Source organism: Bradyrhizobium sp. th-b2 (assembly GCF_000426785.1).
Taxonomy (GTDB): Bacteria; Pseudomonadota; Alphaproteobacteria; order Rhizobiales; family Xanthobacteraceae; genus Bradyrhizobium; species Bradyrhizobium septentrionale.
In genome coordinates, this window is the sequence record NZ_AUGA01000048.1 from 1 (window position 1) to 55321 (window position 55321).

Below are 55321 nucleotides of genomic sequence, written 5' to 3' on the forward strand. Positions count from 1 at the left end.
CGTGGTCCTGACGCCCTAGCGGCCGGTGTCCCCTTGTAAGACGCAATTGCGTCTTGCGAAGGCGGTGACAAACAAGCCCAGTCTCGCCGGGGAGAGCGCGAAGTAAGCCGTAACCCATCGCGCAGGGAAAGCCGGAGTTTCCGGTTACACCTGTGGTCCTACCCCCGAGCTTTCTACCCATTGCTCGGGGCCCATGGGTGCGATCGGCACCCGGCTTTCCCTGCGCCCTCTGCGAGAGAGGGGGCGAAACGAAGAGCAAAGCTCGGACAATTCATGTCGCGAGAATGCGAAGCCGCGTCCCCACCACATCTGTCATCGCCCGGCTCGACCGGGCGATCCAGTACGCCGCGGCCTCTCGGCTCATGCACTGGCGTCTCTGGAATACTGTCATCACCCGCATGCGCGGGTGATGACAGCGGTGGCGATGGCGAAAACAATCCATTGTTGTGCAGGCGGCGAAATGGATTGCTTCGCGTCGCTCGCAATGACGGCTACTATGACGATAGGCAACAAATGGAGAAACAACTCCAATGACCAACCAAGGCCGCCGTTCCCGGCGTACCTTCATCGGCGCCGCCACCGCAGGACTTCCCGCAGTGTTCTTCCTGCGGCCCGCCTCTGCGTCCGACAAGATGACCAAACCCCAAGCCGAGTATCAGGACACGCCGAACGGCATCTACTCCTGCGGCGCGTGCACGCTGTTCGTCGAACCCGACGGCTGCAAGGTGGTCGAGGGCGCCATCAGCAAGGACGGCTGGTGCAAGGCCTTTGCGGCAGTGGATTGAGCTCACAGTTCCCGCGCATTCGAGAATGCGAACGACGACACCCGCCGCGTCGTCTCGTCGAGGATCAAGGTGCGCGTGATCGGCGGCTCGGCGCGCTGGCTGCAATTCTCGCGCTCGCAGAGCCGGCAGTTGACGCCGATCGGGGTGCCCTCGACCTTCTCCAGATCCATGCCGGTCGCATAGACGAGCTTGGCCGCATGACGGATTTCGCAGCCGAGCCCGATCGCGAAGCGCGGCTGCGGCTGCGGATAGGGCGCCACCGGCCGGCGCACCGTCTGCGCGATCGAGAAATAGCGCGTGCCGTCGGGCAGCTCGATCACCTGGCTGAGCAGGCGGTCCGGCATGTCGAAGGTCGAATGCACGTTCCAGAGCGGGCAGGTGCCGCCGAATTTCGAGAACGGGAAGGTGCCGGAGGAAAACCGCTTCGACACGTTGCCGGCATTGTCGACGCGCAGCAGGAAGAACGGCACGCCGCGCGCATTCGGCCGCTGCAAGGTGGTGAGGCGGTGGCAGACCTGCTCGAAGCCGGCGTTGAAGCGCTGCGCCAGCACGTGGACGTCGTAGCTCAGGGCTTCGGCGGCGGAATGAAACGCCTGATAGGGCATCATCGCGGCCGCCGCGAAGTAATTGGCGAGTGTGATGCGGTAAAGCCTGCGCGCGGTGTCGTCGAGCGGGCCGGCGCGGCTGACGATCGCGTCGATCGCTGTGCCGCACTCGACAAAGCCGATCTGCAGCGCGAGCTGGAAGCTGCGCCCGGCACTGTCGACCAGCTCGGAGATCAGGAGCTGCCGGCGATGCCGGTCGAAGCGGCGCAGCGTCTCGCGCATCACGTCGACCGGCATCACGCGGGTGACGGTCGAATGCTTTTCGCGCAAGCGTGCGCTGAGCGCGGTGAACAGGCCTTCGGTCGGCACGTTGAGCTCGTCGCGCAGATTTTCCGCCGCGGTCTCGAGCTCCGGAAAATAGTTGCGGTTGGCCTCGATCAGGTCGCGCACCCGCTCGATCGGGTTGGCGTCGAACTGCGAGCCCTCGCGATCGGCCATCTGCGCCGCCACCAGCGTCTCGCCGCGGCGCGCCTCGGTATAGGCGGCGTAGAGCCGCTGCAGCGCATGGGTCACGCCGGGGCAGAGCTCGGCGAGGTCGCGCAGCTCCTGCTTCGGCAGGTCGATCTGGCGGAACAAGGGATCGGAGAAGATCTCGTTGAGCTCCGCGAAGAAGCGGTCCTCGTCGGCGGTGGCGAGGTCGCGCAGATCGAGATCGTAGGTCTCGGCCAGCCGCAGCAGGATCTGCGCTGTCACCGGGCGCTGGTTGCGCTCGATCAGATTGATGTAGGAGGGCGAGATGCCGAGCCCCTCGGCGATCTGGGTTTGCGACAGTCCCAGTTGCTGGCGGATCCGCCGGAACCGCGGGCCGACGAACAGTTTTTTTCCGGATTCGCCAGGCATGACAGCCTTCCTGACCTATTATGTGACAAAATTTACAAATTGACATTTATTACAAGTTCAGATGTTACATGACATCACCAATAAAAAACAAGGCACCTATACGAGCTTCCCGCTTTCGCGTTTAGCTCTTGGCAGGCGGTTCGCAGCACGCTGTCAAGAATGTCGATTGGAGGGAGAGCGGGCAGCACACTGGCCTGCCCACGATCGATCTCTCAGGCGGCAGGTTGCGGCGATCAAGGTTCCAGCGGCTCGGCAAAGGCAGGCCGATTTTTTAGAGGAGACTGACGATGAGCAAGGGCAGCAATTTCTGGGTGATCGGCGGCGAGTTCGGCTCGATGAACTTCCACAAGCTCGTCGAAGGCTCCGCCCAGGTGCAGGGTCCGTTCAAGACCCGCAAGGAAGCCGAGGATGCGTGGCGCGTGGTCTCGGAAGAGAACCGCCACAAGGCCGGCGTGCGCTTCTCCATCGTCGAGGAGCCGTCGCGGGTTTCGGCCTGACGGCTTCCCTTATCAACGAGCTAAGAAACGTCCAAGGACGGCAGCCCCATCCGGTTCATCCGGGTGGGGCTGTCCGCTTTCGGAACACTGCCGGGGTCTTTGATCTGGGGATAAGTGGCCACCTAAGTGCTTGGGAACCAACGTGCTTTGCGGACGGCATGGTTGCTGATAGGTTAATGGACAAGGCAACCCGTCGCTACGAGGCCGCAAGGCATGTCCGATCCGCACAACACCGGCAGCGAGGCGCGCGAGATGCGGCCGACGCTGCGAGAGGCGCTGCGGCGGGCGCGGATCGAGGCGGCCGATCGCACCGGCGTCGTCGTCGAGTTGCGCGACGCCGAGGTGGCACGGCTCGAGATCCTCAACGACGCGCTCGATCCCTTGTTCGCGCAGGTGCCGGAGAAGGTCGATCTGTTCGACCGCGGCATCAGCCAGGGCGAGACGCCGCGGCTGTGGATCGACGTCGTCGCTCATGTGCTGATGGGACGCGACAAGCGCATCTACCGCTTCGTGCAGGACACCCGCTTCGGCCGCATCGTGCTCGCCGAATCGCATGACGTGCCCGCGATCGTCGACGCCGTCACCGATTATGTGGCGCGCCGCATGATCGAGCGCGAGCATGCGATGGTGGCAACGCCGCTTCCGGCTGCCGAGCCGGCGGCGCCGCCGCCCGTGCCGGTGGTGGCGCCGAAGCGCCGCGGCGGGTTCGGCATGTTCGTGCTCGGCTTCATCATGGGCGCGCTCGCGCTGTTCGGCTACGCGCTGTTTGCGAGCTGGCAGAATTTCTAGCAGCTAAGGGGCGGGGGCATCGTGGTTGTGACACCCGCCTCGGCATTTTTCGGCGTGCTGGCGGCGGCCGCGGTGGTCGGCAGCGCCGTGCTGTTTGGCAAATGGCAGAGGTTGCGGCGCGCCGAATATATCCGCACCTTCAAATGGCCGGCGGGTCTGCTGGCGCGGCTCGAGAAGCGTCACCCGGGTTTCATGCGCAAGGACAGCGCGCTGGTTTCGCGCGGCCTGCGGCAGTTTTTCCTCGCCTATCTGATGAGCGGCAAGCGCTACGTCTCGATGCCGTCGCAGGCCGCCGACGACCTCTGGCACGAATTCATTCTCTACACCCGCGAATATGATGCGTTCTGCCGCCGCGCCTTCGGCGGCTTCCTGCATCACACGCCGGCCGTCGTGCTGGTGAAGGAGCGGCGCCGGAGCAACGAGGGGCTGCGGCGGGTATGGTGGTACTGCTGCAAATACGAGAACATCGATCCGGTCAGGCCGACGCGGCTGCCGCTGCTGTTCGCGCTCGACGCCAAGCTGAACATCGCCAACGGCTTCGTCTATCACACCGATTGCGAGGCGCTGCGCCGCAGCGGCATTGCCGGTGATAGCCCCTATTGCGGCGGCGATTTCTCCGACTCGTCGATCGACGGATCGTCGGCGGGCTTCGGCGATGCCGGCAGCGATGGCAGTGGCGGCGCGGATGGTGGCGACGCTGGCGGCCATGGCGGCGGCGATGGTGGAGGTGGTGGCGACAGCGGAGGCGGCTGCGGCGGTGGTTGTGGCGGCGGCGGGGGTGGGGATTAGGACAGCCGCCTTTGCTTCAACTCGCGAATGCCATCGTGCTTGCCGAAGCCGCGCACGGTCTGCTCGCAGCGCCAGGCGTTGCCGTCGCGCTCGATCGAGAACAGATTGTAGGCGGCCGCCGGATAGTGCTTGCGTGCCAGCGCCGATGCCGACGGCACGCCGATCGCGGGGATCTTGCGCTCGGGGCCGTCGAACCACATCGTCGAGTGGATGTGGTCGTGGCCATGCAGCACCAGCTCGACGCCGTGCCGCTTGAGCAGCGCCAGCAGCTGATGCGAATCGGTCAGCCGCTTGGCGCGTCCGTCGGAGTGCAGCGGGTGATGCACCAGCAGCACGCGGAAGGCGTCCTCGCGCGACAGCTGCGCAAGGATCGTCTCCAGCGCGCCGAGCTGGGCGTGGCCGAGCCAGCCGGTTGCCATCAGCGGTGGCGTCGGCACCGCCGAGGAGACGCCGATCAGCGCCACCGGCCCGCGGCGGCGCACGAACGGAAAATGCGTCGCTGCACCATCGGCGTCGCCGCGCAGATAGTCGCCGAAGTGACCAACGAAGCGATGCCGCGTCGCGCGCACATAGGCATCATGATTGCCGGGGACCACGGTCACACCGGAAGGATCGCCGACGCCCTCCAGCCATTGCCGCGCCGGATTGAACTCGGCATCCAGCGCCAGATTGACGAGATCGCCGGTCACGGCGACATGGTCGGGCTGCTGCGCCTGCATGTCCAATACCAGCGCGTCGAGCACGTCGCGGCGATGATATTTGTGACGGTTGCGCGTCCAGTTCAAATAGCCGAAGGCGCGCTTGCCGGCGAGATCGCGCAGCCGAGCCGCCGGCAGCGGCGGCAGATGCGGATCCGACAAATGCGCGAGGCGGAATGCCGCCATCATGCGATTCCCCTAAGGATTGCCCGTGAAAACTGGCCGGCAACCGGTCATGTCGTGCTATCCCGAACGTCCTGCCCTGTATTGGCAAGAGCTGCGCGGGGGCGCAAGGATCAAAGCAAGGATCAAAGCAAGGATCAATGCAAGGATCAAACACCATGATGTCGAGGGTTCAGTGACGATCCTTGAGGATTTACGCAAGCGCTACGAGCCGCAGATCAGGTGGGTGTTTCATTTCTACTGGCGGTTGGCCCGCAGCATGACGCTCGGCGTCCGTGCCGTCGTGCTCGACGCCGACAACAAGGTGTTCCTGGTCAAGCACAGCTACGTCCATGGCTGGTATCTGCCGGGCGGCGGGGTCGAGGTCGGCGAGAGCTTTCTCGAGGCGCTGCGGCGCGAGCTGGAGGAGGAGGGCCGGATCGAGCTCGCCGGCGAGCCGGTGCTGCACGGCATCTTCCACAACAGCCACGTCTCGCCGCGCGATCATGTTGCGGTCTATGTCGTCAGAAACTACCGGCAGGACCGGCTGCCGGAACCGAATCGCGAGATCGTCGCCTGCGGCTTCTTCGACCCGGCTGATCTGCCCGAGGAGGCCACCCCCGGGACGCGGCTGCGCATCGCGGAGGTGCTCGACGGCAAGCCGGCGACGGCCACATGGCGGTGATGGACCGCGCCCGCGCCAGATGGTATCCCGCGCTCCACAATGACTGAACTGTCCCTGACCATCCTGCCCGAGACCCCGAAAGACGCCCAGGCGATCGAGCGCCTGCACGAGCGCACCTTCGGGCCCGGCCGCTTCGTGCTCAGCGCCTACCGGCTGCGCGAGCATGTCGATCATCTGCTCGACGTCTCCTTCACGGCACGGATCGGCACGCTGCTGGTCGGCTCGGTGCGCCAGCTGCCGATCTGTATCGGCGATACGCCGGCCCTGATGCTCGGGCCGTTGACCGTCGAGCCGCCATTCCGCAGCCGCGGCGTCGGCCGCGCGCTGCTCGAGCGTGCGATCAACGACGCTCGCGCCAAGGGCCACCGGCTCATCGTGCTGGTCGGCGACGAACCGTACTATGCACGCGTCGGCTTCAAGCCGGTCCCGAAGGGTCGGATGACGATGCCCGGACCGGTCGACTACAGTCGCGTGCTTGTCATGGAACTGGTCGATGGCGCGTTCGAGGGCGTGTCGGGGCCGATCCAGCCGGATTGGAGCAAGGCGATCTGACATTCCCGCGAGCAACGCCGGAACGGTTGCACACCTTCGGAAACTGAAGCACAGTTGAGCCAAGCGCCGGGACAAGACCGGCGCATGTCATATCAACAGGGAGAGTGCGCGCCATGATCAAGGTCAGTGTGATGTATCCGAACAATCCAGGCGCACGCTTTGATCACGATTACTATCGCGACAAGCACATGCCGCTGGTGAAGGCGCGGCTGGGCGACGCCTGCAAATATTACACCGTCGACAAGGGCCTCGCCGGCGGCGCACCGGGGACGCCCGCAACCTATGTCGGGATGTGCCACATCTTCTGCGACTCGGTTGAGGCCTTCGCGGCCGGCATGGGGAAGCACGCTCAGGAGATCATGGGCGACATTCCGAATTACACCGATCTGCAACCGGTGATTCAGATCAGCGAAGTCGTCGTCGGCCACTGAGCGGCGCAGACTGAAGCTTTTCGTCCGGCAAACGATCGTCCCTGGCCTGGGACGATCGTTCAGTTGTGCTTTCAATTCAAATCGAGTTTTTGCAAACTGCTGATGCAACAAGAGCGATATTTTTCCGGAGAGATCACTGTCGTTCTCGCCGATGGATCGCGGCTTCCGGCAAATGTTGTTGCCGACGAGGTCATTGAGGCTGGCAGGGAGATTTATCGAATCTCGTTAGAGCTGGGCGCTGACGTAATGACTGTCGAGTCCAAACGAGACTTCTTTGAAGCGTTGAGGCAGCTTCGGCTGGATTTGGAAAAGAGTGGCGCGTTGCTCTGTTGCTTTGGCGCCAGCGAAAACGTTTACCCATCCGGGATGCAGAGAGACATGGGTCCAGCGGTCGGCGCGTACAAGATGACGTTGGGCGCCCAAGCCCTGCGGCGGGACATTGTCAATATCTTCGAAGCCGATGAAACCGTTATTCCATCAACCGTGGAACAACAGGAACGCTTTCGCGAGAGATGGTTCAACAGTTTGTCGGCCGGACTAAGCGACGGGAAATCCGGAAGCTGAGTCCCCCGGTACATTGGTCCCGGCTTGCGCTGCGCTTCATCCGGGCTACGCGACGAACAAATCCCTCTGCCGCAAGCGGCAGAGGGATACGCTTGTCTCAGAACTTGAGATTGGCGAAGGCCCGCACACCGATGCCGGGCATCAGCACCTCGTCCTTGGTGTAGGAGACCGAGTTGCGGATGTTCTGGTTGAGCAGATTGTTGCCGACCAGGCCAAGCGTCATCTCGCGCGCACCGATCCATGATTGCGTGAGCTTGGTGTTGTAGGTGATCTCTGCGTTCAAGAGATTGTAGCCCGCGGTCGGGGTCTCGCCGATCACCGCAATGTCGTTCTGCGCAAAGGCGTGCACCAGATTGATGCGGGTGAACCAGTTGCTGTCGCGCCAGTACACGCCGCCGCCAAGCCGCACCGGTGGAATCCGCGGCACGTTGGTGCCGTCGGTGAAGGTGGCGCGTACCACGTCGAACTGGTCCTCGATGCCCCAGATGCCGCCGTTGAGCGGGCCGATGTCGAGCTGGCTCTGGAACTCGGCGCCGCGGAAGATGGCATCGCGCTGTGCGTATCTCGCCTGGTTCAGCTCAAGCTGGTCCGGATTGGCTATGTCCACACAAGCCGCACTGTCGCACGTGTTGCCAGTCAATTGGCGGTAGATAAAGCCGTTGAACTTCGTGTAGTAGCCGGTGAGTTCGAATCGCAACGGCCCCGTCGCCCGCCGTAATCCCACCTCGATCGATTTTGCCGTCTCGATGCCGAGATTGGGATTGCCGATGTCGAAGGTGGCGGTCGCATCATGCGCGCCGCGCGAAAACAGCTCTGCCGGTTTCGGCGCGCGTTCGACGTATTGACCGGTAATGCTCGCGACCAGATCCCACGGCAGGTTCTGGATCAGGCCAATGCTCGCACTTTTCGGCGTGAAGTGCAGATTGCGCGGCGTGGCGGGACCAATACTGGCAGGGTCGATGTTGACGTCGAACACGTCAGGTATGAATGCCGGCGTTGTCCCGGAGAGGTTGATGTGTTCGATGCGTCCGGCGATCTGCGCCTTGGTGGTCTCGCTGAATTTCAGCTCGTTGAAGACGTAACCGGCGACCCTGTTGTTGTTGTTAGGGTCCCACAATCCGTTGAGCGGGCTGCCTGGATCGTCCGGACTTGGGGCCGTCAATTCCTGATGGCCAGCCTGCAGGCCGAACGCCGTCGTCACGGCCGCGAAGCGCGCGTTGAACGGCATCATTTGCACTTCGAGCCGGGCTTCTTGCTCCTTGTTGGTAAAAGTCTGCCGCACGCCGTCGCTTGAGAGATCAAGCGGATCGGCAAGACCGATTTCGTTGTGGCGATAGTCGGTCGCGCCGACCCAGAACCGCACCGCGTCGATCGCAGCAGCATCGGGCCGGTACTCGCCCTTGACGGCGATCTTGGTCTGGTGCGCGTCGATCCGGGTCTGGTGATCGGCGCCGTCGATGCCGGGGATGTGGTAGAGCGAATCGTTCTGGGTGATCGACGCGCCGATATAGCCGCCCTGAAAGAAATACGAGCCGCCGACCGACGCGCCGTCCGACTGCGTCGCGGAGTTCGGCTGGCGGCTGCCCACCGGCCGGGTCTGGTCGAACAGATATGGATAGCTCGGGATACTGTAGTCGCTGGTGGTGCGGCCATAGACGTCGGCATGCACGGCGACATTGTTGCCGCCGGCGTCCAGCAGCATGCCGCCCTCGACGCCGCGATTGACTGAGCTCACCGACGTGCGGGTCTCGACGTTGAGGCAGCCCGGCGAACCCGCGTCGGCCAGCGGCGCCTTCACCGGCAAACCGTAGGTCTGGAACGGCGCCGCCGCGCAGGTCGGCATCGCATCGGGAATTCGATTGTTGCTGGCGCTGACGACGCCGCCGATCGAGGTCGAGCCGTAACGCAGCGCGGCCGGTCCCCGCACCACCTCGATCTGGTTGGTCGAAAGCGGATCGATCGGCACGAAATGATCCTCGCCGAGATCCGACACGCCGCCGCCGCCGAGACCGTTCTCGACGATACCGACGCGGTTGACGTCGAGGCCGCGGATGATCGGCCGGCTCGATGCGCCGGGCGCGAAGCTCGAACCGGTGATGCCGGGTTTGGAGAACAAGAGATCGCCGAGGGTGGCGCCGCCGGAGCGCCGCAGCTCCTCGTTCGGTATCACGGTGACGGTCGCGAACTGGTCGGTCACGATGGGCAGCACGCCTTGCTGCGGTGCCGGCGCCGGTGCCGCGGGCACAGGTTGCACTGCTGCGGCGCGTTCGCGGTTGCGGCTCGGCGCAGCCCGGACAACATGTGTCGGGTTGCGCGTCGGCGCCGTGCGGTGCCGCTGGATCGGGCTTGGTGCCGTCACGGTGACGTCAGGGAGTTGCGTCGGCGTGTCGTCGGCCAGCGCGCCGCTATTCATTGCGCCGAGCAACAGCCAGCTCGCGCTCCCGATGTGGAATGCTCGTTTCTTCAGAAGTGTCATTGTCCCGATCCAGCCCGTCGAAATGACGGATCGATTCCGATTTGCCCCGCTGGCGCAGGCCGCAAATGTGGCGCGGCTGTTCGCTCAGGGCGTGCAGCAATCAGTCGATGTCAGGACAGGGGAGGTGCGCGGGAGTGGAACGCCGCAGGCGCCGACTTCAGATGGACGAATTCGGCATTGGCGGTGCGGAACAGGAGCTCGACGGCTTCCGGCAGCAAGAGCACCGGCGGCGCCGTGAACAGCATGCTGCTCGCGAGCGAGATGACGGCGCAGATCGCGCAATTGTCGGCCGGATGCCGGTCGTTGTCGTGCCTGGCGGGCGGCTCGGTCCCGGTCACCTGGACCGCGAGGTCCGGGGTGGCGGAGGTCCCGATATAGGCGAGATCGACCAGCGACAGGCCGGTCTGGACCGCGGGCGCGGCTTGCGCCGATGGAATCGGATGGAAGTGCCCGAACGACAGCACGAACTGGACGGCGAGCGCGAACAGCGCCAGCCGCGAGCCGGTCTTGATGTGTCTCCGGAACCACTTCATGCGATAACGCCCACCCCATCGGGAGCGCGCCATCACCCCAGCGGCCCGATGTTACATTATAACATCGGACGGCAATCGCGGTGTCAACCACAGTTGGGGCGAACTGTGTCGATCCGTTGCCGGTGTGTGTTTGAAGCAACGGAGCGCCGAGCCACCAGGCTCAGCGTCCCTCGCGCAGCCAGGTTGCCGCGAATGCGCCGAGCAGCAGCAGCAGGCCGACCAGGCCGGCGAACATCGGCAGCACGCCGACGCCCTTCACGACGCTGGCGTCGCGCATCTTGACGCCGAGCCAGCCGTCGCCGCGGAAGATCGAGGAGGCACGTATCGGCACGATGCGCGGCATGTCGAGGCTCGATCCGTCGACGATGCGCCGTGCGTCGCCGCCGGTCGCCTGCGCCAGCGGCTTCAGCGTGCCGGTGGTCGAGGTGACCTCCGAGAATTCCTTCGGATTGGTCGGGCCGACATTGATCAGCGCCTTCAGCGTGCCGTCGGTGGCCTGCCACAGGCCGAGTTCGCTCGCGGGCAGCGTCGCGCGCCACTCGCCGGGATCGCCGGCGGCGAGCGTCAGTTCGTGCGTGGTGCCGCTCGGCGACGTCACGGTAACAGGCGCGACGGTGTCGGCCATGGTCTGCCGCACCACGATCAGGTCCTTACCCTGCACCTGCATGCGCAGCGCCTCTTCGTCGAGGTCGGGCTGCTTCATCAGCCAGTGCGACACCCGCCGCAACAGATCGAGATGCGGGCCGCCGCCTTCATAGCCGCGCGCCCACAGCCAGATGTGGTCGGAGAGCAAGAGCGCGACGCGGCCCTCGCCGAAGCGCGACAGCAGCAGCAGCGGCTTGCCGTCGGCACCGGTCATGACCGGCGGGTTGATCGCGTTGCGGGTATCGACGGTGCGGAAGAACCGGCTCCAATGCGGCGGCTCGGCATTCGAGCCTTCCAGCCCGCGCGTCACCGGATGGCGTTTCCCGGCATCGCTGAGGTGCGCGTAGAACGGCTTCTCGGTGACGCCGACCGGCTCGGCCGGCAGCACCGAATCCAGCGGCGTGCGCCAGATGCTGGTGGTCGAGGCGTAGTCGGGACCGGCGGAGACCAGCACAGCGCCGCCGGAGCGGACATAGCGCGCGATGTTGTCGAAATAGGCGATCGGCAGCACGCCCTGGCGGGCGTAGCGATCGAAGATGATCAGCTGGAATTCGTTGATCTTCTGCTGGAACAGCTCGCGGGTCGGAAACGCGATCAGCGACAGCTCGTTGATCGGCGTGCCGTCCTGCTTCTCCGGCGGACGCAGGATGGTGAAGTGCACGAGATCGACGCTGGGATCTGACTTCAACAGGTTGCGCCAGGTGCGCTCGCCGGCATGCGGTTCGCCTGAGACCAGCAGCACGCGCAGCTTGTCGCGGACGCCGTCGATCGCGACCACGGCGCGGTTGTTGACCAGCGTGAGCTCGTTCTCGAGTGGCGAGGCCTCGATCTCGACGATGTTGGGCCCGGCATGCTTGATGTCGATGTCGACGCTGGAGGTCTGGCCGCTGCTCAGCATGCGCTCGTTGATGACCTCGCCGTCGCGGCGGATCGTGACCTTGGCGCGCTCGCCGGTGACGCCCTGGTCGTCGAGCCGGTAGGTGATGGTCTGGGTCTGGCCGACGATGCCGAAGCGCGGCGCGGCCGTGATCGCGATGCGGCGGTCGCGCTCGTCCTTGCGGCCGGTAATCAACGCATGCAGCGGTGCCTGGAAGCCGAGCGCCTGGGCGTTGGCGGGAATATCGTGTACGCGGCCGTCGGTGATCATGAACGCGCCGGCGACGCGTTCGACCGGAACGTCCGACAGTGCCGACGTCAGCGCGCCGAACAGCTTTGTGCCGTCGGTTTCGCCATCGGCCTGGCCGGCCTCGACGACGCGGACCTCGAGGCCCTTGATCTGCTTCAGGCTGTCGACCAGCGCCTGCCGCGCCTTGTCGGTCTCCTGGTTGCGCGTGCCAAAGTTCTGGCTCGGGCTCTTGTCGACCACGACCGCGGCGACCGACGACAACGGCTCGCGGTCCTCGCGGGTGAAGGACGGATTGGCCAGCGCCAGCAGGATCAGCGCCAGCGCGGCGACGCGCACTGCGGCGCCGCGCGCGCGGGACAGCAACAGCAGTGCCGCGATGACGACGATCGCGCCGAGCCCGATCCACAGCACGAGCGAAGGAACCAGCGGTGTGAACGCGATACCGTAGTTCATAGCTTGCTTCTATTCGTTAGGAGCATGATCTCTTCGGAAAACCGGTTCCCACTTTTCCGGATCATGCTCATTGTCCCAGCCGCTCGATCAAAGCAGGTGCGTGCACCTGGTCGGCCTTGTAGTTGCCGGTCAGCGTGTACATCACGATGTTGACGCCGGCGCGGAACGCGAATTCGCGCTGCCGCGGCTCGCCCGGGGTCAGCGGCAGCATCGGTTGGCCGTCGGGACGGATCGCCCAGGCGCCGGCGAGGTCGTTCGACGTGATGATGATCGGCGAGACGCCGTCGCCACCACGGGCCGGGCGCTGTGCGGCCTCCTCGTCGTCCTCGCGCGGCAGCGTCTCGACCCAGGTCTGGCCGGAGTTGAAGCGGCCGGGGAAGTCGCGCAGCAGATAGAACGTCTTGGTCAGCACGTGCTCGCGCGGCACCGGCTCGAGCTCGGGCACATCGAGGGTGGACAGCAGTTCGCGCAGCGTCTGCATGCCCGGCGTCTGCGAGGCGCCATTGTCGCCCGGCGGCGCCTCGACGGCGTCGCGCGTGTCGAAAATCACGGTGCCGCCCTGTTTCATGTAGGCGTCGATCTTGTTGATGGCGTCCTGCGGCGGCTTCGGCGCGCCCGGCACGATCGGCCAGTAGATCAGCGGGAAGAACGCCAACTCGTCGCGCGCGGGGTCGATGCCGACGGGATCGCCGGCTTCGAGCGCCGTGCGCTGCCCGAGGAATAGCGTCAGTCCGGACATCCCGGCCTTGACGATGGAATCGACGTCGGCGTTGCCGGTGACGACATAGGCCAGCCGCGTCTGCGATACCGACTTGATGGCGAAGTCGTCGTTGCTCTCGGCGCGTGTCGATGACGGCGCGAACGTCAGGAGGATGAAGGCGAAGGCGAGCACGGCCGGCGCGGCGCGGCGCCGGATCAGCGCGGCGAGGCCGCCGCCGAGCATCGCCACCACGATGGCATCGAGCAGGAACAGCGCCAGCGCCGTCGTCAGCATGATGCCGCGCAGGTCACGCGGTTCGGTGTTGGTGTAGCTCGCATGCTTCGCGCGCAGGCCGGACGTGTCGAGCGGTGCGATGCGGTCGGCGGAAGCAAGCGTGTTGACCGCGATCGGGCTCTCGGCGGTGCCGTAGAAGCCGGGCGGATGGTCCGCCGTGCCGTGGTCGCGATAGTCCGCCGACATCGGCTTGGCGGTCGCAGGCGGCGGGCCGAACGCGCCGAAGCCGTCGAGCGTACGCAGTGGCGCGACCGTCTCCACGTTGGGATCGCTGGCGACGCCGGGGCCGGGCTTCGAGGTGTAGCCGGACATGTCGATCAGCCGGCGCAGCATCTCGACGAAGGTGCCGGACATCGGCAGGTCCGACCAGCGCATGTCGGCGCCGACATGGAACAGGCTGACCACGCCCTTGCCGCGATGCTCGCCGGTGACGAGCGGGGTGCCGTCTTCGAGCGATGCCCAGCTCTTGGTCGCGAGCACGGCGTCGGGCTCGGCCAGTACCTGGCGGCTGACGGTGATGTCCTTCGGCACGGTGAGGCTTGCGAACGGGCCGTCGGCGGCGAACGAGGCCATGTGCTGCGGCTTCTCCCAGGTCAGGCTGCCGCCGAGCGTGCGGCCGCCGCGGCGCAGCTTGACCGGAACGAGGTCGTCGTCGGCCTGGGCGAGGCGCGGGCCGGCAAAGCGCACCAGGACGCCGCCTTGCTCGATCCAGGTGTTGAGCCGGTCGCGGATCTCCGGCGACAGCGTGCCGACATCGGCCATCACGATCATCGGCAGCCGCTGGTCGAGGAATTGCCCGATCACCTGCTGCGGCGCGCCGCGATCGCCGAGCCGGACGTCGGCGAACGGCGACAGCGCGCGGGACAGATAGAAGGTCGACGCCAGCAGCGGCTGCGCGGTGTCGTTGCTCGCACCCGAGACCACGCCGATGGCGCGGCGGCGCCAGCGCCGGTCGAGCAGTTGCACGGCGCCGGCCGAATGCTCGCCGGAGATTTCGAGCCGCGAGATGTCGTTGCGCAGTTCGACCGGAAGATCGAAGGCGGCTTCGGTCTCGCGCTCCTGCGGGCCGAACGTGTAGCGGGCCTCGCCGATCGGCGAGCCCTTGGCATCGACCGCGCGCACCGTGCCGGCCGCGAGGCCGCTTTCGGTGCGCAACACCTTCACGGTCATCTTGGCGGCGGCGTTCTCGGCCGCGACCAGCGCCTGCGCGGACTGCGCGCCGCCCGAATAGATCGTCAGATTGCGGCTCTCGATCACCTTGCCGAGACCTTCGGTGAATTCGCTGCCGCGGCCGGTGTCGACGCCGTCGGACAGCCAGGCGATGTCGCAGTCGCCGGTCGATTTGAGGAAACGTCCAAGCGAGGTCAGGGTTTCAACGCGATCGATCGAGTAGGGTTTTGGCGCGAGCTGGCGCAACGCGACGCGCGCGGTGCCGGCCGGCATCAGCGTGATGTCACGCGTAGGCGCCGACAGCGGCACCAGCGCGACGCCGCGGCGGTCGCTGTCGGCATCGGCGATCAATTCGTCCGCGGCCTTGACCCGCGCATCCCAGCTCGAGGCCGCGCTCCAGCCGTCGTCGAGCAGGATCACCAGCGGGAATTTGCCGGCGGCAATGCCGGTCTGCGGATTCCAGATCGGGCCGGCGGCGGCGAGGATGACGAGCGCGGCGGCGGCGAGCCGCAGCAGCGTCAGCCACCACGGCGTGCGCGCCGGCGTCTCTTCCTTGGGCGCAATGTCGAACAACAACCGCGTCGGCGGGAATTCGATGCGCCGCGGCCGCGGCGGCATCACGCGCAACAGCCACCACAGCACCGGCAGGCTGACCAGCCCCAGCAGCAGCAGCGGTTCGGCAAAGGAGAGCGGGAGGCCTGCGATCATGCGCTGCGTCCCGCCTTGACGGTTGAGCGGCCGCCGCCCTTGCTCACCATCATGCCGGCATGCAGGAACAGCAGCAGCTCGGCCGCGGAGCGGCTGGTGGTGTGGGTCGAGAACAGCCAGTCGAGCCGGTTGGTCTCGGCGCGGATCTGGTCGCGATGCAGCGCGACGCGGGCGACGTAATCGGTGGCCCAGCTTTCGGCGCGGCCGGCGGTGATGACGCTGCCGGCCTCCGGTTCGACGAACTCGACGCGGCCGGAATAGGGGAAGGTCTCCTCGGCCGGATCGACCACCTGGATCATGGTGCCGTGCGCGCCCGACGAGGCGAGCCCGGCCAGCATGGTCGTGATCTCGGCCATTGGCGACCAGAAGTCCGACAGCACCACGATCTCGGCGAGCGACGACGGCACGAAGGACGGCGGCAGGCTGGCGCGCGTCGCCTCGTCATGCAGCATCGCCTGCGCCATCTTGTCGATCACGGCGCGGCTGCCGGTCGGGTTCATCAGGCCGGGAACGCCGACGCGCTCGCCGCCGGCCACCAGCAGCTCGGCCAGCGCAAAGGCAACGATCAGGCCACGCTCGAGCTTGGAGTCGCGTGCCTCGCGTGAGGCAAAGGCCATCGACGGCGAGCGGTCGGGCCAGATCCACACGGTGTGCGCGGCCTCCCACTCCTGCTCGCGGACATAGAGATGATCGTCGCGTCCCGAGCGGCGCCAGTCGACGCGCTGCGACGGTTCGCCCGACACGAAGCGGCGATATTGCCAGAAGCTCTCGCCGGTGCCGGCACGGCGGCGACCATGCATGCCATGGATGACATTGGCAGCGATGCGGCGAGCCTCAAGCACCAGGCGCGGCAGCGATGCGGCGAGCGTTCGGCTTTCGCCATCTGCACGTCGAACCGCAAGGAGCTCCTCGTTCTGGTGCCTGTTGTCAGCCGCCATCAACCGATCCGGGTTTTCAATTGCTTGATCACGTCGGGAATGGTGCGGCCCTCGGCGCGCGCCGAGAAGGTCAGCGCCATGCGGTGCTTGAGCACGGGCTCGGCGAGATCGAGCACGTCGTCGATCGACGGCGCGAGCCTTCCGTCGAGCAGCGCGCGGGCGCGGACCGCGAGCATCAGCGACTGGCTGGCGCGGGGACCCGGTCCCCATGCGATCAGCTTGCCGGCCTCGCCGCCCTCGGGGCCGGGACGCGCGGCGCGCACCAGCGTCAGGATTGCCTCGACCACGGAATCGCCGACCGGCAGGCGCCGCACCAGCCGTTGCGCAGTGATCAGAGTCTCGGCGTCCATCGACGCCTTGGCAAGCGTCTCTTCGGCGCCGGTGGTTTCGAACAGGATGCGCCGCTCGGCGTCGCGATCGGGATAGTCGACGTCGATTTCCATCAGGAAGCGGTCGAGCTGCGCCTCGGGCAGCGGGTAGGTGCCTTCCTGCTCGAGCGGGTTCTGCGTCGCCAACACGTGGAACGGCTTCGGCAGGTCATGCCGCGCGCCGGCAATGGTGATGTGCTGCTCCTGCATGGCTTGCAGCAGCGCCGACTGGGTGCGCGGGCTGGCGCGGTTGATCTCGTCGGCCATCAAGAGCTGCGCGAACACCGGACCCGAGATGAAGCGGAACGAGCGCTTGCCGGCCGAGCTCTCGTCGAGCACTTCGGCGCCGAGAATGTCCGACGGCATCAGATCGGGTGTGAACTGGATGCGCTTGGCGTCGAGCCCGAGCGTAACGCCGAGCGTCTCGACCAGCTTGGTCTTGGCGAGGCCGGGCACGCCGATCAACAGCGCGTGGCCGCCGGACAGGATCGTCACTAGAGTGTTTTCTATCACCTGGTCCTGGCCGAAAATAACGGTGGAGACCGCTTCCTTGGCGGCCTTGATCTGGCCCGCGACCTGCTCGGCCGAGCGGACGATCACATCCTCCAGTTTCTCGACGCTGTCTGCACCAGCCATTCGGTCCGCTCCTTCTCGACGATCCCGGCGATTCCCGCGTCGTCATCTGTCGTCATCTCGTGGCCCTCATGCTAAACCTGCGCGAAAGCCATGTATTCGTTGAATTAAACTATCCCCACCTTATCGGTATTTCAGGGTATGAACGGCATCACGATGTGGCGAGAAAGACACCCCGACCACATCTCAGGATACGTGCACCAAATGTGCCAGATTGAGGGTCGGAAGCTTTAAGGTAAACAATGGCGAAGCAAGGGCAGAGCGAATCCAGCAGTGAAACTACGGGCCTAGGAAGCAAGAGCCTCGACGGGCTGACCACCGCCGCCAATCGAGCTGCGACATCAGGGCCGGCCGGACGCAAGGGCCTGCCGCCGGTTCACCTCTGGAATCCGCCATTCTGCGGCGATCTCGACATGCGAATCGCGCCCGACGGCACCTGGTTCTACATGGGAACGCCGATCGGCCGTCCGGCGCTGGTGCGGCTGTTCTCCACCATCCTGAAGCGCGAGGACGGCAAGCACTTTCTCGTGACACCGGTGGAGAAGGTCGGCATCCGCGTCGATGACGCGCCGTTCCTCGCCGTGGAAATGCAGACCGACGAAGACGCGCGCGGCCGGTTGCTCAGGTTCCGCACCAATGTCGATGATTGGGTCGATTGCGAGAAGGGCCACGGTCTCAGATTCGAGGCCGCCGAGGACGGCGGATTGACGCCCTATCTGCATGTTCGCGCCGACCTGTGGGCCAAGGTCACCCGCGCGCTCTACTACGATCTGGTTGACATGGGCGAGGCGCGGATGGTCGATGGTCAGGAGATGTTCGGCATCGAGTCCGGCGGCGAGTTCTTCGCGATGGCCGACGCCAGTCAGGTGAGGGACGCACTTTGAACGAGCCGTTGCTGAAGGTGAGGCCGGCGACGATCAGCTCGACGGAATTCTTCGCGCGGGCGCGCACGCGTCTCGATTTCGAAGTGCCGCCGGGCCTGGTCGATCCGCACATCATTCCGCGCACCGGAGACTCCGGCAACGATCGGATGCTGGAGATCGTGGCGCAGGAGCAGCCGGTGCGGCCGGCCGCGGTGCTGATCCCGGTGGTCGATCATCCCGAGCCGACCGTGCTCCTGACGCAGCGTTCGCCCAATCTGTCGAGCCACGCCGGTCAGATCTCGTTCCCCGGCGGCAAGATCGACGCCACCGATGCCTCGCCGCTTGATGCCGCGTTGCGTGAGGCCTGTGAAGAAGTCGGGCTGAAGCGGGAATTCATCGACCCGGTCGGCTATCTCGACCTCTATGGCACCGCATTCGGCTTCCGCATCCTGCCGACGGTCGCCAAGGTGAAGCCGGGATTCACACTTGAGATCAATGAAGCCGAGGTCGTCGATGCGTTCGAAGTGCCGCTCGCTTTCCTGATGAATCCCGAGAATCATCAGATCCACGTCAAGGAATTCCGCGGCATCGACCGGCACTATTATGCGATGCCGTTCGCCGAGCGCTACATCTGGGGCGCGACCGCGGGCATCCTGCGTGTGCTGTATGAGCGGATCTATCTGTCATGATCCGCACGGTGTTGACCGAGATCGGAATCTTTCTTGTTCCTTTCGCGGTCTATGCCATCTTCCTCATCGCGACGCGGTCCGGCGTGACGCTGCCGGCGTCATGGCCGCTCGACATGCTGGCGAAGCTGACGCTGGCGGCGCTGGTGCTGGTCATCATCAGTTTCGTGCTGCTTGCCGAATTGACCGGCGCGCCGCCGAACTCGACCTACGTTCCCGCCCATATCGAGAATGGCAGGCTGGTGCCCGGAGCTGAGAAATGAGCGAGGTGCGCCTGTTGTCCGACGCGCCATGGCTCACTGAGGGGCCAGCGGCACGGGTGCTCGGCCTGCTCAATGCCGATGGCGAGGAAGCGCGGGTGATCGGCGGCGCCGTGCGCAACGCGTTGATGAAAATTCCGCTCGCCGACATCGACATTGCCACGACGGCGTTGCCGGACGAGGTGGTTCGCCGCGCCAGGCGGGCCGGCATCAAGAGCGTGGCGACCGGCATCGAGCACGGGACGGTGACCCTGGTCGTCGACAGCCAGCCCTTCGAGGTGACGACGCTGCGCGAGGACACCGAGACCTATGGCCGCAAGGCCAAGGTAGCGTTCGGGCGCGACTGGGTGCGCGACGCCGAGCGGCGCGACTTCACCATCAACGGCCTGTCGGTCGATGCCGATGGCATCGTGCACGATCACGTCGGCGGCCTCGCCGACATCGCGGCGCGGCGGGTGCGTTTCATCGGCGATCCGGCGCAGCGGATTGCCGAGGATTATCTGCGCATCCTGCGCTTCTTCCGTTTCCACGCGGCCTACGCCGCAGGCGAGGTCGATCGCGCCGGCTATCTCGCCTGCATCTCCGGACGCACCGGACTTGCCGGCCTGTCGGCCGAGCGGATCCGCATGGAGATGCTCAAGCTCGTGGTCGCGAACGGCGCCGCGGGCGCGGTGGTCGCGATGGGGGATGGCGGACTGCTTCTGCCGCTGTTCGGCGGCGTCGCCTATACCGGACCGTTCGCGGCGATGATCGAGATCGAGCGGCTGATGGAGCTTAAGCCGAGCGCGACGCGCCGGCTCGCCGCGCTGACGGTCGCCGTGACCGAGGATGCGCGGCGCATCGCAAGCCGGCTGCGGCTCTCCAATGCCGAGGCCAAGGCGCTCGACTCGATGGGCCATCGCTGGTGGCGCTTGCCCGGCATGGACGAGGCGCGTGCCAAGCGCAGGCTCTACCGGCTCGACGAGGAGCCGTATCGCGACAGGCTGTTGCTGGCCTGGGCGCGAACCGGCGCGAAGGCGGATGTCGATCAGTGGCGCGCACTTGCCACGCTGCCGCAACGCTGGCGCGCGCCTCACTTTCCCTTGAGGGCGTCGGATTTCATCGCACGCGGGATTGCCGAGGGACCGGCGTTGGGCCATGTACTGACCCTGGCCGAGGATGCTTGGCTTGCCGCGGATTTTCCGCTTGATCCGCAGGTGTTGTCTGGCATCGCCGACCAGACCGTTTCCCGTTTCACCCGCGACCATCGGCTGTGAGGCTTGACTGATATCTCGAACCGATATCTCGACAAGGCTGCCGTGACGATCGGCGGCACGATGATCGTCACCGCGTTGCGCGCATTCTGAGGGAACGCGGAAGCGATGCTGCCGGCGGCTCGGCGGGCAGCATCGCCTGAGAAAACTTATGCAGCCTCGTCTTACGCAGCCTTGCGCTTCTTGCGGCTGCTGTGCTCCTTGTCGTCGTCCTCTTCTTCTTCCTCGTCATCCTCTTCTTCGTCGTCGTCTTCCTCGTCATCTTCCGGATCGATTTCGGTCGATTCGAGCGCGACGAGCGGCAAGGTTTCGCGAAACAAATCGCCGTCCGTGCCCATCCACAGACACTCGACCTTGTCCTCGTCGACCTCCACCACCGTGATCGGATGGCCGCCGGATCTCAGCATGACGACATCGCCTGGTTTCAGTTCCATGATTTTCCCTCCGCGCTTGATAGCGCGGACGGCAGGCTAGCGACCGGTGATGACAGTCAAATCACGGCCGACGCTCGGTGCTGTGGATTTGCTGTGAAAACGGCCGTTGCGGCTATTAGCGCGCGGCAGGAACCAGTTCGGTCAGCGAACGGATGATGCGGTCGGGCTTGATTGTCGATCCCGGCGGCAGGCCTGCACCATGCACGTCCATCCAGATCGCATAGATGCCAAGCCGCTGGGGCGCCACGACTTCCCACTCGAGATTGTCGCCGATCATCCAGGTATCAGGTGCGCTGACGCCGAGCGCTTCCATTGCGTGCAGATAGGCGCGCTCCTCCGGCTTGCCGAAGCCGTGCTCGCCCTCGATCTGGATGTGATCGAAGCGATGGCCCAGCGCGAAGCGCTCGACCTTGGCGCGTTGCATCTCGGCTGCGCCGTTGGTGACCAGCGCGAGCTTGATGCCGAGCGCCTTGAACGCATCGATCGCCTCATGCGCGCCGGGGAAGACGAACATCTCCTCCTCGCGGTAAGCGGTGAAACGATCTGCGATGCGGTCGGCGAGATCGTCCGGCAGCGCGCGATGGCCGGCCGCCGCGAGTGCCGCGAAGCCGCCCTTCACGGTCAGCCGCCGCGCCTCGCCGAGCTTGATCCGCCAGATCGGCTCGGCGGTCGACCAGAATTGCCGTGCATAGGCCAGCAGCGAGGTTGCGACCATGTCCGGGGGCAGGGGCGCCAGCTCTTCGGCGAATTCGGCGGTGATCGCGTTCCAGGCGATCTCGGGGCGCCCATAGGCCGACAGGATGGTGTCATCCATGTCGATCAGCATCGCGCGCGGCAGCTTGGTCACGGCCATTTCACCTCCGGCGGCAGCGACGACAGGATCGAATCCACATTGCCGCCGGTCTTCAGACCGAAGATGGTGCCGCGATCGTAGAGCAGGTTGAACTCGACATAGCGTCCGCGGCGGACCAGCTGCTCGTCGCGATCCTCGGCGCTCCAGCCGGCCGAGAAATTACGCCGCACCAGGTCGGGATAGATTTTCAGGAAGCTGCGCCCGACGTCCTGGGTGAAGGCGAGGTCGGCGTCCCAGTCGCCGCTGTCGTGCCAGTCGTAGAAGATCCCGCCGATGCCGCGCGCTTCCTTGCGGTGTGGCAGATAGAAATAGTCGTCACACCATTTCTTGTACTTGTCGTAGTCGGCGACGCCGTTCGGCCCACTGCACGCCTCTTTCATCGCGGCATGGAAGGCCACCGTATCGGGATCATCCTGGGTGCGCCGCCGGTTCAGCACCGGCGTCAAATCGGCGCCGCCGCCGAACCAGGCCTTGGTGGTGACGACGAAGCGGGTGTTCATATGCACGGCGGGCACGTTCGGATTGCGCAAATGTGCGATCAGCGAAATGCCCGAGGCCCAAAATCTGGGATCATCGGCGGCACCGGGAATCTGCGCGCGGAATTCGGGGGCGAATTCGCCATGCACGGTCGAGCAGTGCACGCCGACCTTCTCGAACAGCCGGCCCTTCATGATCGACATCACACCGCCGCCGCCGGGCTTGCCGGTGTGGTCGGTGCGGTCCCAGGCGGTGCGCACGAACCGGCCGGCGTCGCCGGTATAGAGCGCTGCGGGGGCATCGTCCTCGAGGGTCTCGAAAGCCGCGCAGATGTCGTTGCGCAGCGCCTCGAACCAGCCGCGCGCACGCGCCTTGCGGTCTTCGATGATGGCGGGGTCTGTGGGCAGCATGACTATCCCTGCGGTCCGAAATAGGTGCAGCTCTCGCTGCAGCTGTCGCGATGGACGGCGACGCGCGTGAGCTTGCCGGTATGTTGCAGCCGCTCCCAGATGAAGCGCGAGAGATTCTCCAGCGTCGGCACGCCGATGGCCTCGATCTTGTTCAGGAACTTGTGGTCGAGCGTCTTCTGCACCTCGGCCATGGCGCGCTCCAGCAGGCCGAGATCGATCACCATCCCGGTTTTCGGGTCGGGCGTGCCGCGCACCGTGACTTCGGCGCGGAAGGAGTGACCGTGAATCTCCTCGCTGTTCACACCAAATGTCGTTCCGGAAAGCGCATGCGCAGCCTCGAACCGAAACGCTTTCGTCAATTCCCACATCTCGTTCAACAATCCAGTTCTGCCAGGGTAGTTATCTGATGCCGAGCGTCTTGTGCGTCTGCACGCTAAGGCGCCATTGCGGGTGCTTCAGGCAATAGGCGATCGCGCGCTCGGTATTCGCGATCACGTCGGGGCCGTCCATCGGCTGCAGCGAGAAGCGCTCGAAGGCGAGCCCGGCGAAATCCTCCGGTGCGTTTTCCACCTGCGGATAGACCAGCTTGAGCTCATGTCCCTTGCGCACCACGAGCTCGGCTGCGGCCTTCGGACTGACGCAGATCCAGTCGAGCCCGTCGGGCGGGGCGATGGTGCCGTTGGTCTCGATCGCGATCGCAAAGCCATGCCCGTGCAGGGCCTCGATCAGGGCGGTGTCGACCTGCAGCAGCGGCTCGCCGCCGGTCAGCACCACGTAGCGCTCGGCCTCGCCGGCGGTCCATTGCGCGGCGATGGTGCCGGCGAGCTCGGCCGCGTCGGCATAGCGGCCGCCGAGCGTGCCGTCGGTGCCGACGAAATCGGTGTCGCAGAATTGGCAGACGGCGCCGGCGCGGTCCTGCTCGCGGCCGCTCCAGAGGTTGCAGCCGGCGAAGCGGCAGAACACGGAGGCGCGGCCCGCATGGGCGCCTTCGCCCTGCAGGGTGAGAAAGATCTCCTTGACCGCGTAGCTCACCAAAAATCCCTTAAGTTGCCGAATCGGCTGTTCCCGAACCGGTCTGCCGCAGCGCCTCGCCGAGGGCCATCGCCGCCGTGACGGCCACATTGAGCGAGCGCAGGGGCGGCTTGATCGGAATTACCAGCCGTGCGTCCGCGGCGGCGACCACCGCGTCGGTCACCCCCGCCGTCTCGCGCCCGAACAGCAGGACATCGGAGGCCGTATACTCGAAATCAAGATAGGATTTCGCAGCCCTGGTCGTGAACAGGACCAGCCGGCAGGCGGCCTCGGCCCGCCATTCCTCGAATTTCGACCATGAGTCGTGACGCTTCAACCGCACATGGTCGAGATAGTCCATACCCGCCCGGCGGAAATTCCGGTCCGAGGCGTCGAATCCCGCCGGTTCGATGATATGGGCTGCCACGTCCAGGCAGGCGCAGAGGCGCAGAATCGTTCCCGTATTCTGGGGAATGTCGGGCTGGAACAGCGCGATCTGCATGGTGCTGACGACCTGTGAAAACCGGATGAAATTGTCTCAATAAAACATCGCCCGGCGCGGATTTCGTGCATTGCACGTTTGCGAGCCGATAGCGGGCTTGCGCTCGTCCGGCAAGGGTGCCAATAGAACGATTCTGGACTGCTGTTCCGCCATTTGGGGTGGGGAATAGCGGTTTTCTGCCGCCGCGGGGGCCGCGGGCGCCGGCAGCCTTTCTCGGGACGCGTTCCGCGTCTTTGGGGCGGTTCCACCGGCTGCAGAAAAGAAAGGGCTAGGAATCGTGACGACAGCGTCTTCGGCGGACCATCCGACACGCCGTGATTTTCTCTTCGTTGCAACCGGAGCTGCCGCCGTGGTCGGCGCAGCCGCCACCGTGTGGCCGATGGTTGCCCAGATGAACCCGGATGCCGCGACGATCGCGGCCGGCGCACCGATCCAGGTCGACCTGGCGCCAATCGCCGAGGGGCAGGACATCAAGGTGTTCTGGCGCGGCAAGCCGATCTACATCAGCCACCGCACCAAGAAGCAGATTCAGGAGGCCCAGAGCGTGCCGCTCTCGAGCCTGCCCGATCCGCAGCCCGACTCGGCCCGCGTCAAGGCCGGCCACGACCAGTGGCTGGTCGTGATCGGCATCTGCACCCATCTCGGCTGTATCCCGATCGCCCATGAGGGCAATTACGACGGCTTCTTCTGCCCCTGCCACGGCTCGCAGTACGACTCCTCCGGTCGTATCCGCCAGGGGCCGGCGCCCGCCAACCTGGCGGTGCCGCCCTACGCCTTCCTTTCCGACACCAAAATCCAGATCGGCTAAGTCCCGGACCCTCCGGGACTTCGGCTTCCCCTTGGACCCATCGCGTCGTTTTTCTTCTTCAGGATCGCATCAATGAGCGGACCATCTGATTTTCAACCGAGCAACCCCGCCTTGAAGTGGATCGAGCGGCGCCTTCCGATCATGGGCCTGGTCCACTCTTCCTTCGTGGCCTACCCGACGCCGCGCAACCTGAACTACTGGTGGACCTTCGGCGCCATTCTGTCGCTGATGCTTGGTTTGCAGATCCTGACCGGCGTGATCTTGGCGATGCATTACACGCCGCACGCCGATCTCGCCTTCAAGTCGGTTGAGCTGATCGTCCGCGACGTCAATTACGGCTGGCTGCTGCGCAACATGCATGCCTGCGGCGCGTCGATGTTCTTCTTCGCCGTCTACATCCACATGTTCCGCGGCCTCTATTACGGGTCGTACAAGGAGCCGCGCGAGGTGCTGTGGATCCTCGGCGTCATCATCTACCTCTTGATGATGGCGACCGGCTTCATGGGCTACGTGCTGCCGTGGGGCCAGATGAGCTTCTGGGGCGCCACCGTCATCACCAACCTGTTCTCAGCAATTCCCTATTTCGGCGAGAGCATCGTGACCTTGCTGTGGGGCGGCTATTCGGTCGGCAATCCGACGCTGAATCGCTTCTTCTCGCTGCACTATCTGCTGCCTTTCGTGATCGCCGGCGTGGTCGTGCTGCACGTCTGGGCGCTGCACGTCGCGGGTCAGAACAACCCGGCCGGCGTCGAAATGAAGACCGAGAAGGACAGCGTTCCGTTCACGCCGCATGCGACGATCAAGGACATGTTCGGCGTGTCCTGCTTCCTGATCTTCTTCGCCTGGTTCATCTTCTACATGCCGAACTATCTCGGCGACGCCGACAACTACATTCCGGCGAACCCCGGCGTGACCCCGGCGCACATCGTGCCTGAATGGTATTACCTGCCGTTCTACGCGATCCTGCGTTCGATCCCGAACAAGCTCGCCGGCGTGGTGGCAATGTTCGGTGCGATCGTGATCCTGGCGTTCCTGCCCTGGCTCGACAACGCGCGGACCCGTTCGTCGAAGTATCGTCCGCTGGCCAAGCAGTTCTTCTGGATCTTCGTGGTGGTCTGCATCCTGCTCGGCTATCTCGGCTCGCAGCCGCCGGAAGGCATCTATGTGATCGCCGGCCGCATCCTGACGGTCTGCTACTTCGCCTACTTCCTGATCGTGCTGCCGCTGCTCTCCCGCATCGAGACGCCGCGCCCGGTGCCGAACTCGATCGCCGACGACGTGCTGGCGAAGAGCAAGGGCAGGGTCGCGACCGCAGCCTCCGTGATGCTTGCGCTGGTGGTGGCTGGCGGCCTGTTCGCCGGCAGCACCCAGAACGCCAAGGCCGAGGAGGGTGGCAATGCGCCGCCGGCACAGAGCTGGTCGTTCTCCGGCCCTTTCGGCAAGTATGACCGCGGCTCGCTGCAGCGTGGCCTCAAGGTCTACAAGGAAGTCTGCTCGGCCTGCCACGGCCTGTCCTATGTCGCGTTTCGCAACCTCGCCGATGCCGGCGGCCCCGGCTATTCGGTGGCGCAGGCGGCGGCGTTCGCGTCCGAGTACAAGATCAAGGACGGCCCGAACGACCAGGGCGAGATGTTCGAACGTCCGGGCCGCCCGGCGGATTACTTCCCGTCGCCGTTCCCGAACGAGCAGGCCGCGCGCGTGGCCAATGGCGGCGCGGCACCGCCCGATCTCTCGCTGATCACCAAGGCGCGGTCCTACAAGCGCGGCTTCCCGCAATTCGTGATCGACTTCTTCAGCCAGTACCAGGAGCAGGGCCCCGACTACGTCGACGCCATCCTGCAGGGCTTCGAGGACAAGGCCCCGGCCGGCGTCACGATCCCGGAAGGCTCGTATTACAACAAGTACTTCCCGGGTCACTCGATCAAGATGCCGAAGCCGCTGTCCGACGGTCAGGTGACCTTCGATGACGGTTCGCCGGCGACGGTGAAGCAGTATGCGCACGACGTCACCACGTTCCTGATGTGGGCCGCCGAGCCGCACATGGAGGAGCGCAAGCGGATCGGCATGCAGGTATTCTTTTTCCTGATCGTGTTCGCGATCCTGATGTACTTCACCAAGCGCAAGGTCTGGGCCGACGCCCACTGACCTCGGTTAGGTAGCGAGTTTGAAAAAGCCCCTTCGGGGGCTTTTTTGTTGTGCGGGACGCACGCGGCGCCAATGCGCGGAGATGACGAGTGCGCGAGCCTGCCGCAGGGCGATTGCGTCCGTCACCGAGTGCGGACAAGATGCCGGCCAATCAGCCGGCAAACATTGCGGAGGAACTCATGGGTACCAGCATCAGCTTCAAGCGTCCGGACGGCAAGGAAGCGTCAGGCTATCTCGCCAATGCCGCGCGCGGCAACGCGCCGGGCGTCGTCGTGATCCAGGAATGGTGGGGCCTGCAGGACCAGATCAAGGGCATGTGCGACCGCTTCGCGCTGGCCGGCTTCGATGCGCTGGCGCCCGATCTCTACAAGGGCAAGGTGGTGCCGTATCACGACACCGACGCGGCCGGCAAAGAGATGAACTCGCTCGACTTCATGGATGCCACCACGCAGACCGTGCGCGGCGCCGCGCAATACCTTGCCAAGAGCGGCACCAAGGTCGGCCTGACCGGCTTCTGCCTCGGCGGCGCGGTGACCATCATCGGCGCCACCAAGATCCCGGAGCTGACGGCCGGTGTGGTGTTCTACGGCATTCCGCCGGAGCAGGCGGCCAAGCCGGCGGACGTCAGGATTCCGCTGCAGGGGCATTTTGCGACCAAGGACGACTGGTGCACGCCGGCGCTGGTCGATGGTTTTGAGAAAGCGATGAAGGCCGCCGGCAAATCGCTGGAGCTGTTCCGCTACGACGCCGAGCACGGCTTCGGCAACGAGCAGCGCTTGTCGGTGCACGACCGGCATTGTGCGGAACTGGCCTGGGGCCGGGCGACGGAGTTTTTCAGGAAGCATCTGGGGTAACACGATTGCAAAAACCACGAGCGTCGTCCCGGCCTAGTTGCGCGGGGGCCGGGACCCTTACGCCGTGACTTTCGCAATGGGCACTCTGGCAGTCATCGCGCCAGACAACCGCACCCTGTGGTTATGGGTCCCGGCCTTCGCCGGGACGACGCCGTCGTTATGAACTCTTCACCCCGTCCCACCACGGGCAGGTCCCCGACATCAGCTTGAAATTGCCTTCCAGCACCTGCACCGGCGCGCGCTTGCCCTCGGCGGCGGCGCGCATGCGCATCTCGCGCGCGACGGCGCGGTCCTCGGCTGACAACCAGACGCGCTCGTGGCCCCACAGGCTCGGACCATCATACATCTCGAACGGCGTCCAATTCGCCGGATCGATCTCGCGGCCGCCCCAGCCGCACTCGACCATGAAGGCCGACGGCGACTTGGCGTAGAACGACGTCATCAGATCGTTGGTGTGACGGCCGAGCGTGACGTTGACCCGGTCTTCCTTCATCGCGACGTCGTAGGCCTGGCCGACATCGTCGAGCGAGAACAGCTCAACCATCAGATGGTGCATGCCGTTCGTGCCGGTCTCGATCAGCGCGAGCGAGTGGTGGCGGGCATTGATGTGGAAGAAATACGCGCGGAACGGTTTTTCGATGTAGTCGCTCAGGGCGAAGCCGAGCACGTCGACATAGAAGCTCATGACCGGCGCGATGTTCTCGACCGTCAGCACCGCGTGGCCGAGGCCGAGCGCGCCGGTGCGGAAACCGGAGATCGAGCGTCCCGGCTTGAACGGCGTGTCGTCGATCTCCGGGCCGTGAAACGCTTCGAGCCGGTTGCCGGCCGGGTCCTGGAACGAGATCAGGCCGCGCACCCGCCTGGCATCGGCGAGCGCCTGCGGCTCGGCGGTGACAGGCACGCCGGCATGCTCGAGCCGCGCCGCCAGCGCGTCGAGTGCTGCGGCGTCCGCGACCTCCCAGCCGAAGAACCTGGTGCCTTCGCCCTGCGCGCGGTCGATCACAATGCGTTGCTTGCGGTCGTCCATCCGGAAGGCGAGCAGCGAGTTGCCGCGCTCGATTGCCTGCAGCCCGACCAGGCCGGTGCCGAATTGCCGCCAGTCGTCGAGCGCGTCGGAGCCGAAGCCGGCATATCCGAGACCTAAAATCGCCATCTGCGCCTCCGCCATCTGTCTGTTTTTTGGGCGGCCGATCGGCCGCCATTTCAGCAAATCCTACGCGGATTCCCCACCGTGCGAACCGGAAAAAGGTCCTTGGGGCAAGGGCAGGAGCAAGGGGACCGGCCATCCCTTGACACGGCCCGCGCCGGGTGGTGTGTAACGGCCATGCGCACCGTTGCTAGCCCATCCCGTCGTTGGTGGCCCACCTTCTCATAGGTGGCCGGTGCGATTTCATTTCCAAAAGTCGTCGAAGGTCGCCATCGCAGTGCGACGGCCCTTCGCTTGTCCTGTGTGGCGCTCTCTTCTCAAGTCTCGTAAGAGGATCACATGAACAGGACAGTCTTCTCCCTGCCGGCCAAGAGCGAATACCTGACCACTGGCGGCCTTGCCGTCGCGCGCGTGGTCGAGCAGTTCACCGGCGGCGCTAACCGTCTCGACGATCTGATCGCGCTGTTGGACCGCCGCCGCGGCGTGGTGCTGTCCTCGGGCACGACGGTGCCGGGCCGCTACGAGAGCTTTGACCTCGGCTTCGCCGACCCGCCGCTGGTGCTGGAAACGTCGGGCACCGATTTCTCATTGCAGGCCCTGAACCCGCGCGGCGAGGTCTTGATCGCCTTCCTCGGCGACGTCCTGCGCGAGCCCTGCGTCGTGATCTCCGAGCGCAGCGCGACGAAGCTCGCCGGCCACATCATCCGCGGTGCCGCGCCGGTCGAGGAAGATCAGCGCACCCGCCGCGCCAGCGTGATGTCGCTGGTGCGCGACATGGTGGCGGCGTTGTCATCCAATGCCGATCCGCTGCTCGGTCTGTTCGGCGCCTTCGCCTACGACCTCGTGTTCCAGATCGAGGATATCGTGCAGAAGCGCGCCCGCGAGGCCGACCAGCGCGACATCGTGCTCTACGTGCCGGACCGCCTGCTGGCCTATGACCGCGCCACTGGCCGCGGCGTGGCGCTGAATTACGAATTCTCGTGGAAGGGCAAATCCACCGCCGGCCAGTCGCACGAGACAGCGCCGAGCCTTTACGCCAGGAACGGGCGGCAGGGCTTTGCCGATCACGCCCCGGGCGAATACCAGGCCACGGTTGAAGTCGCGCGTGCTGCGTTCGCCCGCGGCGATCTGTTCGAAGCGGTGCCCGGGCAGCTTTTCGCCGAGCCCTGCGAGCGCTCGCCGGCGGAAGTGTTCCAGCGGCTCTGCCGCATCAACCCGTCGCCCTATGGCGCACTGATGAATCTCGGCGACGGCGAATTCCTGGTCTCCGCCTCGCCGGAGATGTTCGTGCGCTCCGACGGCCGCCGGGTCGAGACCTGCCCGATCTCGGGCACCATCGCGCGCGGCTCGGACTCGATCGGCGATGCCGAGCAGATCCGCAAGCTGTTGAACTCGGAGAAGGACGAGTTCGAGCTCAACATGTGCACCGACGTCGACCGCAACGACAAGGCGCGCGTCTGCGCGCCCGGCACCATCAAGGTGCTGGCGCGGCGGCAGATCGAGACCTACTCAAAGCTGTTCCACACCGTCGACCATGTCGAGGGCATGCTGCGGCCCGGTTTCGACTCGCTCGACGCCTTCCTCACCCATGCCTGGGCGGTCACGGTGACCGGCGCGCCGAAACTGTGGGCGATGCAGTTCGTCGAGGACCACGAACGCTCGCCGCGGCGGTGGTATGCCGGCGCGATCGGCTGCGTGAACTTCGACGGCAGCATCAACACCGGGCTCACCATCCGTACCATCCGCATGAAGGACGGCCTGGCCGAAGTGCGGGTCGGTGCGACCTGCCTGTTCGACTCGGATCCGGCCGCGGAAGACCGCGAATGCCAGGTCAAGGCGGCGGCGCTGTTCCAGGCGCTGCGCGGCGATCCGCCGAAGCCGCTGTCGGATTTCGCGCCTGATGCCACCGGCTCCGGCAAGAACGTGCTGCTGATCGATCACGACGACAGCTTCGTGCACATGCTGGCCGATTATTTCCGCCAGGTCGGCGCCAACGTCACCGTGGTCAGACATATCCATGCCCAGGACATGCTCAAGAAGAAGGGCTGGGACCTGCTGGTGCTGTCGCCCGGGCCGGGTCGCCCTGAGGATTTCGGCATCGCGAAAACCATCGACACTGCGCTTGAGAAGAAGCTGCCGATCTTCGGCGTCTGCCTCGGCGTGCAGGCGATCGGCGAATATTTCGGCGGTCAGCTCGGCCAGCTCGGCCAGCCCGCGCACGGCCGTCCCTCGCGCATCCAGGTGCGCGGCGGGCGGTTGATGCATAATCTGCCCAATGAGATCGTGATCGGCCGCTACCACTCGCTCTATGTAGAGCGCGACAGCGTGCCCGAGGTGCTGGCGGTGACCGCGACCACCGAGGACGGCGTCGCGATGGTGATCGAGCACAAGACCCTGCCGGTCGGCGGCGTGCAATTCCATCCGGAATCGCTGATGTCGCTCGGCAATGAGGTGGGCCTGCGCATCGTCGAGAATGCATTCCGGCTTAATCCGCCGGCCAAATGAGGATTGCGAGACCAATGACCTTCGACCACGACATCAAGGCTACCGTTCGCAACATCCCGGACTACCCGAAGAAGGGCATCCTGTTTCACGACATCACGACGCTGCTCGCGGATGCCCGTGCCTTCCGCCGGGCGGTCGATGAATTGGTGCATCCCTGGGCGGGGGCGAAGGTCGACAAGGTCGCAGGCATCGAGGCCCGCGGCTTCATCCTCGGCGGCGCGGTGGCGCACCAGCTCTCGGCCGGCTTCGTGCCGATCCGCAAGAAGGGCAAGCTGCCGCACACCACGGTGCGGATCGCCTATTCGCTGGAATACGGCATCGACGAGATGGAGATGCATGCCGACGCCGTGCTGCCCGGCGAGCGCGTGATCCTGGTCGACGATCTGATCGCGACCGGCGGCACCGCGGAGGGCGCGGTCAAGCTGCTGCGCCAGATCGGCGCCAATGTGGTCGCCGCCTGCTTCATCATCGACCTGCCCGATCTCGGCGGCGCCGCAAAACTGCGCGCGATGGACGTCCCGGTACGCACGCTGATGGCGTTCGAGGGGCATTAAGAGTCAATTTCTCCACACACGTCGTCCCGGCCTAGTGCGCAATTGCGCACGGGAGCCGGGACCCATGACCGCGAATAGTGATTGTGGAACGACGCTGTGGCCCCAGCCTTCGCCAAACGCGCAGCGGTGGTTATGGGTCCCGGCTCCCGTGCGCAATTGCGCACTAGGCCGGGACGACGGCTACAACCTTTGCAGCAGCATGCTGAGCTCAAGATCGCGGAACGTCGTGTAGTTCTTCCGGATCCACTGATGCAGCTCGGTCGATGAATCCCTTTCCTGGCGCAGATAGCCCGTGAAGGAGAAATTCAGCCGGTCGATATAGGTCTTCAGGAACACCGGCAGCGCACGGAAGCGCAGCACCCGGCTGGCGGTCATCACAGGCGGCAACTCGCCACGTACAACGAACTCATTGTCGATCACGACGAGCCCGTTCGGCGGGATCTGGCCCTGCAGCATCTGGTAGCCGCGCACCGAGGCGCGGTCGGTATCCGCAACATACAGGATCACGGGCGCGACGCGGCGGCGCAGCGCCTCCTTCATCAGCCCGATCTGGTCGGCCATTTTGAAGAATTCGTCGAAGGCGTGGTAGCCGAGGTCGATCACCTTGGCGATGCCGTCATTGACGATGACGCGGTCCATCAGTTGCATCTTGCCGTAGGTGTCGATCACGTCGGCGGTCTCGGTGATCCGCGGCAGGTAGTCGAGCAGCGACGGCTCCTTCAGGTTGATGTCGAAGCAGACGACGTCGCCGTTCTTGAGCAGCAGGAATTCGCCGAGCAGCCGTGCGATCAGCGTCTTGCCGACCTGCGGGCGGGGCGAGCAGATGATGTAAACGGGCGTGGACGACATCGCCCGCTATATCAGGCCAAATTTTCGCCTAATCCAGCCCCATCGCCGCCCCCAGGCGCGATTTTTCGCTGCCGGGCGCGACTTTTTTCGCTGTCCCGGGCGCGATCTTTCCCTGCTCCCGGAGCGATCTTTCGCTGCCCCGGACGCGACTATTTTTCGCCCTTGCCCGACTTGGCGCCGACCAGGTCGGTCAGCTTTATCCGGTCGAACTCGCTCCAGACATTGGCCAGCCAATGCCGGACATAGCCGCGCAGCACGAAGGAGTAGTTCGCGGCGTCGTCGTTGATGCCCTTGTTGGCGACGAATTTCAGGAACGGAACCGAGGAGACCTCGACCTGCTCATAGGCCATTTCGTTGAGCTTCGGGATGGTGAGGTCGACGGCATCCTTGATGCGGTGGAAGTAGGAATTGTAGGTCGCCTGGTCCCACTGGAAGAACTGGGTGTCGTTGATGAAGTTCTTCACCAGGAAATATTTCGCGCCGCTCATAAAGTTGGCGGTCTCGGCGATCTCGTCCAGCGAGGCGATCGAGGGGCCGAGGATATGGAACACGGCAAAGGTGATCTGCCCGGAGCGCGCCGCATCGAGGAAGCCGATGTCGCGCAGCGAGGCCAGCGCGGGCGACAACAGGCCGGCGCGGACGTCGATCACGGTGACTGAGGAGCCAGCGTTGAGCGTATCGAAGATCTTCATCTGGTCCGCGGTCGTCGTCATGTCGACGATCTCGGTGATGTCAGGGTGGAAGCGCTTCAGCGTGCCGCGCGGCGACTCGGTGTCGAACGCCCGGGTCTGCACATTGTTGGCACTGAAATAGTCCAGGAGCGTCCGCGAGACGGTGGTCTTGCCGACCCCGCCCTTGTCGGCGCCCACCACGATCACAACCGGCTTTGCCATGGAAATCCCTTGAAGCGCGCTCCCGACCGCGATGGCGATCGGCAAGTCCCCACACTGCTTTGGGCGCGAACATGGCAGAAACGAGGGAGAATTCAATTCCTTAAGGTGCCCGCGACCGGTTTGGTGGGGATTTCCTTAATGGACTGAGTAAGGTAGGGGCATGATCCGGAAAAGTGCGAAGCGGTTTCCGAAGAGATCATGCCCAAATGAAAGAGCTGGCATGATCAGCGGTGCCGGCCCCAAGGTCCCTGAAGAGGTCCCTGGAGCGGGCCCAATGGTCCCTGCGCGGGGCTGGTGCCCGGCAGCGCCGGCGGGTTGTTCGCCGGTTCAGGCGGTGTGTCGCCCCACGGGCCGTGGGTGACCGGCGGCGGCTGGTCGCTTGGCATAGGCGGCTGGCCCTGCGTCTCCGTCTGGTCCGATGTCTCATCCGGCAGCGCCAGCGGCCCGGGGTCGTGGCCGCCGGCATATTTCACCAGCGCATCGACCCGGGACTTCACCGACGGGTGGGTGGCGAACAGGTCGGCAAAGCCCTCGCGCGGATTGTCGATGCAGAGTTCCATCACCGCCGAGGTGGCATCCGGCAGCTCGCCGCGGTTCTCGATCTTGCGCAGCGCGGTGATCATCGCATCGGGATTCTTGGTCAGCTCGACCGATCCGGCATCGGCCAAGAATTCGCGCGAGCGCGACAGCGCGAGCTTGACCACCTGCGACAGCAGCCAGGCCAGCACGATCAGCGCGACCGCAATGATGATCACGACGATCGCGCCGCCGCCCGAGCCCTTGCTGTCACGGTCCGAGGAGGATGACGAAGATCGAGAGGATGACGAGGACGACCAGCCGCCTCCGCCGCCGCTCGAGTTCCACGACAGGTTCGTGAACAGGCGGAAGAACAGCTCGCCGAAGAAGCCGACCGCGCCGGCGATGATCACGGCGACCACCATCAGCTGCACGTCGCCGTTCTTGATATGGGTGAGCTCGTGGCCGAGCACGGCCTCGATCTCCTGGTCATCAAGCGCCCTCAACAGACCCGTGGTGACGGTGATGGCGTATTGCCGCGGGTTCAGTCCGGTCGCAAACGCATTCAGCGCCGGGCTGTCCATCACCTTCAGCTTCGGCATCGGGATGCCGCGCGAGATGCAGAGATTCTCCAGGAGATTGTAGAGCCGCGGCTGTTGCTGCCGCGTCACGCTTTCGCCGCCGGTGACGGCGTCGATCATCTTCTGGTGGAAGAAATAGGCGATCGCGATCCAGGCCACGGCCGCGATCGTCGCCCATGGCAAGGCGGAGACGAGATCGCGCGAGGCGTGCGTCAGGTAATAGTCGACCGAGCGGCCGCTATCGATCATCACTTCCGCAACCAGCGCGCCGGCATAGACCAGCACGTAGATCAGCAGGAATAGCCCGCCAAGCAGCAGCATCGAACGAAACTTGTTCGATGCGATGTGCGTGTAGAGACCGTAGGCGGCCATCAGGGCTCTCGCCGGCGCGCGTCGCGCCTCAGAACTTCACGCTCGGTGCCGCCTCGACCTCCGTGCGGCTGGCGCCGAGGTCGAAGAAATCCTTGCGGGTGAAGCCGAACATGCCGGCGAACAAGGCGGCCGGCATCTGCTGGATGCCGGTGTTGTATTCCTGGACCGCGTTGTTGAAGAAGCGGCGGCTGGCGGCAATCTTGTTCTCGAGATCGGAAAGCTCGGAGGCGAGCTGCTGGAAGTTGGCGTTGGCCTTGAGGTCCGGATAGGCCTCCGACAGCGCGATCAGCCGGCCGAGCGCGCCGGAGAGCTGGTTTTCCGCCGCCGAGACCTGGGTCGGTCCCTGCGCCGACATCGCCGAATTGCGTGCCTTGATGACGTCGTCGAGCGTGCCGCGCTCGTGGGAGGCGTAGCCCTTCACGGTCTCGACCAGGTTCGGGATCAGGTCGTGGCGCTGCTTGAGCTGCACGTCGATGTCGGCAAAGGCCTGTCCGACCCGCTGGCTGAGCGCAACGAGGCGGTTGTAGGCGCCGAACGCAAACAGCACGAGAAGAACGATGACGCCGATAACGATCCAGCTGGTCGACATGACGAGGCGGCTCCTGATGGGACGAAACGGCGGCACCGTAGCCCAAGATCGGGGCGCAGGGCAGCCCGCCGCGGAAAAGGTGGGCATTGTCTTGGTCGATGATGGTGTCGAATTAGTTCAACGTCGTCCCGGCCTAGTGCGCAATCGCGCACGGGGGCCGGGACCCATAACCACCAATTCCGGTTGTGAAGCAAAGCCGACGCCGCTTGCGCCCCTTCCGCGGGCCACGGCGTATGGTCCCGGCCTTCGCCGGGACGACGCAAGGATCTAGACCGAGTCGCCCCAGCGCCATCGCCGGGCGCTGGCGTAATCGGCCTTGGCGCGGCGGGGCACCTTCGTGACGACGACGCCCTCGGGTGTGCACAGCTTGGCCGCAATCTCGACCTTGCCGACGTCAGGCTGCGCCAGCACGCGGGACGGGCGCGCCGCGACCTTCGTGCGGCTCAGCGCGACATAGGCAAAACGCTCGTCCTCGAACGGCAGCTCGGCGCCCTTGACCTGCTTGTGCGCACGCGAGCGTTGCAGGCGCTGTGAGAAATGGCACCAGTCGGGCGCAACCAGGGGACAGGCGCCGTCATGCGCGCAGGGGGCGGCGACGTGGGCACCGGCGGCGATCAAGCGTGCGCGGAGCGCGATGATCCGCGCGTAGCCCGCAGGTGTGCCGGGTTCGACGACCAGCAGCGTATCCCTGGTTTTGTCCCACATCGCATCGGTGAGCGCGGCGCGCTCGGCATCGCCGATCTCGTTGATCACGTAGCTTGCGATCACGAGGTCGGCTGTATCGGCATGCGTGACGTAGGTGCGCGCCTGTCCGAGCTCGTATCTGACGCCGCGCAGCCGGCTGCTCTTGCGGGTGAGGTCCAGTGCCAGTGTACGCAGGGCCTCATTGGCGTCCAGCAGGGCGAAATCCTGGAGCGACGGGAATGTCTCAGCCGCGGCCCAGCTTGCCGTACCCGGCCCGGCGCCGACATCGAGCAGGCTTGTGGGCGCGAAGTCCGATCGGATCTCGGTCAGCGCGTTGAGGCTCGCGACAACGGCCGCATAGGTCGCCGGCATCCGCGCCAGCGCGTAGGCCTGCGCATCGCTCTCGGACTTGATCGTGCCGCCGGAGCCGCCGCCGGCGCGATAGGTCTCGGAAATCGCGGCGGCACGGCCCGCCGCCTCGTTGCGCGACAGGCCTTCGAGTTTGGCGTTGAGTGCCGTTCTCAGTTCGGCAGGCAGATCGGGTGAGGTCATGCGGCGTACCATCCACACATCATTGCGAGCGGAGCGAAGCAATCCATCGCACCGCTTACCGAGGCGTGGATTGCTTCGTCGCTGCCGCTCCTCGCAATGACTATGAAGAGCGAGCCTTGGCTACGCCACGTTCTGGTCGAGGATATCAACCGCGCCTTGCAGGTCGACCGAGACCAGCTGCGAGACGCCGCGCTCGGCCATGGTGACGCCGAACAGCCGGTTCATCCGCGCCATCGTGATCGGGTTGTGCGTGATGATGATGAAGCGCGTCTCGGTCGAAGCGGTCATCTCGTTCAGCAGGGTGCAGAACCGTTCGACGTTGTGGTCGTCGAGCGGCGCGTCGACTTCGTCCAGCACGCAGATCGGCGACGGGTTGGTGAGGAACACCGCGAAGATCAGCGCGAGCGCCGTCAGCGCCTGCTCGCCGCCTGACAGCAGCGACAGCGTCTGCGGCTTCTTGCCGGGCGGCTTGGCGATGATCTCGAGGCCGGCCTCGAGCGGATCGTCGCTCTCGATCAGATGCAGCGCCGCCTCGCCGCCGCCGAACAGCTCGGTGAACAGCCGCTTGAAGTGAGCGTTGACGGTCTCGAACGAGGTCAGCAGGCGCTCGCGGGCTTCGCGGTTGAGGCTCTGGATGCCCTGCCGCAGCCGCTTGATCGCCTCGACCAGGTCGTCGCGCTCGGTGGTCAGCGCGGTGTGCTGGGTCTCGACTTCCTTCAGCTCTTCCTCGGCGCGCAGATTGACGGCGCCGAGCCGCTCGCGGTCGCGGCGCAGCTTTTCGAGTTCCTCCTCGACCTGAGCGACCGGCGGCAACTCCGCGCCGGGCTCGATCTCGGCCATGCCGACGACCGCGCTCGGCTCGACCTCGAGCATGTCGTGAATCTCGCGCTCGATGTCGGCGAGGCGGCGGCGGGTGCCTTCCATGCGCTCTTCGGCGCGCGCGGTGGCTTCACGGGATGACGACAGCGCTTCGAGCGAGGCCTTGGCGAGGCGATCGGTTTCCGCCATCGCGGCTTCCGCGGTCGCCAGCGCATCGGCGGCGATCCGGCGATCACCCTCGGCGTGCTCGATCTCCGTGATCAGCGCGCTGCGCTTCTCGGCGAACACTTCCGGCGCGTTGGCCAGTTCCTCGCGCTCGATCGACACCTCGGCGATGCGCGCCTCGATGGTCCCGACCTGCGAGGCGGCGCTGGTCTTGCGGTTCTGCCACTCGTTGCGCTCCGCAAGGATCGCCTGCACGCGGCGGTCGGCGAGCTCGGCCTCGCGGGCGAGCGCCTGCGCCTCGGCGCGGACTTGCGCAGCGGCGCGGCGCTGATTGTCGATCTCGGAACGAACCGCAGCGAGCTGGGCCTCGGTCTCGACGCCGGGCGGAAGTTCGGCGAGCGCAGCAGCAGCACTCTCATGCGCGGCTTCGGCCTCAGCGCGGTCGGCGGCGACGCGGCTGTGTGCCTCGGTCAGCGCCGATTTGCGCGCGGCATGGCGGTTGATCTCGCGCTCGGTCGCGGCATGACGCTCGCGCGCGGCGTCGGTCTCGCGGCGGGCGGCACGCACGGCTTCACGGGAGGCCCCCTCGGCGGCGGACGCCGAGCGCAGTTCTTCTTCGGCGGTCTCCAGCGCCTGGCGCTTGGCGGCGGCATCGATACGGGCCTGCTCCAGCTCGTGCTCGATGTCGACCAGGCGCGCGCGCTCGGCGAGGCGGCGCGCCGCGCCGGTCGGAGCATGCGCGTCGGCGACGAAGCCGTCCCAGCGCCAGACGTCGCCCTCGAGCGACACCAGCCGCTGGCCGGTCTTCAGCTGCGACACCAGCGCGGCGCCGCGTTCCTTTGCCACCACGCCGATCTGGGCCAGACGGCGCGCCAGTTCCGGCGGCGCCTGGACGTGATCGGCCAGCCGCTCGACGCCATCGGGCAGGGCAGGGTCGCCGGCGGCTTCACCGACATTGGTCCAACGCATCGGCGCGGAGGAATCCACGGGAGCGTCGAGGTCGTCGCCGAGCACGGCGCCGATCGCCTTCTCATAGCCTTTGGCGACCGTGATGCCGTCGATGATCGGCGGCCACAGATTCTTGGTCTCGCTGGTGACGAGCTTGGAGATGGTGCGGGCTTCGGTCTCGAGCCGCTGCACGCGCTTGTCGGCCTCCGTGAGCGGATTGCGGGAGGCTTCCAGCGTCTGCCGCGCGGCAGCGTGATGCGCCTCGCTGGATTGCACCGCGGCTTCGGATTCGGCGAGCGTCTGCTGCGCCATCTCCATGGCGGCGACAAGTGCGTCGATGTCGCCGAGATTGCCGGTCTCCTGCGCGAGCTTGGTTTCCTCGGCCTGGACGTTGGCGATTTCCTGATCGAGCCGCGCCAGCCGGTCGCGATGCGTGCGGACGCCGGCCTCGAGCTGGTTGCGCTTCGCGGTCAGGTCGGCGAGCTGCGTGGTCAGCTCGGAGAACTGGCGCTCGGTCGCGGCCAGGATCTCCTCGGCTTCGGAGACGCGCTCGTCGACGCCGGAGCGCTTCTCGACCCGCGACTTGATCTCTTCCTTCAGCTCGGCGTCTTCGGTGTCGAGCCGCTGCAGCGCGATGTCGGCATCGGAGGTCTGCTGCTGCTCGCGCGCGATGTCCTGGGCGAACTGGGTGAGGCGGCGATCGAGCTCGCCGACGCGCTCCTTGGCACGCTGCTCCTCGCGGTCGAGCATCTCGCGCGCATTGGTCAGGCGCTGCAGGCCGGCGGCGGCGCGCGCCTCGGCGTCGCGCAGCGCCGGCAATTCGGCGGCGCGGATCGCCTGGATGCGGGCGGATTCGGCCTGCTCGCGGGTGCGTTCGGCCATCTCGCGCACGGAAACATCATGGTTATGCGCGGCGTCGTTGACGTCGGCATTGGCCTCGATCCAGCGCAGATGGAACAGCATGGCCTCGGACTTGCGCACCTTGGCGGCGACCTCGCGGTAGCGGATCGCCTGGCGCGCCTGCTTCTTAAGGCCTTCCATCTGGCCAGAGAGCTGGCCGATCACGTCCTCGACGCGGGTGAGGTTGGTTTCGGCCGCCTTGAGCCGCAATTCCGCCTCGTGACGGCGGGCATGCAGGCCCGCGACGCCGGCGGCGTCTTCCAGCACGCGGCGGCGCTGCTCGGGCTTGGCCTGGATGATCTCGCCGATCTTGCCCTGGTGGACCAGCGCCGGCGAACGCGCGCCGGTGGCGGCGTCGGCGAACAGGATCTGGACGTCGCGGGCGCGCACGTCGCGGCCGTTGATGCGATAGACCGAGCCGGCCTCGCGCTCGATGCGGCGGGAGATTTCGAGCAGCTGGCTGTCGTTCACCGCGGCTGGCGCCGAGCGATCGGAATTGTCGATCGTCATCACGACTTCAGCGTGGTTGCGCGCCGGGCGGTTGCCGGAACCAGCGAAGATCACCGCATCCATGTCGGCGGCGCGCAGCGACTTGTGCGAGGTCTCGCCCATCGCCCAGCGCAGCGCTTCGACGAGATTGGATTTGCCGCAGCCGTTCGGTCCGACGACGCCGGTCAGGCCCGGCTCGATCATGAAATCGGTGGGTTCAACGAACGACTTGAAACCGTGCAGGCGGAGGCGCGTGAGCTTCATGTACACAAATCTCGTTTGGCCGGGCGCGAATCTCCCTGCCGTGACAATACCATGTAAGGCAATGTCGTGTTTGGGGCGAATAGCTGAGTGCAGCTCTCATGAGCGGCGACAATGGCGATGCCTGCGCGTCAGGGCAACCGCTTGACCAAGCTTTTCCCAAGGGATTTGCGAGGGATTTGCAGGGTTTTATGACCACTGCATGTCCTGGAAGATTCGCATCACGCGAATCAAGTTTTCAACAACGAAATGATGCGACGGCCGCGCGCGGTGATCGCAAATCATCCACAATTATGGTGCCCGGCGCGATGCGGGCACGAACGACGTCAGGTTTGTCGACTCGCGATCAGCTCTTTAGCAGCGGATCGATGCGCTTGCTGAACTCCTCGAACGAGGTCTCGCCCTTCACCATCTCGCCATTGACGAAGAAGGTCGGCGTCGAGTTCACCTTCAGCACTTCGTTGGCGTATTTCTGGTCGGCGGCGATCTTGTCGAGCAGCTTCTGATCCTTCAGGCAGTCCTCGACCTGCTGCTGGCTGAGGCCGGCCTGCTTGCCGATCCGCGTCAGCGTCTCGGTGGTGTTCTTGACCACCCAGTCGTTCTGCTGGCGGAACAACAGGTCGATCACGGCGAAGAACTTCGGCGCGTCGTCCTTGGCGATGCAGCGCGCCAGCATCGAGCCGGCGGCAGCCTTGATGTCGAGCGGGAATTCGCGGAACACGTAGCGGACCTTGCCGGAGTCGATGTAGGTCGACTTGATCTTCGGGAACACGGTCTCGTTGAAATTGGCGCAGTGCGGGCAGGTCATCGAGGCGTATTCGACGATCGTCACCTTGGCGTCCTGCGGGCCGAGCCCCATGTCCGGCAGCGACTGCGGCTTGGCGACCTCGGCGGCGGTCTGCGCGAACGCCTCCGTGATCAGGCGCAGCGGCGACAGGCCGGCGAGGGCGGCGAGCCCGGTCAGCGAGAGAGCGGTGGTGAAAGCGCGGCGCGTGATGATCAAGGTCAGCTCCCGGATTGGCGCATTCACGCCAGCATGAAGGGGTCCCGAAAAGAAGCCTTCGCTAGCTTGAAACGACCATTGTGGCAATGCCGGGGTCTCGCGGCCGACCCCGCGAAAAGCGTCAATTTCGCTTGATCGTGGCGCCCAGCCGGGCCAGCGCCGCACGCAGATCGTCGTCCTCGACAGCCCCAAGGTTTGCCGCTTCCCGCGCCACGGTTTTGGGGTCGGGCGGGCGCGGCCGCGTGGGGCGGCTGCGGCGCGAAAGCGGCGCCTGCCGGATGGTCAGGCGGCCAACCGCATGCCAGCCGAAGAAGCGGTTCACCCGTTCCAGGATGACATCGGAGGAATGCTGGATCTCCAGCGCCATCGGTCCTTCGACCCGCAGCACCAGCGTGGCCGGCTCCTGCGGCTGCCCCTCCACCGGCCGCGGCCACTGCATCTTCAACGGCTCGCAATAGGCCGCGATTCGCTCGCCGGCGATCTCGGTCCAGCGCGTCACCAGTTCGCGCGCGGCAAAGCCCTGCTTGGCATAGGCTTCGGTGAAGACGTCGCTGAGCAGGATCGACAGGGGTTTTGCGCTGATCGGACCGGGTTTTGCCATCAGGGGGTTATAGCAGCGGAGCCGGCGCGGCCGAAACCGTGTTCATCATTGTGGCCGCGTTTCCATCCCGGGAGAAGAAAGACGTGGATGCTCGGGTCAAGCCCGGGCATGACGGGGCGAGATTTGTCTTAAGGTACCTCCATGAGCTCCCGCGCCGCCGCCAAAGCAGGACCCACCGACCAGCAGGCCGACCGCCCGGCGCGGCTGCTTGCCTGGTATGACCGGCATCGCCGCAAGCTGCCATGGCGCGCGGCGGCGGGGGAGCGGGCTGATCCGTACTGCGTGTGGCTATCGGAGATCATGCTGCAGCAGACCACGGTGCGGGCGGTCGGGCCCTATTTCGAGAAATTCGTGGCTCGCTGGCCGGATGTGGCCGCACTCGGCCGCGCCTCGCTCGACGACGTCCTGAGGATGTGGGCCGGGCTCGGCTATTATTCGCGGGCGCGCAACCTGCATGCCTGCGCGGTCGCGGTGCTCAATGACCACAGCGGGGTATTTCCGGACACCGAGGACGGCTTGCGCGTGCTGCCCGGCATCGGGCCCTACACCGCCGCGGCGATCGCCGCGATCGCGTTTGACCGCCGCACCATGCCGGTGGACGGCAACATCGAGCGCGTGGTCACGCGGCTCTACGCCATCGAGGCGGCGCTGCCGCAGGCCAAGCCGCTGATCCAAGAGATGGCCGCGACATTGTTAGGCCCGTCCCGTGCCGGCGACAGCGCGCAGGCCCTGATGGATTTGGGCGCCACGATCTGCACGCCGAAGAAGCCGGCCTGCGCGCTGTGTCCGTTGAATGACGACTGCGCCGCACGGACGCGCGGCGACCAGGAAACCTTCCCGCGCAAGGCGCCGAAGAAGAGCGGCACGTTGCGCCGCGGCGCAGCCTTCGTGGTGACGCGGGGCGGCGAACTCCTGGTGCGCTCGCGCCCGGAGAAGGGCCTGCTCGGCGGCATGACCGAAGTGCCGGGATCGCAATGGCTTGCCGGGCAGCAAGATGCGGCAGCGCTCGCGCAGGCGCCGGAACTCAGGGGCGTCACGCGCTGGCACCGCAAGGCCGGTGTCGTCACCCACGTCTTCACGCACTTTCCGCTCGAGCTCGTGGTCTATACCGCCAGCGTTCCGCCGCGGACCCGCGCGCCGGAGGGCATGCGCTGGGTGCCGGTCGCGACGCTGGATGGCGAGGCGTTCCCCAATGTGATGCGCAAGGTCATCGCGCACGGGCTGGATCTCTAGAAGGTGACGGCCTGCTGACACCATGCTGGCAGCAGGGCTTCGTTATCACCTCCGGAAACCGGAGGCCGCCATGATCGCAACCGCACTCGACCGCATCCCGATGCCGCCAGTCGCAAAACTGCTGGGGTGGCGCGTGGTTGATGCACGTCCGCAGGAGGGCTGGATCAGGATCGTGTTCGACGGCAAGCAGGACTTTTGCAATCCGGCCGGCTTCGTCCAGGGCGGCATGCTCTCGGCGATGCTCGACGACACGATGGGACCGGCGGTGTTCGTGATGACCGAGGGCAGGCTGTTCACCACGACCATCACGATGAATGTGAATTTCCTGGCGCCGGCAAGGCCGGGGCCGATCACCGGCGAGGCCACCGTGACGCAGCTCGGCAAGACCATCGCCTTCGTCGAGGGCCGGCTCACTGCAGCTGACGGAACGCTGCTCGCCACCGCGACGAGCAGCATCCGCCTGGTGGAGGCGGCGCAGGCGCTGCGGTAGGAATGCTCGCGCAATAGTCAGTCCCGTCACCCTGAGCAGCGCGCACTTGCGCGCGTCTCGAAGGGTCGACGGCCACCGGGCGGGCCGTGCATACTTCGAGACGCCGCTTCGCGGCTCCTCCAGCGACAACGGCAAAGCCGTTGCGCGGGCATGACGGGTAGAGAGCTGCGTCAGCCCGCCCGCTGCACGATCGGCGGCTTGGCGTTCAACCCCTCGACCTGAAAGCCGGCGACGCGCTTGTAGTTGGCGGCGATGTCTTCCAGCTCCTGCTGCGACAGCACGTCGGTGACGACGGCAAAGCCGTCGGGCGCGCGCTCCTCGACCAGCTGCATCACCTGCTCCGGCCCGTTGCGGCGGTTCAGCATCACGAGATCCGTCGTCGCCGGCCGCCGCTCTGCCTCATAGGCCAACAGCGCAGCCTGCGTCGGACCATGCGCTAGGATTTCGCGCGTCAGCACGCGCGCATCCAAAATCGCCTGCGACGCGCCATTGGAGCCGATCGGGTACATCGGATGCGCGGCGTCGCCCATCAGCGTGACGCGGCCGAAGGTCCATTGCGCGATCGGATCGCGGTCGACCAGCGGATATTCGTAGGCGTGCGGGCAGTTGCGGATCAGGCCCGGCACGTCGAGCCAGTCGAAATTCCAGCTCTCGAACCACGGCAGGAACTCGTTGAGATCAGCGGTGCGGTTATAGTCCTCGCGGCGCCACTGATAGGTCGGCGGCATGTGCCGCTCGGCGACCCAGTTGATGTCGAACTTGCCGTCGGCGCCGGCCTCTTTCGAGATCGGATAGCAGACGAATTTCAGGATCTCGTGGCCGGCCATGATCATGGTGCGGCCGGTCAGGAAGGCGTTGCCGCGGGTGATGCCGCGCCACAGGATGCGGCCGTTCCAGATCGGCGGTCCCTCCTGCGGATAGAGTTTTTCGCGCACCGCGGAATGGATGCCGTCGGCTGCGATCAGCACCGCGCCGTCACAGCTGCCGGCGGACTTGCCGGTGGCGCGGTCGATGAAATCGGCGCGCACGCCATCCGCCGTCTCGGTCCAGCCGGAGAGGTGATGGCTGGTCAGGATGTTTTCACGTCCCAACCGTTCGGTCGCGGCATCGAGCAGCAGCTGTTGCAGGCGGCCGCGATGGATCGAGAATTGCGGCCATTTATAGCCGGCCTCGAGCCCGCGCGGCTCGCTCCAGATCGGCTTGCCGTGCTTGGAGAAATAGGCGAGCTCGCGTGTGCGTACTGCGGTCGCGTCGAGCACGTCATGCAGGCCGAGCTCGATCAATTCGCGCACCGCATGCGGCAGCACGTTGATGCCGACGCCGAGCGGCCGCAGCTCGGGCACGCTCTCGAATACGCGACAGGGCACGCCGATCTGGTGCAGGCTGAGCGCCAAGGTCAGCCCGCCAATTCCGCCACCTGCAATGAGGACAGTCATGAAAATCCCCTCTCGATTGGCATGGTCATCGCACGGCGGCCCCGCTGCGGGCAAGGTCCACGGTACCGCGGGGTGGACGGCAAGGGGAGGTGCCGCTACCGTCCGTCGCATCTGATAAAAAGGGCCGGGTTCAGAGCGAACCGACAAGGCCCGGAGAGGACATCGACATGCTCAAGCTCTATTTCGCGCCCGGCACCTGTGCGCTCGCCTCCCACATCGCACTGGCCGAGGCCGGCGCGCCCTACACGACCGAGAAGCTCGACTTCAAGATCAATCAGCAGAACAGCCCGGAATATCTCAAGATCAATCCCAAGGGCCGGGTGCCCACGCTGGTCACCGAGCGCGGCGTGTTGACCGAGACGCCGGCGATGCTCGCCTACATCGCGCAGACCTTTCCGCAAGCGAAGCTCGCGCCGCTCGACGACGCCTTCGAGTTCGCGAAGCTGCAGGCCTTCAATTCCTATCTGTGCTCGACCGTGCATATCTGCCACGCCCACAAGATGCGCGGCGCGCGCTGGGCGACGCAGGAGTCTTCGTTCGCCGACATGAAGACGATGATCCCGAAGACCATGGGCGCCTGCTTCAATTTGATCGAGCGCGACATGCTGAAGGGCCCGTGGGTGATGGGCGAGAACTACAGCGTCGGCGACGCCTATCTCTACACGCTGACCCTCTGGCTCGACGGCGACGGCGTCGACATCGCGACCCTGCCCAAGGTGAAGGCGCATCGCGCGGCGATGGAGAGCCGCCCTGCGGTGCAGAAGGTGCTCGCCGAGCAGAAGGCGTAGGGCCAAAAATTCGGTGTCGTCCCGGGCAAGCGCAGCGCGACCCGGGACCCATAACCACGAATTTGAATTGTTTTGCGATGCTGGGGCCGCTGTCCTTCTTCATCACAAACGGCGGTGGTTATGGGTCCCGGCCTTCGCCGGAACGACGTGGTGATAGAGGGCGCCGCTACGTTTTCCGCGTCTCCAGCTCCCGTCCCGTCTCCAGCATCAGCCTCCGCAGCCACAGCGAGCCCGGGTCCATCTGGGCGCGCGTCGGATAGAACATGTGCTGCTCGTCGATGCCGGGATCGAGCGGCGGCGTCACCGTCACCAGCGACAATTGTTTCGCCAGCGCCGAGATCAAGCGGCGCGGCACGAAGGCGACGAGGTCGGTGCGCGCGGTGACGTGCAGCGCCTCGATATAGCCCGGCACCACCAGCGCGATCCGCCGCTCGATGCCCTTGGCGCGCAGCCAGGCGTCGATCAGATCCTCGTTCTGGCCGCGGATGATCACGGCGACGTGCCGCGCGGCCAGGAAGGCCTCGTGCTTCCTGAGTTTGGCGCCGGCCGGATGGCCGCGCCGCACCGCGAGCGCATCGCTGTCGGTGTAGAGCCGCTGGCGGTGAAAGCCCTTGAAGGAATCGCCGATCGAGATCACGAGATCGATGGTGCGGGCGAATTCCGGCGTGAAGATCGCCGGTCCCCGCCACGGCACCACGTCGATCGTGATGCTGGGCGCCAGCCGGGTCACCTTCTCCATCAGCGGTGGCATCAGGAGCTCGACCGCGAGGTCGGGCATCATCAGGCGGAAATGCCGCTCGCTGCGCGCGGCGTCGAAATCGTCGGAGACGAACAGCGTGCGGACCTGGTCGAGCGCCTGTGCCAGCGGCGAGCGCAGCGCCAGCGCCCGCGGCGTGAGCTCCATCCGCGCGCCGTTGCGCACCAGGAGCGGATCGCCGATCAGGTCGCGTAGCCGCTGCAGCGCGTGGCTGGTCGCCGGCTGCGACAGATTGAGCCGCATCGCGGCGCGGCTGACATTGGCTTCGCCCAGCAGCGCGTCGAGCGCGACCAGCAGATTGAGGTCAAGCGAATTCAAATTCATCAGGTGAATATATATCATACCACCTATCGACTGGAAGAATGCGCGTCGGCGCCGCAGGATGGGCCACCAACCAATTGCAAGGAAAAGCGCCATGAGCGCAGCCGACAACAAGAAACTGGTGCAGGAGATGTTCGTGATCGCGGGCAGTCCGGATCCCGCGGTGCGCGAGAATTCGCTGTTCATGGCAACGCTCGCCGACGACGCGATCTGGACCGTGACCGGGCAATATTCCTGGTCACGCACCTTCACCGGCAAGCCATCGATCATGAATGACCTGCACGGCCATGTTCGCTCCAAACTGGTCGAGCGCGGCCGCACCGTCGCGCATCGCATCATCGCCGACGGCGACATCGTCGTGGTCGAGGCCAAGGGCAACAACCTCACCAAGCAAGGTCAGCGCTACGACAATGATTATTGCCTGGTGTTCCGCTTCGACGACGGCCGGATCAAGGAGGTGCGGGAATATTGCGACTCGGTTCTGACCGAGAAGGCGCTCGGCGCGTTTCCGGCATAGCGGCGGGCGGCACAAACGAAGACGGCGCCCGTGAGGGCGCCGTTCCACCTGCCGTCATTCCGGGGCGCGCGTCAGCGCGAACCCGGAATCTCGCGCAACAATCTCTGGATTCCGGGTTCACGCGCAAGCGCGCGCCCCGGAATGACAGCGTGCGTCACGCCACCTTGGTCGTCATGTGCTTGAACATGTTGCGGCGAGCTTCGTCGTCCATCTCGGCCTTGAAGGTGAACCTGTCCTTCAGCGCGATCGCCCTGGCGGCGGCGGGACGCGCCGAGATCTCGTCGACCAGGCGCTTCACATGCGGGTACCGCGCATAGGCGTCGTCGCCGAGCTTGAACGGCACCATCCGCGCCCAGCCCCACAGCGCCATGTCGACGATCGAGTAGCTGTCGCCCGCCATGTAGCGGCGGTTGGCAAGATGGCCGTCGAGGATCTTGTAATGGCGATCGGTTTCGTACTGGTAGCGGTTATGGGCGTAGTCGTGGTTCTGGTCCTTCGGCGCAAAATGCTTGAAGTGCACGGCCTGTCCCGAATACGGCCCGACACCGGTCGCGACGAACATCAGCCAGGACAGCAGTTCGGCGCGGTTGGTCGGCAGGAACTTGCCGGTCTTCTCGGCGAGGTAGAGCAGGATGGCGTTGGAATCGAACACAATCGTGCCGTTGTCGTCGATTGCCGGCACCTTGCTGTTCGGGTTGATCTTCAGATAGTCCGGCGTGAACTGGTCGCCCTTGCGGGTGTCGACCGCGATCGGCTCGAACGGCAGTCCGGACTCCTCGAGAAAGAGCGCGACCTTGGTCGGGTTTGGCGAGCCGTTGAAATAGAATTTGAGCATGAAAGGGGTCTCCTTTGGGGTGTAACCGGCACGCAGCCGGCGAGGACCGCGGACGGCCCCTCATGCGCAAATTTCGCCGCGCTTCGCAACCGACGAGTTTGTGAGGCAGCTGCGCGCAGCGCGCCGGTCAGCCGAACCACAGGAAGCCGGCGATGCCGGCTGCGACCAGCACAACGCCCGCGATCTCCAGCACGATGGCGGAGCGGGTCGCAGCATGCAGGTGGGAGAGTTGCGTCGCGCGCTCGGAGCCGCGGGCATGGCCGTGGACGATGATCTCCTGGTTGAACTCGCCATGCGCCTCTAGCCCGAGCGTCAGTCCGACCGAGACCAGCAGGATGCCGAAAATGATCAGGCCGAACGATCCGAGCAGGCCGATCAGCAGCATCGGAAACATGCCGAGCAGGAAGACCGGCAGCAGCGGCACCAGCAGCAATGTCTCGGATTGTCTTCGCATCGGGCGACCAATCGAAACGGCAAGTGACTGACACAAACGTAGGCCCGCCGCTGCGGCGTCACAAGGTGGCCGCGTTCAAGACGACGTCATCCCGGGTCTCAGAACCGTAGGATGGATGGAGCGCAGCGATACCCATCGATCACACGGCAGGAAGGTGATGGGTTTCGCTTCGCTCTACCCATCCTACAACGCCGCAATCGCGGAAGGGTCGCGTGCCCGCTCAGCCCGCAGCCATCCCGGAGCGGATCTCGGCGCGCAGCTCGTCGATCAGCCGCAGGCCGGTCTTGGTCTCGACGTGCCAGAAGGTCCAGCCATTGCAGGCGCCGGAGCCCTGCGCCACCGCGCCGATGCGGTGGATCGAGCCGACCTTGTCGCCGAGCATGATGGCGCCATCGGCGCGCACCAGTGCGCCGTGGCGCTTCTTGGCATCGACCAGCCTGGCACCGGGCACGATCATGCCGCGCTCGATCAGTTCGGAGAACGCGACGCGGGGCGCCTCGCGCGCGGTCATGAACGGCGCCAGCGTCGCTTCCGGCAGCGGCTCGATCGCGGCGATCCGCGCCTCGGCTGCGGCCGCATAGGTCTTGTCGCGCTCGAAGCCGATATAGCTGCGGCCGAGCCGCTTGGCGACGGCGCCGGTGGTGCCGGTGCCGTTGAACGGATCGATCACGAGGTCGCCGGGCTTCGACGACGACAGCAGCACGCGGGCAAGCAGCTGCTCCGGCTTCTGCGTCGGGTGAACCTTCTTGCCGTCATCGCCCTTGAGGCGCTCCTCGCCGGTACACAGCGGGATCAGCCAGTCGGAGCGCGCCTGCACGTCCTCGTTGGACGCCTTCAGTGCTTCATAGTTGAAGGTGTAGCCCTTGGCCTTCTCGTCGCGCGCGGCCCAGATCATGGTCTCGTGCGCGTTGGTGAAGCGGCGGCCGCGGAAGTTCGGCATCGGATTGGACTTGCGCCACACGATGTCGTTCAGCAGCCAGAAGCCGAGGTCCTGCATGATGGCGCCGACGCGGAAGATGTTGTGATAGGAGCCGATCACCCACAGCGTCGCCGACGGCTTCATCACGCGGCGGCAGGCCAGGAGCCAGGCGCGGGTGAAATCGTCATAGGCGGCGAACGACGAGAACTTGTCCCAGTCGTCGTTGACGGCATCGACATGCGACTCGTCGGGGCGCTTGAGATCGCCCTTGAGCTGCAGATTGTAGGGAGGATCTGCGAACACCAGATCGACCGAGCCGGACGGCAGCTTCGACAATTCGGCGACGCAATCGCCAATGACGATTCGGCTCGACGGGGCATTCTCAAATTTAGTGCGGGGCGCCCTTGCAGACGCCCCGCGACGCGACACTACCATGACTCAAGAACTCTGACTCAGGCGACGCTGTCGGCGACGCGGGACTAAACAACCGACTGGCGCCACATTGAGCCGGCAAAGTAAAAATCGACTTAATTGGAAATCTTCATGCAAAAGATTGCAGCATCTTTCGAACGCTGTGGCGCAGTGTCATCAGCGTTGTGCTGCAACATCAGCGCGTTCTGCGAAAAATTTTGCGGATCATCAAACCGGCACGATTCGACCGGTAAATTGCCCGCTGCTTGCGGCCATTCGCACTGCAAACGATGTGCGTCTTGGACTAGGCAATTTTTGCCGGGCAGGATATTGATTAACAGAATGGAAATTTTAGGTTGGAGTGTCCCGCATTGGGGCGCCGACTGGATAAAGGGAAACCGCCATGCGCTACGATGATTTCCGCCGCAGCGATGACATCGAAGACCGTCGCGACGATAGCGGAGGAGGCGGCGGCGGTGGTGGCGGCTTCGGGATTCCGATGGGCGGCGGCGGGCTCGGCATCGGAACTGTCATCGTGCTCGGCCTGCTCGGCTATGCCTTCGGCATCGATCCGCGCATCCTGATCGGCGGCGCCGAGATTCTCACCGGCGGCGGCCAGGCGCCGACCTATCAGACCGACCGGCAGTCGTCGGGCGCGCAGACCAAGCGTGGCGCGCCGACCGACGAGATGGGCAGCATGATCGCCGGCATCTTGGGTGAAATCGACGATCGCTGGAGCGAGATCTTCCAGGCCTCGGGCCAGACCTACACCGGTCCGAAGATCGTGCTGTTCCGCAATGCCACCAATGGCGGCCGCTGCGGCATGGCGCAGTCGGCGATGGGGCCGTTCTACTGCCCGCCGGACAAGACCATCTTCCTCGACACCGGCTTCTTCCGCGAGGTCGAGACCCGCTTCCGCGGCTGCTCGGGCAACGCCTGCAAGTTCACCGCGGCCTATATCATCGCGCACGAGGCCGGCCACCACATCCAGAACCTGCTCGGCATCATCCCGCGCGTGAACCGGCTGCAGCAGCAGGCCGGCAGCAAGGCCGAGGCCAACGCGCTGCAGGTCAAGGTCGAGCTGCAGGCCGATTGTCTCTCCGGCGTCTGGGTCAATCGCGAGGAGAAGAAGCGGCCGGGCTTCCTCGAGGCCGGCGACATCGACGCCGCGCTGACCACTGCAAATGCGATCGGCGACGACACGCTGCAGCGGCAGGCGACGGGCAGGGTGGTGCCTGATTCCTTCACCCACGGCTCCGCTGCGCAGCGCAAGGAGTGGTTCATGAGGGGCTACCAGCAGGGCACCGTGCAGGCCTGCAACACGTTCGGCGGTAGCTTGTAGGCGTATGCCGGTAGCGTCATCCCCGGATGAGCGCGAATGCGCTCAGTCGGGAGGTGCTCGCCTCTTGGCGAGCCTCGAAGGCTGACGGAGCCCGTGGCCCATCCTTCGAGGCTCGCCCAGCGGTGCAAGTGCACCGCAAGGCGCGCACCTCAGAATGACGTCAGCGGGATGGGAAAGAGGTGTAAATGTCCTCACTCGACGAATCCAAATCATTCATCCCGCTCAACATCGCGGTGCTGACGATTTCCGACAGCCGCACGTTGGCGGATGACAAGTCGGGCACCACGCTCGCCGATCGTCTGACCGCGGCCGGCCACAAGCTCGCGGCGCGCGAGATCGTCACCGATGATGTCGAGGCGATCAGGGCGGTGATCCGGCGCTGGATCGCGGATGACGGCGTCGATGCCGTCATCACCACCGGCGGCACCGGCTTCACCGGCCGCGACGTGACGCCGGAGGCGGTCGAGCCGCTGTTCGAGAAGCGGATGGACGGCTTCTCGATCGCCTTCCACATGCTGAGCCACGCCAAGATCGGCGTGTCGACGATCCAGAGCCGCGCCACCGCCGGCGTGGCAGGCGCGACCTTCATCTTCTGCCTGCCCGGATCGCCCGGCGCCTGCCGTGACGGCTGGGACGGCATTCTGGCCGCGCAGCTCGACTACCGCACGCGGCCCTGCAATTTCGTCGAGATCATGCCGCGGCTGGACGAGCATCTGCGCCGTCCGAAGGCGAAAGGGGCGAGCGCGTAGTCGTCTCCCGTCATTCCGGGGCGTGCGAAGCACGAACCCGGAATCTCGCGCCGCATCTTCGAGATTCCGGGTTCATCGCTGACGCGATGCCCCGGAATGACAGGGTCACAAATCCAGCTCCCAGGTCTCCCCGACCAGGTCGACGCCAAAGCTGTGGTGCTTCTCTTCTTTCACCTTGCGGAAGCCGGCGCGGGCGTAGATGCCGCGCGCGGCGAGCAGGATGCTCTGGGTCCACAGCGTCATCCTTGTGTAGCCCATCTCGCGTGCGGAGCGGATGCATTGCTCGACCAGCGCACGGCCGACGCCGAGCCCGCGCGCCTTTTCTTCCACCAGCAGCAGCCGCAGCTTGGCGAGGCCGTCGCCGCCCTTGACCAGGAAGATCGAGCCGACCGGCTCGCCGTCGACCTCGGCGACCCAGCAATGCTCGCGGGCCGGATCGAACGATCGCAGGAATTGCGCGCAGATCTCGGCCACCAAGGCCTCGTAGCTGATGTCCCAGCCATATTCCTCCGCGTAGGCGCGTCCCTGTCGCGAGATCACCCAGCCGATATCGCCGACGCGGTGGCTGCGCAGCAGGAAGCCGGTCGGCTTCTCCGTCGGCGGCTCCAGCGACTGTTCGATCGTGCCCATCGCGCGCACCACCGCGGCGCGGCGATCGCCGTCCATCTGCTTCAGCAGCGCCCCGACCTCGCTGCGCGAGCGGCGGTCGAGATCAGCGGCAGCAGTGCGGCCCTTGGCGGTCAGCGCCACCTCATTGACGCGCTTGTCGGCCTTCGACGGCTTGCGCGTCACGATCTGGCGGCGCTGCAGCGCCTGTAGCGTGCGGCTGACGAAGCCGGCATCGAGGTCGAGCTCGCGCACCAGATCGGTCGCGGTGCAGTTCTCGCGATGCGCGAACTCGTAGATGATCCGCGCTTCCTGCAGCGTGAACGGCGAATCCAGCAGCTTCGGCTCGATGATGCCGAGCTTGCGGGTGTAGAACCGGCTGAAGCCGCGGATCGCGGCGACCTGGCTCTCGAGCGTCGTGTCATACGAACTTGATTTCATCAAACATATTATTTGACGGAATCAAATAAATGGCAAGGCCGATGTGCATTTCAGGGCATCTCGAAGCGTCGTCGCGGGTCGGAAACCCTACGCCACCATGATCCGGCTGCGCAGCATGGTGCGGGAGGAGCGGCCGAGCCGGCGCAGCAGCCGCGCCTCGGAGCGACGCGCGTCGGGCCGATAGCCGCCGATCCGCTCGTAATGGTCGCGCGCGATCAGGAGGCCCTGTTCGGCCGAAGGGCCCACGATCATCCGGGCGACGAATTTGATGCCGTCGCGCAGGCCGGGGTCGGTATAGGGCGCGCGGGCGTAGCGGAAGATGCCGGCGCGGTCCTTGCCGCTTGCCGCCACCATCTGGATGAACTGGGTGGTCTCCTCGATCCAGCCGGCGTCGAGCACTGCGCCCGGATGCAGGAACATCAGCCAGGGCGAACGGGCCTGCTTTGCACCGGCGGCAAGTGCCGCGGCGCGCGTGCCCTCGAAGCGCAGGAAACCGCAGCCGGCGATGTCGGCAACCCGCTCCATCACGTCGCTGTTGGTGCGGTCGACCAGCAGCACTTCGCGGATGACGCCCGCGGCTGCGCCCGGCACCAGCGCCGCCAATGTCGCGACCGCGGTGCGCTCGACGCCGTCGGTTGGAATGATCACGCTCAGCATGATTCGAGGCTTCGATGGCTCAAACGGTTGAAAAACTCCGGCCGTGTTATCACCTTGTCATATTCAAAGCAGCCTTTTCGCCTGCAGAATTTTGCGCCATCACTTTGTGGATTTTCTCAAGCGATGTTCTTGATTTGTTCTCAAGCTGTGTTAGCTTCACAGCATGAGCCGAGCATCCTCTCATGCCCTCAAGCACCCGCCGGTAACGGCGCCCTCCGATAACCCGGCGGGTGCACCCACCCCTTTTCCCGAGCTTGCGGTCGCGATCGAGCGCGAGCGGCGGCGCGGCCGTGGCGCGCAGTCCAACGCCAGCGGCCGCTACGAGGCCGAGGCGCGGACAGCCTTCGACGACGGCTGGCAGAGCCTCGACGACCTGCCGCCGTTCCAGACCAGTGTGGCGCTCGACACCTCGCGCAAGGTGATCACCCGCAACGACTCGCCCGACATCGGCTTCGACCGTTCGATCAATCCCTATCGCGGCTGCGAGCACGGCTGCGTCTATTGCTTCGCGCGGCCGACCCACGCCTATCTCGGCCTGTCGCCGGGGCTCGACTTCGAATCCAAACTGTTCGCCAAGCCGGACGCGCCCGCACTGCTCGAGAAGGAGCTGGCGGCGCCCGACTATGAGGCGCGGATGATCGCGATCGGCACCAACACCGATCCGTATCAGCCGATCGAGCGCGAGCGGAAGATCATGCGCGGCATTCTCGAGGTCTTGGAGCGCGCCGGGCATCCGGTCGGCATCGTGACCAAGTCGGCGCTGGTGACCCGCGATATCGATATTCTGGCGCGGATGGCCAAGCGCAATCTCGCCAAGGTCGCGCTCTCGGTGACGACGCTCGACCCGAAACTCGCCCGCACCATGGAGCCGCGCGCATCGACGCCGCCGAAGCGGCTCGAGGCGATCAAGCGGCTGGCTGACGCCGGCATCCCGACCACG

54 protein-coding genes (1 of these 54 cut by a window edge) are annotated in these 55321 nt (G+C 65.5%); 24 read left to right on the top strand and 30 right to left on the bottom strand.

What is annotated here, in order from left to right; genetic code table 11:
* Nucleotides 1–530 precede the first annotated feature (530 nt).
* Nucleotides 531–785, top strand: coding sequence for a hypothetical protein (locus K359_RS0136550; protein WP_029083691.1), 255 nt, complete (start codon nucleotides 531–533; stop codon nucleotides 783–785).
* Between the two features lie 2 nt (nucleotides 786–787).
* Here the strand turns inward: K359_RS0136550 and K359_RS0136555 are convergent, their stop codons facing one another.
* Nucleotides 788–2230: a short-chain fatty acyl-CoA regulator family protein gene (locus K359_RS0136555; RefSeq protein WP_029083692.1), complete on the bottom strand. Its 1443-nt coding sequence runs from the start codon at nucleotides 2228–2230 to the stop codon at nucleotides 788–790.
* Between the two features lie 287 nt (nucleotides 2231–2517).
* Between K359_RS0136555 and K359_RS0136560 the strand changes: the two genes are divergently transcribed.
* From K359_RS0136560 to K359_RS0136570, 3 genes are all read left to right on the top strand, one after another.
* Complete coding sequence (locus K359_RS0136560; RefSeq protein WP_029083693.1) at nucleotides 2518–2727, top strand: hypothetical protein; 210 nt, start codon at nucleotides 2518–2520, stop codon at nucleotides 2725–2727.
* A gap of 213 nt (nucleotides 2728–2940) precedes the next feature.
* Nucleotides 2941–3516, top strand: coding sequence for a hypothetical protein (locus K359_RS0136565; protein ID WP_029083694.1), 576 nt, complete (start codon nucleotides 2941–2943; stop codon nucleotides 3514–3516).
* A gap of 21 nt (nucleotides 3517–3537) precedes the next feature.
* Complete coding sequence (locus K359_RS0136570) at nucleotides 3538–4305, top strand: hypothetical protein (RefSeq protein ID WP_029083695.1); 768 nt, start codon at nucleotides 3538–3540, stop codon at nucleotides 4303–4305.
* Here K359_RS0136570 and K359_RS0136575 read toward each other — a convergent pair.
* The gene (locus K359_RS0136575; RefSeq protein ID WP_029083696.1) at nucleotides 4302–5189 is read right to left on the bottom strand and encodes a metallophosphoesterase; all 888 of its coding nucleotides are present in this window, start codon (nucleotides 5187–5189) and stop codon (nucleotides 4302–4304) included. The genes K359_RS0136570 and K359_RS0136575 overlap by 4 nt on opposite strands.
* Before the next feature lie 256 nt (nucleotides 5190–5445).
* Here K359_RS0136575 and K359_RS0136580 point away from each other — a divergent pair, with 256 nt between their 5' ends.
* The 4 genes from K359_RS0136580 (at nucleotide 5446) to K359_RS64805 (ending at nucleotide 7397) form a co-directional block, all read left to right on the top strand.
* Entirely contained in the window at nucleotides 5446–5850 is a 405-nt protein-coding gene (locus K359_RS0136580) for an NUDIX domain-containing protein (RefSeq protein WP_249817843.1), read from the top strand.
* 39 nt (nucleotides 5851–5889) lie between these two features.
* A complete protein-coding gene (locus K359_RS0136585; RefSeq protein ID WP_029083698.1) occupies nucleotides 5890–6402 on the top strand; it encodes a GNAT family N-acetyltransferase in 513 nt (170 codons plus the stop codon).
* Between the two features lie 113 nt (nucleotides 6403–6515).
* Nucleotides 6516–6833 carry an EthD family reductase gene (locus tag K359_RS0136590; protein ID WP_029083699.1) on the top strand — a complete coding sequence of 106 codons (318 nt, stop codon included), beginning with the start codon at nucleotides 6516–6518 and terminating at the stop codon, nucleotides 6831–6833.
* A gap of 102 nt (nucleotides 6834–6935) precedes the next feature.
* Nucleotides 6936–7397 carry a hypothetical protein gene (locus K359_RS64805; protein WP_084518627.1) on the top strand — a complete coding sequence of 154 codons (462 nt, stop codon included), beginning with the start codon at nucleotides 6936–6938 and terminating at the stop codon, nucleotides 7395–7397.
* Nucleotides 7398–7494: 97 nt separating this feature from the next.
* On the opposite strand, the gene K359_RS0136600 is transcribed toward K359_RS64805, so the two are convergent.
* From K359_RS0136600 to K359_RS0136625, 6 genes are all read right to left on the bottom strand, one after another.
* Nucleotides 7495–9873 carry a TonB-dependent receptor gene (locus K359_RS0136600; protein WP_029083700.1) on the bottom strand — a complete coding sequence of 793 codons (2379 nt, stop codon included), beginning with the start codon at nucleotides 9871–9873 and terminating at the stop codon, nucleotides 7495–7497.
* A gap of 110 nt (nucleotides 9874–9983) precedes the next feature.
* Nucleotides 9984–10406 carry a DUF2946 family protein gene (locus tag K359_RS0136605; RefSeq protein ID WP_029083701.1) on the bottom strand — a complete coding sequence of 141 codons (423 nt, stop codon included), beginning with the start codon at nucleotides 10404–10406 and terminating at the stop codon, nucleotides 9984–9986.
* A gap of 160 nt (nucleotides 10407–10566) precedes the next feature.
* Nucleotides 10567–12630, bottom strand: a complete 2064-nt coding sequence (locus tag K359_RS0136610) for a membrane protein (protein WP_029083702.1) — start codon at nucleotides 12628–12630, stop codon at nucleotides 10567–10569.
* A gap of 67 nt (nucleotides 12631–12697) precedes the next feature.
* On the bottom strand, nucleotides 12698–15499 hold the full coding sequence (locus K359_RS0136615) for a DUF4159 domain-containing protein (protein WP_029083703.1): 2802 nt from the start codon (nucleotides 15497–15499) through the stop codon (nucleotides 12698–12700).
* A complete protein-coding gene (locus K359_RS0136620) occupies nucleotides 15499–16440 on the bottom strand; it encodes a DUF58 domain-containing protein (protein WP_029083704.1) in 942 nt (313 codons plus the stop codon). Before K359_RS0136620 ends, K359_RS0136615 begins: the two co-directional genes overlap by 1 nt.
* Nucleotides 16440–17444: a MoxR family ATPase gene (locus K359_RS0136625; RefSeq protein WP_029083705.1), complete on the bottom strand. Its 1005-nt coding sequence runs from the start codon at nucleotides 17442–17444 to the stop codon at nucleotides 16440–16442. Before K359_RS0136625 ends, K359_RS0136620 begins: the two co-directional genes overlap by 1 nt.
* A 239-nt stretch (nucleotides 17445–17683) precedes the next feature.
* On the opposite strand from K359_RS0136625, the gene K359_RS0136630 reads away from it, so the two are divergent.
* Genes K359_RS0136630 through K359_RS0136645 form a run of 4 tightly spaced genes read left to right on the top strand, consistent with a single transcriptional unit; the run spans nucleotide 17684 to nucleotide 20506 of the window.
* Nucleotides 17684–18325: a DUF1285 domain-containing protein gene (locus K359_RS0136630; protein WP_029083706.1), complete on the top strand. Its 642-nt coding sequence runs from the start codon at nucleotides 17684–17686 to the stop codon at nucleotides 18323–18325.
* Nucleotides 18326–18357: 32 nt separating this feature from the next.
* Nucleotides 18358–18993, top strand: a complete 636-nt coding sequence (locus K359_RS0136635; protein ID WP_371261233.1) for a CoA pyrophosphatase — start codon at nucleotides 18358–18360, stop codon at nucleotides 18991–18993.
* Nucleotides 18990–19253, top strand: coding sequence for a DUF6111 family protein (locus K359_RS0136640; RefSeq protein WP_029083708.1), 264 nt, complete (start codon nucleotides 18990–18992; stop codon nucleotides 19251–19253). Before K359_RS0136635 ends, K359_RS0136640 begins: the two co-directional genes overlap by 4 nt.
* Entirely contained in the window at nucleotides 19250–20506 is a 1257-nt protein-coding gene (locus tag K359_RS0136645) for a CCA tRNA nucleotidyltransferase (protein WP_029083709.1), read from the top strand. The genes K359_RS0136640 and K359_RS0136645 overlap by 4 nt, the downstream gene beginning before the upstream one ends.
* A gap of 161 nt (nucleotides 20507–20667) precedes the next feature.
* Here K359_RS0136645 and K359_RS0136655 read toward each other — a convergent pair whose 3' ends face one another.
* The 6 genes from K359_RS0136655 to K359_RS0136680 all read right to left on the bottom strand — a co-directional run bounded on the left by K359_RS0136655 (nucleotide 20668) and on the right by K359_RS0136680 (nucleotide 24190).
* Complete coding sequence (locus tag K359_RS0136655) at nucleotides 20668–20937, bottom strand: DUF2158 domain-containing protein (RefSeq protein WP_029083710.1); 270 nt, start codon at nucleotides 20935–20937, stop codon at nucleotides 20668–20670.
* Nucleotides 20938–21052: 115 nt separating this feature from the next.
* Nucleotides 21053–21790, bottom strand: a complete 738-nt coding sequence (locus K359_RS0136660; protein ID WP_029083711.1) for an HAD family hydrolase — start codon at nucleotides 21788–21790, stop codon at nucleotides 21053–21055.
* Nucleotides 21781–22677, bottom strand: coding sequence for an oxygen-dependent coproporphyrinogen oxidase (gene hemF / locus K359_RS0136665; RefSeq protein WP_029083712.1), 897 nt, complete (start codon nucleotides 22675–22677; stop codon nucleotides 21781–21783). Before hemF ends, K359_RS0136660 begins: the two co-directional genes overlap by 10 nt.
* A gap of 2 nt (nucleotides 22678–22679) precedes the next feature.
* The gene (locus K359_RS0136670; RefSeq protein WP_029083713.1) at nucleotides 22680–23045 is read right to left on the bottom strand and encodes a 6-carboxytetrahydropterin synthase; all 366 of its coding nucleotides are present in this window, start codon (nucleotides 23043–23045) and stop codon (nucleotides 22680–22682) included.
* Nucleotides 23046–23076: 31 nt separating this feature from the next.
* Nucleotides 23077–23709 carry a 7-carboxy-7-deazaguanine synthase gene (gene queE, locus K359_RS0136675; RefSeq protein ID WP_029083714.1) on the bottom strand — a complete coding sequence of 211 codons (633 nt, stop codon included), beginning with the start codon at nucleotides 23707–23709 and terminating at the stop codon, nucleotides 23077–23079.
* Between the two features lie 10 nt (nucleotides 23710–23719).
* Nucleotides 23720–24190, bottom strand: a complete 471-nt coding sequence (locus K359_RS0136680; protein WP_029083715.1) for a tRNA (cytidine(34)-2'-O)-methyltransferase — start codon at nucleotides 24188–24190, stop codon at nucleotides 23720–23722.
* Between the two features lie 277 nt (nucleotides 24191–24467).
* On the opposite strand from K359_RS0136680, the gene petA reads away from it, so the two are divergent.
* The 3 genes from petA (at nucleotide 24468) to K359_RS0136695 (ending at nucleotide 27997) form a co-directional block, all read left to right on the top strand.
* Entirely contained in the window at nucleotides 24468–24998 is a 531-nt protein-coding gene (gene petA, locus K359_RS0136685) for a ubiquinol-cytochrome c reductase iron-sulfur subunit (protein ID WP_029083716.1), read from the top strand.
* A gap of 72 nt (nucleotides 24999–25070) precedes the next feature.
* Nucleotides 25071–27143, top strand: a complete 2073-nt coding sequence (locus tag K359_RS0136690; RefSeq protein WP_029083717.1) for a cytochrome c1 — start codon at nucleotides 25071–25073, stop codon at nucleotides 27141–27143.
* 179 nt (nucleotides 27144–27322) lie between these two features.
* On the top strand, nucleotides 27323–27997 hold the full coding sequence (locus K359_RS0136695) for a dienelactone hydrolase family protein (RefSeq protein ID WP_029083718.1): 675 nt from the start codon (nucleotides 27323–27325) through the stop codon (nucleotides 27995–27997).
* Between the two features lie 157 nt (nucleotides 27998–28154).
* Here K359_RS0136695 and K359_RS0136700 read toward each other — a convergent pair whose 3' ends face one another.
* Nucleotides 28155–29150: a VOC family protein gene (locus K359_RS0136700; RefSeq protein ID WP_035977764.1), complete on the bottom strand. Its 996-nt coding sequence runs from the start codon at nucleotides 29148–29150 to the stop codon at nucleotides 28155–28157.
* 333 nt (nucleotides 29151–29483) lie between these two features.
* Between K359_RS0136700 and K359_RS0136705 the strand changes: the two genes are divergently transcribed.
* A complete protein-coding gene (locus K359_RS0136705; protein WP_029083720.1) occupies nucleotides 29484–31649 on the top strand; it encodes an anthranilate synthase component I in 2166 nt (721 codons plus the stop codon).
* A gap of 14 nt (nucleotides 31650–31663) precedes the next feature.
* Nucleotides 31664–32203, top strand: a complete 540-nt coding sequence (locus K359_RS0136710; protein WP_029083721.1) for an adenine phosphoribosyltransferase — start codon at nucleotides 31664–31666, stop codon at nucleotides 32201–32203.
* Between the two features lie 180 nt (nucleotides 32204–32383).
* Here the strand turns inward: K359_RS0136710 and K359_RS0136715 are convergent, their stop codons facing one another.
* The 8 genes from K359_RS0136715 to K359_RS0136750 all read right to left on the bottom strand — a co-directional run bounded on the left by K359_RS0136715 (nucleotide 32384) and on the right by K359_RS0136750 (nucleotide 42425).
* The gene (locus K359_RS0136715) at nucleotides 32384–33052 is read right to left on the bottom strand and encodes a hypothetical protein (RefSeq protein ID WP_029083722.1); all 669 of its coding nucleotides are present in this window, start codon (nucleotides 33050–33052) and stop codon (nucleotides 32384–32386) included.
* 149 nt (nucleotides 33053–33201) lie between these two features.
* Nucleotides 33202–33945, bottom strand: a complete 744-nt coding sequence (locus tag K359_RS0136720) for a hypothetical protein (RefSeq protein WP_029083723.1) — start codon at nucleotides 33943–33945, stop codon at nucleotides 33202–33204.
* Between the two features lie 224 nt (nucleotides 33946–34169).
* The gene (locus K359_RS0136725; protein ID WP_029083724.1) at nucleotides 34170–35414 is read right to left on the bottom strand and encodes a M48 family metallopeptidase; all 1245 of its coding nucleotides are present in this window, start codon (nucleotides 35412–35414) and stop codon (nucleotides 34170–34172) included.
* Between the two features lie 28 nt (nucleotides 35415–35442).
* Complete coding sequence (locus tag K359_RS0136730; protein WP_029083725.1) at nucleotides 35443–36003, bottom strand: LemA family protein; 561 nt, start codon at nucleotides 36001–36003, stop codon at nucleotides 35443–35445.
* 267 nt (nucleotides 36004–36270) lie between these two features.
* Entirely contained in the window at nucleotides 36271–37239 is a 969-nt protein-coding gene (locus tag K359_RS0136735; RefSeq protein WP_029083726.1) for a small ribosomal subunit Rsm22 family protein, read from the bottom strand.
* Between the two features lie 120 nt (nucleotides 37240–37359).
* Entirely contained in the window at nucleotides 37360–40824 is a 3465-nt protein-coding gene (smc, locus tag K359_RS0136740) for a chromosome segregation protein SMC (RefSeq protein ID WP_029083727.1), read from the bottom strand.
* Between the two features lie 343 nt (nucleotides 40825–41167).
* Nucleotides 41168–41824, bottom strand: coding sequence for a DsbA family protein (locus tag K359_RS0136745; protein WP_029083728.1), 657 nt, complete (start codon nucleotides 41822–41824; stop codon nucleotides 41168–41170).
* 121 nt (nucleotides 41825–41945) lie between these two features.
* A complete protein-coding gene (locus K359_RS0136750) occupies nucleotides 41946–42425 on the bottom strand; it encodes a DUF721 domain-containing protein (RefSeq protein WP_029083729.1) in 480 nt (159 codons plus the stop codon).
* A 141-nt stretch (nucleotides 42426–42566) separates the two neighbouring features.
* Between K359_RS0136750 and mutY the strand changes: the two genes are divergently transcribed.
* Together mutY and K359_RS0136760 are read left to right on the top strand one after the other, a co-directional pair.
* Nucleotides 42567–43658 (top strand): A/G-specific adenine glycosylase, encoded by a 1092-nt coding sequence (mutY, locus tag K359_RS0136755; RefSeq protein WP_029083730.1) that lies wholly within the window; start codon nucleotides 42567–42569, stop codon nucleotides 43656–43658.
* 70 nt (nucleotides 43659–43728) lie between these two features.
* Nucleotides 43729–44148 carry a PaaI family thioesterase gene (locus tag K359_RS0136760; RefSeq protein WP_029083731.1) on the top strand — a complete coding sequence of 140 codons (420 nt, stop codon included), beginning with the start codon at nucleotides 43729–43731 and terminating at the stop codon, nucleotides 44146–44148.
* Nucleotides 44149–44318: 170 nt separating this feature from the next.
* Here K359_RS0136760 and K359_RS0136765 read toward each other — a convergent pair whose 3' ends face one another.
* Nucleotides 44319–45584, bottom strand: a complete 1266-nt coding sequence (locus tag K359_RS0136765; RefSeq protein WP_029083732.1) for a flavin-dependent oxidoreductase — start codon at nucleotides 45582–45584, stop codon at nucleotides 44319–44321.
* 167 nt (nucleotides 45585–45751) lie between these two features.
* On the opposite strand from K359_RS0136765, the gene K359_RS0136770 reads away from it, so the two are divergent.
* Nucleotides 45752–46372, top strand: a complete 621-nt coding sequence (locus K359_RS0136770; RefSeq protein ID WP_029083733.1) for a glutathione S-transferase family protein — start codon at nucleotides 45752–45754, stop codon at nucleotides 46370–46372.
* 166 nt (nucleotides 46373–46538) lie between these two features.
* Here the strand turns inward: K359_RS0136770 and K359_RS0136775 are convergent, their stop codons facing one another.
* Nucleotides 46539–47453 (bottom strand): LysR family transcriptional regulator, encoded by a 915-nt coding sequence (locus K359_RS0136775; protein ID WP_029083734.1) that lies wholly within the window; start codon nucleotides 47451–47453, stop codon nucleotides 46539–46541.
* 91 nt (nucleotides 47454–47544) lie between these two features.
* Here K359_RS0136775 and K359_RS0136780 point away from each other — a divergent pair, with 91 nt between their 5' ends.
* Nucleotides 47545–47967 carry a nuclear transport factor 2 family protein gene (locus tag K359_RS0136780; RefSeq protein WP_035977759.1) on the top strand — a complete coding sequence of 141 codons (423 nt, stop codon included), beginning with the start codon at nucleotides 47545–47547 and terminating at the stop codon, nucleotides 47965–47967.
* A 154-nt stretch (nucleotides 47968–48121) separates the two neighbouring features.
* Here the strand turns inward: K359_RS0136780 and K359_RS0136785 are convergent, their stop codons facing one another.
* The 3 genes from K359_RS0136785 to K359_RS0136795 all read right to left on the bottom strand — a co-directional run bounded on the left by K359_RS0136785 (nucleotide 48122) and on the right by K359_RS0136795 (nucleotide 50610).
* Nucleotides 48122–48802, bottom strand: coding sequence for a glutathione S-transferase family protein (locus K359_RS0136785; RefSeq protein WP_029083736.1), 681 nt, complete (start codon nucleotides 48800–48802; stop codon nucleotides 48122–48124).
* A 127-nt stretch (nucleotides 48803–48929) separates the two neighbouring features.
* Entirely contained in the window at nucleotides 48930–49256 is a 327-nt protein-coding gene (locus K359_RS0136790) for a hypothetical protein (RefSeq protein ID WP_029083737.1), read from the bottom strand.
* Between the two features lie 220 nt (nucleotides 49257–49476).
* A complete protein-coding gene (locus tag K359_RS0136795; protein WP_029083738.1) occupies nucleotides 49477–50610 on the bottom strand; it encodes a site-specific DNA-methyltransferase in 1134 nt (377 codons plus the stop codon).
* A 379-nt stretch (nucleotides 50611–50989) separates the two neighbouring features.
* On the opposite strand from K359_RS0136795, the gene K359_RS0136805 reads away from it, so the two are divergent.
* Together K359_RS0136805 and moaB are read left to right on the top strand one after the other, a co-directional pair.
* Entirely contained in the window at nucleotides 50990–51928 is a 939-nt protein-coding gene (locus K359_RS0136805; RefSeq protein WP_029083739.1) for a neutral zinc metallopeptidase, read from the top strand.
* A gap of 185 nt (nucleotides 51929–52113) precedes the next feature.
* Nucleotides 52114–52677, top strand: a complete 564-nt coding sequence (gene moaB, locus K359_RS0136810) for a molybdenum cofactor biosynthesis protein B (protein WP_029083740.1) — start codon at nucleotides 52114–52116, stop codon at nucleotides 52675–52677.
* A 105-nt stretch (nucleotides 52678–52782) separates the two neighbouring features.
* On the opposite strand, the gene K359_RS0136815 is transcribed toward moaB, so the two are convergent.
* Together K359_RS0136815 and K359_RS0136820 are read right to left on the bottom strand one after the other, a co-directional pair.
* On the bottom strand, nucleotides 52783–53724 hold the full coding sequence (locus tag K359_RS0136815) for a helix-turn-helix domain-containing GNAT family N-acetyltransferase (protein WP_029083741.1): 942 nt from the start codon (nucleotides 53722–53724) through the stop codon (nucleotides 52783–52785).
* 87 nt (nucleotides 53725–53811) lie between these two features.
* Nucleotides 53812–54381 (bottom strand): glycosyl transferase, encoded by a 570-nt coding sequence (locus K359_RS0136820; protein ID WP_029083742.1) that lies wholly within the window; start codon nucleotides 54379–54381, stop codon nucleotides 53812–53814.
* A 163-nt stretch (nucleotides 54382–54544) separates the two neighbouring features.
* On the opposite strand from K359_RS0136820, the gene K359_RS0136825 reads away from it, so the two are divergent.
* On the top strand, nucleotides 54545–55321 hold the 5' portion of the coding sequence (locus K359_RS0136825) for a PA0069 family radical SAM protein (protein ID WP_029083743.1). Its footprint extends 390 nt past the window's final position; 777 of the gene's 1167 nt are visible here — the first part of the coding sequence; the start codon lies at nucleotides 54545–54547; its stop codon lies off the right edge, out of view.

Excerpts from the sequence above, each read along its gene's own strand:
- K359_RS0136805 (WP_029083739.1), top strand. The coding sequence starts at position 50,990 with ATGCGCTACGATGATTTCCGCCGCAGCGATGACATCGAAGACCGTCGC.
- K359_RS0136585 (WP_029083698.1), top strand. The coding sequence starts at position 5,890 with ATGACTGAACTGTCCCTGACCATCCTGCCCGAGACCCCGAAAGACGCC.
- K359_RS0136765 (WP_029083732.1), bottom strand. The coding sequence starts at position 45,584 with ATGACTGTCCTCATTGCAGGTGGCGGAATTGGCGGGCTGACCTTGGCG.
- K359_RS0136730 (WP_029083725.1), bottom strand. The coding sequence starts at position 36,003 with ATGTCGACCAGCTGGATCGTTATCGGCGTCATCGTTCTTCTCGTGCTG.
- K359_RS0136690 (WP_029083717.1), top strand. The coding sequence starts at position 25,071 with ATGAGCGGACCATCTGATTTTCAACCGAGCAACCCCGCCTTGAAGTGG.
- K359_RS0136565 (WP_029083694.1), top strand. The coding sequence starts at position 2,941 with ATGTCCGATCCGCACAACACCGGCAGCGAGGCGCGCGAGATGCGGCCG.
- K359_RS0136625 (WP_029083705.1), bottom strand. The coding sequence starts at position 17,444 with ATGGCTGGTGCAGACAGCGTCGAGAAACTGGAGGATGTGATCGTCCGC.
- K359_RS0136670 (WP_029083713.1), bottom strand. The coding sequence starts at position 23,045 with ATGTGGGAATTGACGAAAGCGTTTCGGTTCGAGGCTGCGCATGCGCTT.
- K359_RS0136735 (WP_029083726.1), bottom strand. The coding sequence starts at position 37,239 with ATGACCTCACCCGATCTGCCTGCCGAACTGAGAACGGCACTCAACGCC.
- mutY (WP_029083730.1), top strand. The coding sequence starts at position 42,567 with ATGAGCTCCCGCGCCGCCGCCAAAGCAGGACCCACCGACCAGCAGGCC.
- K359_RS0136580 (WP_249817843.1), top strand. The coding sequence starts at position 5,446 with ATGACGCTCGGCGTCCGTGCCGTCGTGCTCGACGCCGACAACAAGGTG.
- K359_RS0136605 (WP_029083701.1), bottom strand. The coding sequence starts at position 10,406 with ATGAAGTGGTTCCGGAGACACATCAAGACCGGCTCGCGGCTGGCGCTG.
- K359_RS0136715 (WP_029083722.1), bottom strand. The coding sequence starts at position 33,052 with ATGTCGTCCACGCCCGTTTACATCATCTGCTCGCCCCGCCCGCAGGTC.
- K359_RS0136680 (WP_029083715.1), bottom strand. The coding sequence starts at position 24,190 with ATGCAGATCGCGCTGTTCCAGCCCGACATTCCCCAGAATACGGGAACG.
- K359_RS0136820 (WP_029083742.1), bottom strand. The coding sequence starts at position 54,381 with ATGCTGAGCGTGATCATTCCAACCGACGGCGTCGAGCGCACCGCGGTC.
- K359_RS0136795 (WP_029083738.1), bottom strand. The coding sequence starts at position 50,610 with ATGGTAGTGTCGCGTCGCGGGGCGTCTGCAAGGGCGCCCCGCACTAAA.
- K359_RS0136550 (WP_029083691.1), top strand. The coding sequence starts at position 531 with ATGACCAACCAAGGCCGCCGTTCCCGGCGTACCTTCATCGGCGCCGCC.
- K359_RS0136780 (WP_035977759.1), top strand. The coding sequence starts at position 47,545 with ATGAGCGCAGCCGACAACAAGAAACTGGTGCAGGAGATGTTCGTGATC.
- K359_RS0136610 (WP_029083702.1), bottom strand. The coding sequence starts at position 12,630 with ATGAACTACGGTATCGCGTTCACACCGCTGGTTCCTTCGCTCGTGCTG.
- moaB (WP_029083740.1), top strand. The coding sequence starts at position 52,114 with ATGTCCTCACTCGACGAATCCAAATCATTCATCCCGCTCAACATCGCG.
- K359_RS0136645 (WP_029083709.1), top strand. The coding sequence starts at position 19,250 with ATGAGCGAGGTGCGCCTGTTGTCCGACGCGCCATGGCTCACTGAGGGG.
- K359_RS64805 (WP_084518627.1), top strand. The coding sequence starts at position 6,936 with ATGCAACAAGAGCGATATTTTTCCGGAGAGATCACTGTCGTTCTCGCC.
- K359_RS0136720 (WP_029083723.1), bottom strand. The coding sequence starts at position 33,945 with ATGGCAAAGCCGGTTGTGATCGTGGTGGGCGCCGACAAGGGCGGGGTC.
- hemF (WP_029083712.1), bottom strand. The coding sequence starts at position 22,677 with ATGCTGCCCACAGACCCCGCCATCATCGAAGACCGCAAGGCGCGTGCG.
- K359_RS0136760 (WP_029083731.1), top strand. The coding sequence starts at position 43,729 with ATGATCGCAACCGCACTCGACCGCATCCCGATGCCGCCAGTCGCAAAA.
- K359_RS0136555 (WP_029083692.1), bottom strand. The coding sequence starts at position 2,230 with ATGCCTGGCGAATCCGGAAAAAAACTGTTCGTCGGCCCGCGGTTCCGG.
- K359_RS0136770 (WP_029083733.1), top strand. The coding sequence starts at position 45,752 with ATGCTCAAGCTCTATTTCGCGCCCGGCACCTGTGCGCTCGCCTCCCAC.
- K359_RS0136620 (WP_029083704.1), bottom strand. The coding sequence starts at position 16,440 with ATGGCGGCTGACAACAGGCACCAGAACGAGGAGCTCCTTGCGGTTCGA.
- K359_RS0136640 (WP_029083708.1), top strand. The coding sequence starts at position 18,990 with ATGATCCGCACGGTGTTGACCGAGATCGGAATCTTTCTTGTTCCTTTC.
- K359_RS0136785 (WP_029083736.1), bottom strand. The coding sequence starts at position 48,802 with ATGCTCAAATTCTATTTCAACGGCTCGCCAAACCCGACCAAGGTCGCG.
- K359_RS0136710 (WP_029083721.1), top strand. The coding sequence starts at position 31,664 with ATGACCTTCGACCACGACATCAAGGCTACCGTTCGCAACATCCCGGAC.
- K359_RS0136725 (WP_029083724.1), bottom strand. The coding sequence starts at position 35,414 with ATGGCCGCCTACGGTCTCTACACGCACATCGCATCGAACAAGTTTCGT.
- K359_RS0136790 (WP_029083737.1), bottom strand. The coding sequence starts at position 49,256 with ATGCGAAGACAATCCGAGACATTGCTGCTGGTGCCGCTGCTGCCGGTC.
- K359_RS0136600 (WP_029083700.1), bottom strand. The coding sequence starts at position 9,873 with ATGACACTTCTGAAGAAACGAGCATTCCACATCGGGAGCGCGAGCTGG.
- K359_RS0136815 (WP_029083741.1), bottom strand. The coding sequence starts at position 53,724 with ATGAAATCAAGTTCGTATGACACGACGCTCGAGAGCCAGGTCGCCGCG.
- K359_RS0136655 (WP_029083710.1), bottom strand. The coding sequence starts at position 20,937 with ATGGAACTGAAACCAGGCGATGTCGTCATGCTGAGATCCGGCGGCCAT.
- K359_RS0136560 (WP_029083693.1), top strand. The coding sequence starts at position 2,518 with ATGAGCAAGGGCAGCAATTTCTGGGTGATCGGCGGCGAGTTCGGCTCG.
- K359_RS0136700 (WP_035977764.1), bottom strand. The coding sequence starts at position 29,150 with ATGGCGATTTTAGGTCTCGGATATGCCGGCTTCGGCTCCGACGCGCTC.
- K359_RS0136705 (WP_029083720.1), top strand. The coding sequence starts at position 29,484 with ATGAACAGGACAGTCTTCTCCCTGCCGGCCAAGAGCGAATACCTGACC.
- K359_RS0136630 (WP_029083706.1), top strand. The coding sequence starts at position 17,684 with ATGGCGAAGCAAGGGCAGAGCGAATCCAGCAGTGAAACTACGGGCCTA.
- K359_RS0136775 (WP_029083734.1), bottom strand. The coding sequence starts at position 47,453 with ATGAATTTGAATTCGCTTGACCTCAATCTGCTGGTCGCGCTCGACGCG.
- K359_RS0136575 (WP_029083696.1), bottom strand. The coding sequence starts at position 5,189 with ATGGCGGCATTCCGCCTCGCGCATTTGTCGGATCCGCATCTGCCGCCG.
- K359_RS0136695 (WP_029083718.1), top strand. The coding sequence starts at position 27,323 with ATGGGTACCAGCATCAGCTTCAAGCGTCCGGACGGCAAGGAAGCGTCA.
- K359_RS0136660 (WP_029083711.1), bottom strand. The coding sequence starts at position 21,790 with ATGGCCGTGACCAAGCTGCCGCGCGCGATGCTGATCGACATGGATGAC.
- K359_RS0136750 (WP_029083729.1), bottom strand. The coding sequence starts at position 42,425 with ATGGCAAAACCCGGTCCGATCAGCGCAAAACCCCTGTCGATCCTGCTC.
- K359_RS0136590 (WP_029083699.1), top strand. The coding sequence starts at position 6,516 with ATGATCAAGGTCAGTGTGATGTATCCGAACAATCCAGGCGCACGCTTT.
- smc (WP_029083727.1), bottom strand. The coding sequence starts at position 40,824 with ATGAAGCTCACGCGCCTCCGCCTGCACGGTTTCAAGTCGTTCGTTGAA.